Consider the following 57,458-nt stretch of genomic DNA (forward strand, 5'->3'; position numbering starts at 1 on the left):
GACGCCCGACCTGCCGAGCATTCGAGCGCCGGAAACCAAGCCCGCCAACACCTTTGCCGCCTGGGCATAACCCAACCCCGCCGGCGGGTGGATGTTGGAAATGCAGTTGCGATCGGCATCGGTCCGGCCCGGCCGCGGCTGGTGGGTCAGGTAGATGCCGAGGCTGTCGGCCACCGACAAGCCCGGCCGCTCGCCGATCAAAACGACAACCGTTGCCACACCCATGGATTCGGCTATGTGGTCGCCGAGGGCGACCCGCGCCTGCGTGGCGATCACCGGGGCCGCGATCGAATACCGCGGCGCGAGTTCCTTGACGAGGGCGGCGACCATGGCAGGGCCGTGATCGGTCAGCGCACGCGGCGAAAGCCCGTCCGCCAGTATGAATCCGACCTCTGCCCCGCTGCGCGGCACCTGTGACATGGCAGGTTCGCCTGCCGATGTGGTCGCGGGCACTCGCCCCAGATCGGGCCTGCGCAGATACTCGGCGCGGTCACGGGCCCGGCTGTGCACGTGCGCGATGTCCCCCAATCCCAGCGCCGTGAGCTGCTCGGCCAATTCGGCCACGTCCAGTGGCATGTGCACCGCATCGCGAGCCGCCGCATGTGCAGCACGAAATTCCAGCACTCGTCCCGTCGGGAGGGCGTCACCGGTCCGGCCGAGTCCGATCCTGGCCTGGGTGGTGCGCCGCAGTTCTTGCCAGAATCGTTGCTCCGCAGCGTAGTCCGATCCGATAGCCGACGACGCCACACTGCCCGCTACCGGTCGATCGGCATCCGGCACGGCGTTTGCGGGCTGCCCTTCGACTGTCGTGCTCTGCCGATGGCCCGCCGTCCCGGTGCGGGCAGCGAACTCCGACAGCACAACGACGTCGGCGGCCGAGCTGTCGCCGCTCATCGTGCCACCGCCAAGGCGCGCAGCGGCGAGGCGAGCGGCGCGACGGGCAGCACGCGACCGGTGGCATCGATCATCCCGAGTCCGTCCAACCACGCCTCGAACTCCGGTGCGGGCCGCAGCCCGAGTACGCGCCGGGCATACAGCGCGTCATGGAAGCTCAGACTCTGATAGCCGAGCATCACGTCGTCTGCGCCGGGCACCGCGATGACGAAGGCGCAGCCCGCCGCACCCAGCAGGGTGAGCAGCGTGTCCATGTCGTCCTGGTCGGCCTCGGCGTGGTTGGTGTAGCAGACGTCGACGCCCATAGGCAGGCCGAGCAGTTTGCCGCAGAAATGGTCCTCCAGGCCCGCCCTGATGATCTGTTTGCCGTCATAGAGGTATTCCGGGCCGATGAAGCCGACAACCGTGTTGACCAGGAGCGGGTCCAGGTCGCGTGCCACCGCATAGGCCCTGGTCTCCAGCGTCTGCTGATCGACGGGCATGCCACCGGTGCCCAGGTGCGCACCCGCCGACAGCGCAGATCCCTGCCCGGTCTCCAGGTACATCACGTTGTCGCCGACCGTGCCGCGGCCGAGCGCGCGGCCGGCCTCGTTCGCCTCGCGCAGCAGCGAGATATTCACCCCGAAGCCCGCATTCGCGCCCTCGGTGCCCGCGATCGATTGGAACACCAGATCCACCGGCGCACCGGCCTCGATCAGCCCGAGCGTGGTTGTCACATGCGACAGCACACAGGATTGGGTCGGAATATCGAAGCGCGTACGCACCTCGTCGAGCAGATGCAGCAGATCGGCGGTCGCCTGCGGGGAATCGGTGGCGGGATTGATGCCGATCACCGCGTCACCACAGCCCAGCAACAGCCCGTCGAGCACGGCGGCGGCGATGCCGCGGGGATCATCGGTGGGATGGTTGGGCTGCAACCGCGTGCCCAACCGCCCAGGCAGGCCGATGGTGGTGCGGAAACCCGCGGTCACCTCGACGGCGCGTGCCACCGCGATCAGATCCTGGTTGCGCATGATCTTGCTGACCGCTGCGGCCATCTCCGGGGTCAGGCCCGCCGCGACGGCTGCCAGGGTTACCGCCGCGCCTGCGCCCGCCGCGACCTCGAGCAGCCAGTCCCGCAGACCGCCGACGGTGAGATGCGAAATCGGCTGGAAGGCGGTGCGGTCATGGGTGTCGATAATGAGTCGAGTGACCTCGTCGGACTCGTACGGCACTACAGGATCGTTCAGGAACTCCCGCAGCGGCACCTCGGCGAGCGCCCACTGGGCGGCGGCACGCTCGGCATCGGACCCGGCCGCACAGCCCGCGAGCTCGTCGCCGCTGCGCAACGGGGTGGCCTTTGCGAGCAGTTCGACCAGTCCGTCGAACACATAGGTGGTGACGCCGAGTTGCTGGGTGTAGCGCGTCATTCGAGTTCCTCTTCCGCGCGGGCCAGCATGGCGAACTCCTCGTCCGGCGAGTTCGCCACCAGCCGGTGGCGGCTGTAGAGGGCGAAATAGAGCAGAAAAGCAACGAATGCGGCGAGCGTCCACGATGCGGCCACCGGATCGACGAGGAACGTAGCGATCACGGCGGCGCAGGCGATCACGAGCGCGAACGCGGTAGTGACGATGCCGCCCGGGGTGCGGTAGGGCCGTGGCATGTTCGGCTCGCGGACCCGCAACACGATGTGACTGACCATCATCAGGACGTAACTCACCGCCGCGCCGAAGACGGCCATGTTCAGCAGCATCGCACCCTCGCCGGTCAGCGACAGCGCGAAGCCGATGGCGCCCGGCACGATCAGCGCGAGCAGAGGGGCCTTGCGATTATTGGTGACCGACAGACCGGTCGGCAGGTAGCCCGCCCGCGACAGCGCGAAGGTCTGGCGCGAGTAGGCATACACGATGGAGAAGAAGCTGGCCACCAGCCCCGCAAGCCCGATGTAGTTCACCAACTTGGCGGCCGATCCGTCGCCGAGCGCCTCGACGAGCGGGTTGCCGGAGGTCGAAATCGCCTGGGCACCAAGGGCGCCGGTGGCAAGGACGAGCGCGGCGGCGCCGGTGACGATCAGCACCAGCATGCTGATGATAATGCCCTTCGGCACATTCTTCTCCGGCTCGCGCGCCTCCTCGGCGGCCAGCGGCACACCCTCGACAGCCAGGAAGAACCAGATCGCGAACGGAATGGCAGCCCAGATACCGAACACACCGAATGGCAGGAACGACGAACTGCCCGCGGCATTCGGATCGGCCGGAATATCGGTCAGGTTGCCCGCGTCGAAGAGCCCCCACGCCGACACCGCGAACACCACGAGTCCGACCAGTGCGATGGCGGTGATGACGAACATTGCCTTGAGCGCCTCTCCCGCACCTGTCAGATGCACGCCGATGAACAGCGCGTACACGGCCAGATACACCCACCAGCCGTCGGTGATACCGAACAGATTCAACGATTCGATGTAGGCACCGATGAAGGTGGCGATGGCGGCGGGCGCGATCGCGTATTCCAGCAGGACCGCGGTGCCGGTGGCGAAGCCGCCCCACGGGCCGAGCGCGCGTCGGGCGAAGGTATAGCCTCCGCCCGCGGTCGGCAGGGCCGCCGACAGCTCGGCCATGCCGAGTACCACCGCCAGATACATGCCCGCGATCACGACAGTGGCAATGAGCAAGCCGCCGAAGCCGCCCTGTGCGATCCCGAAGTTCCAGCCGGAGTAGTCGCCGGAGATCACGTAGCTCACCCCGAGCCCCGCAAGCAGCACCCACCCCGCCGAGCCGGAGCGCAGCGTCCGCTTGGCCAGATAGTCGTCGCCGGTCGGGCTGCCGACCTTTCCCTGATCAATCGTCATATTTGCTGCGCACTCCTCATCCACCGGCACACCTGGTCGGTGGCCCAATTCTTGGATGGGCATGTTGCACGGAGGTGACCGGAGGTTACGAGTGCACCCCCAGGTCAGGTGATGCCGGGCACACCGAGGGTGGGTCGGGAGACACCACCGGGTGGCGCACGGCACACTGCAGAGCGTGGTTGCTCCCACTTCGCCCCGGCCTCGGGCACCCTGGACACACACCGTCGATCTCGGCACCGAGGTGCGCGCCGCGTGGTCCTGGGTACGCCGCCCCGGCCTGCTACGGCAGATTCCCTCCGCGGTGCGTCATCACCTCTCCGCCGCACCCGCGAGCACCGCGTATGCGTTCACCCTCTTCGTGACCTGGTGGACCCTGCGGGGCGTCGGCGGCTCTGTCGAGCGCAGGCTGATCTTCTCCGCCTCGACCAACCTCTACAACATGCAGCACAACCCGATTCAGGTGTTGGTCGCCTCCGCGTTCTGGACCGAGGGCGAATTCCCGTGGGTGACCATTGCCGAGTTCCTGCTGCTGATGGCCGCCGCGGAACGCTGGCTCGGCACCGGTCGCTGGATCCTGCTGTTCGCGACCGGGCACATCGGGGCAACCTTGCTGACCGTCACCGCAATCGACCGGCTCATTACGCGCGGCATCATTCCGACGAAAGTCGCGGTCGCCGCGGATGTCGGCACCAGCTACGGATTCACCGCAGTGCTGGCCGCGATGGCGTTCCGCTTCCGAGGCAAGGTCCGGGTGGCGTGGATCGGCCTCATCCTTGTCACGCTCGCCGCCGCCTTGGTCGTCGGCCCGACATTCACCGACTACGGTCACCTCTGCGCGGCGCTGATCGGACTACTTGTCGGCACGGTCGCGAGCATGTTCTGGCGACGGGTGGAACGAGTGCGCAGCCGGTCGGACGAGGTCGATCGGCAGGCGTGATCAGGCGGTAGCCGGTGGCGCGACGCGCCCCTTCACCAGCCCGATAACGGGTTCGACCACGCGCGCCGCGATCGGGCCGAGCACCGCCATCAGTAGCACGTACGCCGAGGCGAACGCGGCGAGCTCGCCGTCGACCCCGCCCATGGTGACCGCCAATCCCGCGATGACGATGGAGAATTCACCGTGCGCGACCAGGGCCGCGCCCGTCCGTGCGCGACCCATCCTTCGAACGCCCTGCCTACTGGCGGCCCACCACCCGGTGGCGATCTTGGTCAGCACCGTGATGACCGCGAGCGCGATCGCCCAGCCGAGGACAGCTGGGACGGCCCGCGGATCGGTACCGAGTCCGAAAGCCACGAAGAAGATTGCCGCGAACAGGTCCCGAATCGGTTCCAGCAGTTTCGCCGCCTCGTGCGCGGTCGAACCAGAGATCGCGATACCGAGCAGGAACGCGCCGACCGCCGCGGAGACGTTCAACGCGGAGGCCGCCCCTGCCACCAGCAGTGCGGCGCCCAGCAGCTTCAGCAGGAATACCTCGCGATCGGAACTGTCGACGACCGCAGACACGATGCGGCCGTAACGCAGCGCCACCACGAGCACCACCGTCACTGTGACCAGCGCGATGGCCAATGCCTTCAACCCGCTGAAGAAGCTCAGACCCGCCAGAATCGTGGTGAGCAACGGCAGATACATCGCCATCGCGAGATCTTCGAACACCAGAATCGACAGAATCACCGGGGTTTCCCGGTTGCCGAGCCGTCCGAGATCGTTGAGCACCTTGGCGACGATCCCCGAGGACGAGATGTAGGTGACCCCCGCCATGGTGATCGCGCCGTTGACCCCCCAGCCGAGCATGAGTGCCACCACGGCGCCGGGGGTCGCGTTCAAGACGATGTCGAGCAGACCCGCGGCCCAGGAGCGCCGCAACCCGGTCACCAGCTCCGGCGCGGTGTACTCGAGGCCGAGGAGAAGCAACAGCAGAACAACGCCGATTTCGCTGGCGATATGGCCGAATTCGTTCGCTGCACTGAGTTCGATGAAGCCGCCTTGGCCGAACGCCAGCCCGCCCAACAGGTAGAGCGGGATCGGCGACATACCGAAGCGGCCTGCGACTCTGCCCAGCATCCCAAGGACGAAAAGGACAGCTCCGAGCTCGAGTAGTGCGAGCGCGGTGTCCGTCACGGGCTCACCCGTGCGTTAGAATTTTGGCGGCCGCGTCCAGACCGTCGGGCGTCCCGACGACCACGAGCAGGTCATCGACGGCGAAGGTGAAATCGGGGCCGGGTGAGGGGTGCAGCTGGCCCGCACGCATCACCGCGACGATCGATGTCTTGGTCCGCGTACGCATTGCGGTCTCGCCGAGAGTACGGCCCTCGTACGGCGAATCCTCGCCGATGGGCAGCTGCCTGGTGGTGATACCCGGCAGATCCCGATGATCCTCACGCAGCTTCGCGACCAATTGAGGTGCGCCGAGCAGATTCGCCAGGACAGCGGCCTCGTCGGCTGTCAGCGGGATCTGCGCGGCGCAGGCATCGGGATCGTCCAGTTTGGACACGATGAGATCGATGCCGCCGTCACGGTGGTCGACCACACCGATTCGGCGACCTGAGCGCGCCGAGAAATCCTTACGGACCCCGATCCCCGGAAGAGCGGTGACATCGACATTCACGCTGTCCAGCCTAGCGCTCGACTACGACACACCGTCAGATGAGGCCAACTGCCGCCGAGTCCGCCGATCGCACCGCGCGCGAGCACGATCCCGGGCCAGTGCCCCACCGGTCGCGCTGTCGGCGTGCCTGCTCAGGAAGTTGCCGATCCGGACGAGCGGTGGCTCGATCAGGGCGAGTATCAATGTCGCCCACCGAGACTCCCCCGTGTCGGGTGGCGTCGGCGTCGGTCGTCGGACCGACGACCGCTCATCACTTCGGTGGACCTGTGCACGCGGCTCGGTGTGCTGTGATGGGGACGTGAGGAGGCAGTGGTCGGCGTTGTCGGCGATGGCGCAGGACGCGCTCATCGCCCTCTTCGTGTTCGCCTTCGGCGCGACGCTGTACCTCGCGGGGCTGTATCCGATGACCTCCGTCAGCGTCGGTCCGTCGCTGACGGTGCGTTTCGGGGTGCTCGCGCTGATGTGCGCGGTGTCGCTGCTGCGCCGTAGGACCCCGATGTGGGCGCTGGTCCTCGGGCTCGTGCCGCTCGGCATCGACCTGTGGCTCGGTGCGACGGTGCCGATCTGGATCATGTATTCGGATTTGATCTACGCCGCCGTCCTCTACGCACCGCCCGCGCGGTCCCGGTTCGTGGTGGCGGCGGGCGCGGTGCTGTCAGCGGCGGCCGCGGTGCTCACCTTGGTGCTCACCGGAGACTGGCGCGTGATGGCTTTGGCGATCACCGCAGCCGTCGCTTTCATCGGCACCTCGATCTGGTGGGCACTGTCGGTGCGCCACCACCGGGAGATCGCGGGTGCCGAACGCGCACGCGCGCAAGCGCTTTCCCTGGTCGCCGAGCTGGATCGGCGGGCCGCGATTGCCGACGAGCGCAAGACGATGGCACGCGACCTGCACGACGTGATCGCGGGCCACCTCTCGGCGATTGCCATCCAATCCGAAGCGGCCCTGGGTGTTTTGTCCCGCCAGGAATCGGCCGACGCCGCGGTGACCGGCATCGTCGGCTCGATCCGGTCCAACAGCGTCAGCGCATTGCAGGAGATGCGGACCATGATCGGGCTGCTGCGCCGCGACGACGGCGCCGAGGACGATCCGGCCGCGCCGCGGCGGCTGGCGCAGCTGCCGATCCTGATCGACGCGGCACACGCGGCCGGCATCACCGTGCGGGTGGCCACGGACATCGACGGCGTGGAACTGCCGAGCGCGGTCGACCAGGCCGCCTACCGGATCATCCAGGAAGCGCTCACCAACGCGATGAAACACGCACCGGGACGAGCGGTCGACATCGATGTGTCGGTCGAGGCTGCGACGGTGGCGGTGCTGGTGCGCAATCAGGTCGGATCGACGACGCGCCCGCAGCCCGAGGATCCGGAGGCTGGGCGCGGGCTGGCGAATATGCGTGAGCGCGCCGCCGCACTCGGTGGCAGCTTCACCGCGGGACCGGCCACCCAGGGCTGGGAAGTGCTCGCCCGACTACCGATCTCGACCACCAAGGAGATGTCGTGACGATTCGGGTGCTGATCGCCGACGACCACGGCGCAATCCGGGCGGGCCTGCGCATGATCCTCGACGCCACCGCGGACATCGAAGTGGTCGGCGAGGCCGCGGACGGGGATATCGCTGTGGCACAGGCGAAAGCGCTGCGCCCGGACGTGGTGCTGATGGATGTACGGATGCCCGGAGTCGACGGCATCACCGCCACGGGCAGGATCACCGCCGACGCACTGGCCAAGGTGCTCATCCTGACCACCTTCGATCTCGACGAGTATGTCTTCCGAACGTTGCGAGCCGGCGCCTCGGGGTTTGTGCTCAAATCCGCATCGGGGCAATCGCTGGTGGACTCCGTGCGCGCGGTGGCCGCGGGCGACGGTGTGCTCGCGCCGGAGGTGACCGCGGCGGTGATCAACGCCTTCGCCTCGACGACCCTCGAGGACACCGAGCCCGCGCCTGCGGGTTTCGCCGATCTCACCGAACGCGAACGCGAGGTGCTCGACTGTCTCGGCGAGGGGCTCACCAACGCACAGATCGCCACCCGGCTGTTCATCGGCGAGACGACTGTGAAAACGCATGTCTCGCGAGTGCTCACCAAACTCGGTGTGCGGTCCCGGGTTCAGGCCGCGATCCTGGCCAGAGCAGCCAAGGATCGATAGTCAGCGATCCAGCGGGGCGAAGGTACCGTCGGGGCCGGGCAGGTACTCGACCACGGCGGTGACCGCGCCGGCCGGCAGTGGACCGTAGAGATGCGGGAAGAGCATGGACTCCGGATCGCTCGGCACACCCGGCTCCCACTTCACCGGTGCGCCGACCCGCGCCGGGTCGATGCGTAGCAACACCAGATCACGGCGCCCCGCGAACAGTCGATTGGCTGGCAGGTGCGCCTGCTGCGGCGCGGACAGGTGGATGAACCCGACCTCATCGAGCGAAGGCGGTCGGTGCTCGCCGGTCTGGCGCGTGGTCAGCCATTCCGACAAGGTGCAAATGTGAACGAGAGTGTGAGTGTCGTGGATCACGGGTAATCTCCCGGTAGACAACTGGATAGGCCTGTTCATGATCGTGATCGAGTGGGGTTCCGTACGTGACCAGTGGTGTTCGCCGTTAGCGAAATCCCAGGTCGTGTTACAGAAAACACACAGAATCACTTCCGGGAACAAAGCCCCCGTCCCGAACGTCTGACAGAGTAGTCATACCCCTGCTGGGAAGTAGCGGTAGCGAGCCCGCGGAGTGACCACGGGCCCCACACCAGGTGAACGGACTGTAGTGCCGGGAGCCAGGACGGAGGAGTCATGCCAGGAACCCTGACAAGCACCCCACTGACCGCGGTCGATCGTTGCGACCGCTGCGGGGCGGCTGCACGAGTGCGTGCCGTACTGCCCGCAGGTGGCGAGTTGCTCTTCTGCCAGCACCACGCGAACGAACACATGGATCGACTGCGTGAGCTCGAAGCCGTGATCGATACGGAATCGGCTCCCGCCCTGTAACCCGTCCAGTTTCGCGTCCCGACACAACAGCATCGAACAACAGAACATCGCGAATACCAACAGCGGGCGACTACATGTCGCCCGCTGTTGGCGTTGCACGACACTCGTCGAGGATGCCGTCCAGCAGTGCGGCAAGGCCGAATGCGAACGCGCCGTCCGGATCCGCAGGCGCCTGATAGTGCTCGCCCGCGGCCGCCCCGACGCGGGTGGACAGCGGGAACTGCGCCACCGGCATCGCCTGTGTCAGCAGCGGACCGTGCTGCTCCCACCACTGCGCGTCCGAGAGCTCGGCCGTACTGCGGGTCGCGGCGATGGCCATGCGCGCGTTTCCGGTCGCGAATTCCGACAGCACGGCGATGACCCTGTCCATCGCCACATCCGAGAGACCGATCCCGTCGATCGCACCCAATTGGCGTTCGTAGCGCCGCATTCGCCCGGGGCCGAGCACCAGCCGCCACGGCGGCACCTCGAGCAGCCACGGATGGCTGATCAGCTCGGCACGCACCTGGGTGGCGATGGCGGCCATTCGATCACGCACGGGCACGGCGCCCGGGATCGGCGCGTCCTCGTCGGCCACCGCGTCGACCATCAGTACCGCCAGGGCGTCCTTGCTCGGGACATAGGTGTAGAGGCTCATGGGTTTGAGGCCGAGCTCGGCGGCGACCGTGCGGATAGACACCTTCTCGTAGCCGTCGCGGTCGGCGAGAGCGACCGCGGCGGTGACCACCGCGTCGACGCTGACTGTCTGCTTGGGTCCGCGACCGCCGGGCTGCGGCGGCATGGCGTGCCGCCAGAGCAGGCCTATCAGCTGTTTCGCCTGGTCGGAAGTGGTGCTGTGGGTCACGTGCCTCCTCTCGATAAATCCAGTACGGTGTACGTTGTTACGTTACTCCGTACACCATACGACGAACTAGGGGTGCGCTCTGCCAAGCACACAGGCCACATACCTTCCCGACCGTCACATGTTCGCGCTGTGGACCTGGACCGGGCATGCCGTCGGACGCGCACCGAAGGGCGACAACGAGACCATGCGGCTCGCGGTACCGACCGGTGCGCGCGACACCCTCGAGGTCGCGGACGTCGACTGCGCGCTCGTCGCCCCCGAGGATCTGCTCGGTCTGACCATCGAGCGCGCAGGGCCGTCGGTCGACGCCTGGCAGGCCGCCCTACGCCACACCGGCGAGCAGTCGGATCCTGCGGCCGCCGCGGGAAACACCACGCACAGGTCGTCCGACCCGGACGCCGCTTCGCCTGCCGACCCGCCGCAGCCGATCGGACCGCCGCTTCCGATTGCGGCACACGCCGTCCCCGACGCGGTCGGCACGTCGATCTACGCGGCCGAACACGCACTGCGCGTGCTGCGCGAAACCCATGCCATCGCAGCGGAATTGCGTTCCACCCTGAAGGCCGATCTGCGGCCGTATCAAGCACGTGGAGTCGGCTGGCTGCACGAGACCGTCGCCGCGCACGGTGGCGCGGTGCTGGCCGACGAAATGGGGCTCGGCAAGACGGTGCAGACCATCGGCTTCCTGCTCGGCCGGGCCGCGGCAGGACCGCAGCTGGTGGTCTGTCCGACCTCCTTGGTCGGCAACTGGGCGCACGAGATCACCCGGTTCGCGCCGGAACTACGCCCGGTCGTGTGGCGTGGTGGCAGCCTCGCCGCCGAGGCAGGCGAGGTCATCATCATCGGATACCCGACGCTGCGCCTGCACGGCGGCGCACTGAACGACCGAACCTGGGCGACAGCGGTTTTCGACGAAGCGCAAGCACTGAAGAATCCGCGCACCCAGATCGCCAAGGCGGCGCGCGCACTCACCGCCGATGCGCGGGTCGCGCTCACCGGAACCCCGGTGGAGAATCATCTGGAGGAATTGTTCGCCCTGCTGAACCTGGTCGCGCCGCGATTGTTCGGACACCGCACCCAGTTCCGACGCCGGTTCGTGCGGCCGATCCACGAGGGCTCTGCCACCGCGGCCGCACGGCTGCGCGATGCGATCGAACCGGTGGTGCTTGCGCGCAAAAAGGCTCAGGTCGCCGCGTCGCTGCCTGCAAAGATCCACAGCGATCTGCTGTGCGATCTCACCTCGGAACAAGCGAGCCTCTACGACCAGTTGCTCACTCGGGCGATCGACGGCGGATTCGGCCACGGCGCCCAGCGCCAGAGCCGGGTGCTCGCCGCGCTGACCGCACTCAAACAAGTCTGCAACCACCCCGGTCTGATCACCGGCGAGCTCGGCGAGCTGGCAGGTCGCTCCGGCAAGCTCGACCTGTGCACCGACATCGTGGCCAACAATCTCGAAACCGGTAATCCGACACTGATATTCACCCAGTACCGGCAGACCGGCGAGCTACTGGTACGGCACCTGGCCGAACAGTTCGGGGTGCGCGCGCCGTTGTTCCACGGCGGCCTGAACCAGTCGGACCGTGCCGCGATCGTCTCCGGGTTCCAGGCCGAGGACGGACCGCAGGTGCTGGTGTTGAGCCTGCGTGCGGCGGGCACGGGCCTCACGCTGACCCGCGCCGCCGACGTCATCCACTTCGACCGGTGGTGGAACCCGGCGGTGGAGGCTCAGGCCTCCGACCGGGTGCACCGGATCGGTCAGACCAGGACCGTCACCATCACCACCCTCACCTCGGGCACCACCGTCGAGGAACACATCGCGGGGATGCACGACCGCAAGTCCGCGCTGTCGGACCTCGGCGATTCGGCAGGCATCGCCACACTGGCAAAGCTCGACGACGACCAGCTGGTCGAGATCCTGCGCCGCAAGAGGGAGAACTGATGGCGGACAATGAATTCGGCTACACCGCCTGGGGCATGGACTGGGTACGCCTTGCCGAGCCGATACGCCAGATTCGCCCCGAACCGCTGCTCCCCCGAGCCCGCAGCATCGCCCGCAACGACGGTGTCCAGGCCACGGTCGAGGGCCGCATCGTCCGCGGAACCATCCACCGCGGCAGTCAGGCCTCGATCACCCACGTCGAGGTAACGCCGCTGCCTCGCGCCGCCGTCACCGCGATCGCCGAGATCATCACCGATCCGACCATCCTCACCGACGACATGCATCGGGCACTCGTCACAGCGAGCGTCGCCACGGCGCCCGTGCTCGCGGGTACCGACTGCTCGTGCCCAGCCCGTTCGGCCCGCTGCGTGCACGTCTTGGCGATGTTCTACGAGATCGCGCGTCGCGTCGACGAGAACCCCCGCCTCGCCCTCGAACTCCAGGGCTATTTCCGGCCGGCACCGGATGCGGCAGCGACCACGGTGGAAGCACCGCGCTGGGTGCCGATCAACACCCTGGACCCCACGGGCTATTTCGGACCGCCCCCGAGCTGATGAACTGCCGCCGCGACCCGGGGTATTGCGCTCGTTCGAAGTATCGGCCCGGAGACCAGCGCAATCCCGGCGCGGATCGTTATCGGGTTCCGGGCCGACGGGCACGGAATCGGAAACTGCCCGCGCCGGTGTCGATCTCGATATCGGTGAAACCCACCCTGGCGAGGCGCTCGGCGGCATCGCGCGGAGGTACCGGCAGGCAGGTGTCGCCCAGGTGCATCAGGCGGAAGACTCGGGTGTCGAGTCCATCGCTGCCCGCGAACACACCGTCCGGCCGCAGCACTCGCAACGCTTCGGCGAACAGTGCGTCCTGCTGCCCGACCGTCGGGACATGGTGCAGCATGGTGAAGCAGACCACGGCGTCGAAGTCGCGGTCCGGCAGCGGCATTTCAGCGCCGTCGCCCTCGACCACAGTCATCGCGCCGCCGTGCCGGTCACGCAGGCGATCGGCCAGTGCGGTGTCGATCTCGAGTCCGGTGAGGCTGCCGGTTCGCTCCAGCAGGGCGCGCACGTTCGCACCGTAGCCGGGGCCGATCTCGAGTGCGGAGGAACCGAGTTCGAGACCCGACAGCGCCCACGGAACGATCTTCGTCGCACTGGCCCGCTCCCACATCGCCGACCGGCAAAGGACTCGATGGAAGTAATTCATCGCCATGAGCTCACGCTAGGGGCACACGGGCACGGCCACGACAGGCTACGGTGACACATTGTGTCGCAGAACGGCCAACCTTCGGTCTTCGGCCGATCCCTGGTGCTCCCGGCCACTGCCGGCGACACCGCGATGGTCTTCGGTGCGGGCGCGCTGCCCGCAGGCCACTGGTTCGACACCCACGAGCATCCGCAGCATCAGATCGCCTGGGCCGCACGGGGTGTCCTCGTGGTCGAGATCGGCGAGGGCCACTGGGTGCTGCCACCCACCCGGGCGCTGTGGATTCCCGGCAACACCCGGCACCGGACCGGGACCTCCGAGGGGGCCATGATGCACGGCATCTTCGTGGAACCGGACCGGTGCCCCGTCTCCTTCCGCACGCCGACCATGCTGCGGGTCACCCGGCTCCTCCACGAATTGTTCGACCATCTCACCGCGCCCGACACTGCCTCCGCGCCACGTCGCCGCGCAGAGGCAGTGGTTTTCGATCTGCTCGAACCGGTCGAGGTGATCCCGATCGGCGCGCACCCGCCGTCGGATCCACGGGCCAGGCAGGTATCCGACGCGCTCACCCGGGATCCGGCCGACAGTCGCACCCTCGGCCAGTTCGCTGTCCACGTGTCGGCCGCGCCGCGCACGCTCGCCAGACTGTTCGTCGCGGAAACTGGAATGAGCTTCGGCCAGTGGCGAACTCAGATCCGGCTTGCCGCGTCGCTGCCGCCGCTGGCCGCCGGCGTGCCGATCGCGCGGATCGCCGGACGGGTCGGATACTCCACGCCGAGTGCGTATGTCGCGGCATTCCGGCGCGCGGTCGGCGTATCGCCCGGGCGCTACTTCGCAGGTTGATCAGGAGTTCGTACCGCCGTCGACGGTGAAGAACGCGCCGGTGATGCTGCGGCCGGTGTCCCCGGCGAGGAAGCTGACGGTTGCGGCGATATCGTCTGCGGTGCCGAAGCGACCGAGCGCGGACAGCTCCCGCTGATGTGCGGCATGGTCGCCGTCTGCCGGGTTCATGTCCGTATCGGTCGATCCCGGCTGTACCAGGTTGACCGTGATGTTGCGCGGACCGAGTTCGCGCGCAAGCGCTTTAGTGAATCCGTTCAGCGCAGACTTGCTGAGGTTGTACAGCGAAAGCCCACCGAACGGCGCGTGCTCGGACAAGTTGGTGCCGATGCTGATGATGCGACCACCGTCGGTCATATACGCCACTGCGGCCTGTGCACCCACGAAAGCGGCGCGGGCGTGGATATTGAGCGCGCGGTCGACCTCCGCCACGGTGAACTCCTCGAACGGTTTGGCCGGGAAGATGCCCGCATTGTTGACCAGCACATCGAGCCTGCCCAGTTCGGTGGCGGTCCGGTCGACGGCGCCCTTGACGTCGGCGGCGTCGGCGCTGTCGGCCTGAATCGCGATGGCGCGGCGACCGAGCGCCTCGATCTCGGCGACCACAGACTTCGCCAGCACATCGGCGCTCCGGTAGGTCACTGCCACATCCGCACCGGCGGCGGCCAGCTGCCGCGCGATCGCGGCGCCGATCCCCCTGCTGCCACCGGTCACCAGCGCCACTTTGCCCGTCAAATCCGACATTGCCGCTCCTCCAATTTCTGTGCCGATCAATACATAAATAGCAAAGCGCATACCCGGGCTCGCGTCAAGAGGTATATTTAACGATCGACACAGAAAGGAGAGCGCCATGGCGACCCGCGGACGCCCGCGCGCTTTCGACCGCACCGAAGCACTACGACGCGCCATGGAGGTGTTCTGGGAACACGGCTACGAAGGCACGTCGATGAGCGACCTCACCTCCGCGATGGGTATCAACTCACCGAGCTTGTATGCCGCGTTCGGCGGTAAGGAAGCGCTGTTCCGCGAGGCCATCACGCTCTACGGGCAAACCGACGGCCGCTACACCGACCGCGCTCTGCGCGAAGAACCCACCGCCCGCGCAGGCATCGAAGCGATGCTGCGCGACAACGCGGTCGCCTACACCATCGCGGACAAGCCACACGGCTGCATGGCCGTGCTCGCCGGCTCCACCTACACCACCCGCAACGAAAGCGTGCGCGACTTCCTCGTCGAAAAGCGGCGCGAGACAACCGAAAACATCCGCCGACGGCTCGACCGCGGCGTCGCTGAAGGCGATCTGGCCCCGACAGCCGACACCGCAGCCCTTGCCAGCTTCTACACAACGGTGCTCTTCGGGCTGTCCATCCAAGCCCGCGACCGCGCCGATCTGGCAGAGCTGACACGGTCGATCGACTGCGCCATGGCCGCTTGGCCCGCCGATGGATCGGCGCCGAGCGCTGGGTAAGGACGCTCCGAACTACAGGCGCGGATCGTGCATCAGCCGAAAACTGTGCAGCGCAGTCGAATCGCCGATCGCGGTGAACTCCCGGCCGACCACCTCGACCGCCGAGATATCGCAGTCGTCCGCGATGTCCTCGACCGACAGCCGCATCGGCCGATCGGCGCGATGCCACGGCGTCACCGCGTACGCGGCATCCTCGACCGCCAGCATCACCCAGAGCGGAATGCGGCCGTCGGGCAGAACTCGGTAGTTGCGTGACACCCGGCGCTACTTCCTTCGCAGCGCCGCGATGCGCTCGACCAGCTGATCCGCCGTAGCCAAAGCCGTTGGCGGGCCGCCACATTCGCGACGCAGCTCACCATGGATGACACCGTGCGGTTTGTTGGTGCGGTGATGATGCATGGCGACCAGACTGTTCAGCTCCCGGCGCAGCTCGCCGAGCCGGTCGGCCGTCGCGACTCGCTGCGCTGCGCTGGCGACCTGCGGGCCCGGGTCCGGGGTACTCGACTCGCCGCGCTCAGCGATCTGTCTGGACTGGCGATCGCGCAACAGCGCCCGCATCTGATCGGCATCGAGCAGCCCGGGGATACCGAGATAGTCCGCCTCCTCGGCGCTGCCCGCGATGGTGGCGGTGCCGAACGAGGAACCCTCGTAGATCACCTGATCGAGCTCGGCGTCGGCGGCCAAGGCGACGAACGGCTTCTCGTCCTCGCCGGGTTCGTCCTTCTGCTTGTTGGCATCGATCAGCAGCTCGTCGTCGAGGCCGTTCTTCTCCCGATGCGGCTTGCCGATGACGTGGTCGCGCTGCAACTCCAGCTGCGCGGCCAGATCCAGCAACACCGGCACCGAGGGCAAGAACACGCTCGCGGTCTCACCCGGCTTACGCGCACGCACGAAGCGGCCGACGGCCTGGGCGAAGTACAACGGGGTCGAGGCGCTCGTGGCGTACACGCCGACCGCGAGGCGCGGCACGTCGACGCCCTCGGACACCATCCGCACCGCGACCATCCACGGCTGGGTGTTATTGCTGAACTCGGCGATCCGCTTGGAGGAGTCCGGATCATCCGACAGCACCACCGCGGGCCGCTCCCCCGAGATGTGTTCCAGCAGTTCGGCGTAATCGCGGGCACGCTCCTGATCGGTGGCGATCACCAACCCGCCCGCGTCGGGCATGCCGGAGGCGCGTTTCTGCCGCAGGCGGGTGTCGGCGGCGCGCAGCACCGCGGAAATCCAGTCACCCGCCGGGTCCAGCGCGGTACGCCAGGCACGTGCGGTGTGCTCGGCGCTCAGCGGCTCGCCCAGCCGTGCGCTGTATTCCTCGCCCGCACTGTCGCGCCAGTGCGCCTCGCCGGAGTACGCGAGGAACACCACCGGCCGCACCACGCCGTCGGCAAGCGCCTCGGCGTAACCATAGGCATGGTCGGCGCGTGAACGCGGGAACCCACCCTCGTCGGGCTCATAGGTGACGAACGGGATCTGACTGTCGTCACTGCGGAACGGGGTACCGGTCAGCGCGAGTCTTCGGGTGGCATCGCCATAAGCCTCGGCGGCCGCATCGCCCCAGGTCTTCGCATCGCCCGCATGGTGGATCTCGTCGAGAATCACCAGGGTCTTGCGGTTCTCGGTGCGCACCCGATGCCGGGAAGGATGCGAGGCGACCTGCGCGTAGGTGACCACGACACCGTGGTAGTCGCCGGAGGTGCCGCCGGTCGCGTTGGAGAATCGCGAATCCAGCGCGATGCCGACCCGGTTCGCGGCCTGCGCCCACTGATGCTTGAGGTGCTCGGTCGGCGCGACGACGGTGATCTGGTCGACGGTGCGGTCGGCGAGCAACTCGGCGGCGACCCGCAGCGCGAAGGTGGTCTTACCCGCGCCGGGGGTGGCAACCGCGAGAAAGTCCCGCGGCTTGGCTGTCAGATATTTGGTCAGTGCGCGACGCTGCCACGCACGCAGCGAACCACCTGAAACCCTGGCGCTCGATGCTTCCGAATCGCCTGGCGTTTCCGCTTCTCCCGCCACAGCGGCGCCCGACCCAGTCACGCAGAAGACCCTACTGGCCCAGTATGGCGTGTCGCCAAACCGACGCGGCCGAGGCGACCGGCATCACATGTCGAGCCTGGAGTTATCGCCACGTTCACCTGCCACACGCAGACACGTTGCACCGACGAAGCGGTGCCGAACCGACTTGTGCGCGATGCTGTAGGGACCATGACCGACGACAGTGCCCTATCGAGTGTCACCACCGCGATCCATAGCGGCGGCGGCGCGGAACCCGCCGGGGCGGCCCGCTATGTCCGCGACACCGCCGCCTGGCTGGCGCGCGCGGGCCGGCACAGCGGCAGGCTCATCGCCCGCGTCGCGGTGAAGGCGTGGAACGATTCGATATTCGCGAAGTCCGCGGCCGCGGCGTTCTGGCAGACGATGTCGCTGGCACCGCTGCTGCTCGGCGTGCTCGGCAGCCTCGGCTATGTCGGCGAGTGGTTCGGGCCCGACACGGTGGAGATCGTCGAGCAGAAGATCATTGCGTTCAGCCGAGATCTGTTCAGCACGACCGTGGTGTCGGACCTGATCGAGCCGACAGTCACCGATGTGCTCGGGCGCGGACGGGCCGCCTTCGTGTCGGTGGGTTTCGTGCTGTCACTGTGGGCGGGATCCTCGGCGATGGCGACGTTCGTCGACTCCATCGTCGAGGCGCACGGACAGCAGGATGCCCGGCATCCGGTGTGGCAGCGGATCTTCGCGTTGCTGCTCTATGTGCTGTTCCTGATCGCGGCGGTGTTCATCCTGCCGCTGATCGCACTCGGACCGACGCTGATCGGGCGGGCGCTGCCGGACTCGTGGCGCGAGCCGGGACTGCGCTTGATCGACTCGTTCTATTACCCGGGTGTCGGCTTACTGCTGATCATCGGCCTCACCACGCTCTACAAGCTGGCATTGCACCGATCGCTGCCGTGGCACCGGCTCTTCGGCGGGGCCCTGGTCGCAGGTGTGTTCTTCATGGCCGCCAGCGAGGGATTGCGCCGATATCTGTCATGGGTGACCAGGACCGGCGTCAGTTACGGCGCACTCGCCACCCCGATCGCATTCCTGCTGTTCACGTTCTTCCTCGGGTTCGCGGTGATCCTGGGCGCGGAATTCAATGCCACGGTCCAGGAGTTCTGGCCTGCGGGCAGCACCCGCATCGATCAGGTGAAGGAGTGGCTGTCCAACCAGATTCTCCGTGATGTGGCGGAGGACGAAGAGCCGACAGTCGAGGGGCCTGCCGCGGACACCGTGAGCGCCGACACCAGATCCGCGCCGGCGGCGGAGACGGGATCGGCGTGCCCGCCGAAGACGCCGAGCCCCGAGACAGCACGAAGCCCCGAGCCGAACTCGGGGCCGCAGGCACAATCGGATACCCGAACGGCATCGATTACGACGCCGCCGGGCAGGGCCGACTCGACTCAGTCGCCCTTGCGTAGCCCGTCGTAGACCTTCTTGCACTCGGGGCACACCGGCGAACCGGGCTTCGCGGAGCGGGTCACCGGGAAGACCTCGCCGCACAGTGCGACCACGTGGGTGCCCATGACGGCGCTCTCGGCGATCTTGTTCTTCTTCACATAGTGGAAGAACTTCGGGGTGTCGTCGCCCGTTGTCTCGTCGGTAGTCGTGTCGGGGCGAACCAGAGTCTCGGTACTCACGGATTCCATGATGCCGCATCCGGGCGCGAGTGGCCGAACACGGTCGCGGCAGAACTCGCTGACCAGGTCATGTGCGGTTGACCGTCGACAGTGGAAGACTCGAGGGTATGCAGCAGTACGGCGATTCCCCCGACGCCGACGACATCGGCCGCGGTGATCGCCCGGACGGGACGGTGCCCACTCCCGAACGCTCCTCCGGCTACTTTCCCGGCAGCGACGACAAACACCCGGTGCTGATCACCGAGGCCGCACCGTCGCTGGAAGATCAGCATCGTGCCCGCGTCCGCAGGTACACGATCATCATGGCTTTCCGCATCCCCTGCCTGGTGCTCGCCGCGGTCGCCTACAGCGCCTTCAGCAATGCCCTGATTTCGATTCTCATCATCGCCGCATCCATCCCGCTGCCCTGGATCGCCGTGCTGATCGCCAACGACCGCCCGCCGCGGCGCAAGGACGAGCCGAGCCGCTGGGACGAACGCCGCACCGCCATCGAATCGCGTCCGCACAACGCCATCGACCGCTGAGTTCCCGACCGAACGGGGACTAGGCGGGAACGAGAGCGGTCGTGCGTCGAATGCCCGCCGACAGCAGTGCCGCGATGCCACAGAGCCCGCCCGCGATATACCAGGCCGTGGTGTAGCTGCCCTGCACATCGCGGATTACGCCTGCCCCGGTCGCGGCGATCGCCGAACCGATTTGGTGCGCGGCGAACACCCAGCCGAAGGCAACCGGACCATCCGCGCCGAACAGTTCGCGGCACAGCATCACCGTCGGCGGGACGGTGGCGATCCAATCGAGGCCGTAGAAGATGATGAACACCCACATGCTGGGCTGGGTGTGCGGCGAGAACAACGACGGCAAGATGAGCAGCGATAGTCCGCGCAGGGTGTAGTAACCGACCAGCAGGTAGCGGGGGTCGACCCGGTCGGTGAGCCAGCCCGAGGCGACGGTGCCCGCGACGTCGAAAATGCCGACCAGCGCGAGTAGGCCGGCCGCGGTAGTGGAGGGCATGCCGTGGTCGTGTGCGGCACTGACGAAATGGGTGCCGACCAGGCCATTGGTCGATGCGCCACAAATCGCGAATCCGCCTGCCAACAGCCAGAATCCGGGTCGCCGCGCGATGGTGGCGAGCACGGTCAGCGCACGCATCGCACCGCCGATCGCGGGCGTGCGCAGGCCCACCGAGCTGCCCGCTTCGGCGCCGTAGGCGCAAACACCTGCGTCGCTGGGGAAGTCGCGGATGAACAGCCACACCAGCGGTACCACGGCCAACGCGGCGCCGGCGACGATCAGCGACGGCACCCGCCAGCCGTGATCGTGTGCGACCGCCGACACCAATGGCAGAAAGATCAGCTGCCCGGTCGCGCCCGCGGCGGTGAGCACTCCGGTGACCAGTCCGCGCTGGCGCACGAACCAGCGGCCGGTAATGGTCGCCACGAACGGCATCGACATCGAGCCGACACCGACGCCGACCAGCAGACCCCAGGTCAGCACCAGATGCCAGGGCTGTGACATGAACACCGTCAGGCCGCTGCCCGCCGCGACGAGCAGCAGTGCGCACACCACCACGCTGCGGATGCCGAAGCGGTCCATCAACGCGGCAGCGAACGGCGAAATCAGGCCGTACAACAGCATATTCAGCGAAACAGCCGCACCGATGGTGCCATGCGACCACCCGAATTCCTCATGCAGCGGATCCATCAGCACGCTCGGCACCGACCGGAAAGCCGCAGCACCGAGCAGTGCGACGAACCCGACACCCGCCACGATCCATGCGGGATGCAGCCACGCCCGGTTCATGGAATTGATAGGTCCCTGCGCCGGGGGCGTCTGCAGTTCGGTCACCTGCTGAGCGTGCCGGAATCTCCCTCGGGGAACGAGTGGCCCAGATGCCATTAACCGCCAAGATCGTGCCACTCCGGCCCGACCGGCACCACCTCGACAGCGCACCGACCGACCCTTACTGTGTGGCGGGGGAATTCGACGGAGCGTCGTCGTCGCGTGGCACACAGTCACGCGGCAGGCAAGAGGCGCAGTGCCCCACCAGCGTTCACGCGGTCGTCGGGGCATACCCCCGCAGGACAGAGGAGACAGCATGATTCGGTGGGCCTGGGCCTTCCTCGATCGACCCACGCAGCGTTTCGACGACTGCGCGAGGTTCTGGTCCACCATCACCGGCACCCAGCTCTCGCCCCGCCGCGGCGCGAACGACGAATTCCTCACGCTCCTACCGGATCCCGCATTGTTCGCCGCCGCAGGGGTCAAAATGCAGTCCGTCACCGGCCTCGGCGGCGTGCACATCGACTTCGATGTCGACGACATCGCCGCCGCAGTCCGCATCGCACTCGACCTCGGCGCCGATCTGGTCGCCAACCACCCGGACTATGCCGTCCTGCGCTCGCCGTCGGGCCAGACGTTCTGCTTCACCCCCAGCGGCCGCGCCAAAGGCCAGCCTGCGCCTGCTGTCAGCGCGCCGGACGGGACGCTGACTCGTTTGGATCAGGTGTGCCTGGACATCGGCGCCCCCGATCATGAGGCCGAGTCACACTTCTGGACCGTCCTGACCGGCTGGGAGCACCAGGATGGCAGGCTGCCGGAGTTCTCGCGGTTGCGCGCGAAAGGCCAGCTGCCCATCCAACTGCTGCTGCAGCGCCTCGGCGCGGACCGCCCGACCAGTGCGCATATCGACCTGTCATCGTCGGATATCCACGCCACCGCCGCCTGGCACGAATCCCTCGGCGCGACCCGAATTCAGAATCACGAACACTGGATCGTCATGTCCGACCCCGCCGACGCCACCTACTGCATCACCTCGCGCGACCCCAACGGGGTCTGACAGCTGCCCGCACTCGGCCGAACGCGGACGGCACGCTGATCTGTGACACGGCGAACACCTGGCGGGTGCTGTGTGGTTGCGGTGGCAGAGTACCGGTGTGCCTACGAACCAGACGACGACCGGATCACTGCTCACCGCGTTGTGCCCGGATCTGCGGACGGCGCTGACCCGCGTCCGCTACGACGCGGACACGCTGCTCGAGGTGCTCGGAGCCGACGTGCACGCGGCGCTCGGCCGGTCGGAGCCGGTGCCGGTACGCCGCGCCGCGCGGGACGCCGGCGAACTCGGCACCTTGATCCGGTTGCTGTTGCTCGGCGATGCGCTTCCTCGGCCGAACGTGGCCGCCGCACTCGCACCCGTGGATATCGAGCGCGCCATCGCGGCCGGATTGCTGTACCACGAGGGCGATCTGGTGCGCGCGGCCTTGGACCTGCGCCCCCTGGACGTCGGCGTCGGCACTCGGTGGATCCTGTCCGATCTCGACGACTCCATGCGAAGGCGCACGCTGACCGAAGAGCATGTACTCGGCGTCGGCCACGCTTCGCTGTCGCTGCTGCGCGCGACGCCGACCCGCAAAGTCGGTTCCGTACTCGATCTCGGCACCGGCTGCGGCGTGCAGGCCGTGCATGCGGCCTCCTATGCCGACCGGGTAACCGCTACCGATGTGAACCCGCGCGCGCTGTGGCTTGCCGAAGCGACCGCCGCACTCAACGGCCTCGACATCGAGCTGCTGGAAGGTTCCTGGTTCGAACCGGTGGCCGGACGCCGCTTCGACCAGGTGGTGGCCAACCCGCCGTTCGTGGTCGGTCCCGCCCGCATCGAGCACACATACCGTGATTCCGGCCTCGCCCTCGATGGCGCAAGCGAACTGGTGATCTCCCAGGCCTCCGAGTTGCTCGCCCCCGGCGGCACCGCGGCGATGCTCGCGGCGTGGGCCCACGTGGACGGCGAAGACTGGCGGCACCGCGTGTCGTCCTGGCTCCCCGCGCACGGCGTCGATGCCTGGGTGGTGCAGCGCGATGTCGCCGACCCCGCCTTATATGTGGGCACCTGGCTGCGCGACGCCGGCCTCGATCCGCGTGACCCGGCCGCGCAGGCCCGCGCCGAACAGTGGCTCGACGCCTTCACCTCGGCAGATGTCGAGGGTGTCGGCTTCGGCTTCGTCTACCTGCGCGCCATCGACGGCCCTACGGAGTTACTCGCCGAGGACCTCACCCACGGTTTCGACGACCCGCTCGGCGACGAGGCGACCAGGTATTTCGAGCGCTCGGCCTGGCTGCGCGCCGCAGCGGACAATGAAAACCTGGCCTGGTCTTCACGTTTCGCGGTGGATCCGGCGACCGCGCTGGAACGTGTCTATCTGCCGAGCGAGGATGGCTGGGCCCAGCAGGTCGCCCGGCTGCACCGTGGTGACGGACCGCGCTGGCAGCACGAGGTTGACGAATCCACCATCGCCCTCGTCGCGGGAATGCGGGCGGACGGGATGCCGTTGTACGAGCTGATCGAACTGCTGGCGGTTGCCACCGGATCCGACGAGGTAACCCCGGAGTTCATGGCCGACGCACGGTCGGTGGTGGCCGGACTGGTCCGCCACGGATTGGTGCGGCCCGTCTGACCGACGGCCGCACCGGTGGGTCGGCGGACACGCTCGACAACGAGTGTTCCGATTCCGATTGCTTCTCAGGAACTTCTCAGACGGAAGTAATGGAAACCGCAGTTCAGAGCGGTTTATCTGGGCGGTAGCGGGGAACTTTCTCATTGTCGGGTCCGTTGTTCGGAGTGAGACACCACCGACAGGAGGCAAGTCATGACCAGCCCCGCCACCACTCGTGTGCGCACCAGCGATATGGACCTCGACGCCCAGAGCCCCGCCGCCGACCTGGTACGCGTGTACCTGAACGGGATCGGTCGCACGGCACTGCTCACGGCAGCCGACGAGGTCGAGCTGGCCAAGCGCATCGAGGCGGGCCTCTATGCCCAGCACCTGCTGGAGACCGGCAAACGACTGTCGGCCACGCGCAAACACGATCTAGCCATCGTTGTCCGCGAGGGCCAGTCCGCCCGGTCACATCTGCTCGAGGCCAACCTCCGCCTCGTGGTCTCGCTTGCCAAGCGCTACACCGGCCGCGGCATGCCGCTGCTGGACCTGATCCAAGAGGGCAACCTCGGCCTGATCAGGGCGATGGAAAAGTTCGATTACGCCAAGGGCTTCAAGTTCTCCACCTACGCCACCTGGTGGATCCGACAGGCCATCACCCGCGGCATGGCCGATCAGAGCCGCACCATCCGGCTGCCGGTCCATCTGGTCGAGCAGGTCAACAAGCTGGCCAGGATCAAGCGCGAGCTGCATCAGCAACTCGGCCGCGAGGCCACCGATGCCGAACTCGCCACCGAATCGGGCATTCCGGTCGAGAAGATCTCCGATCTGCTCGATCACAGCCGCGACCCGGTAAGCCTCGATATGCCGGTAGGCAACGACGAAGAGGCTCCGCTCGGCGATTTCATCGAGGACTCCGAGGCCACCTCGGCCGAGTCCGCGGTCATCGCGGGCCTGCTGCACCACGATGTGCGCAGCGTGCTCGCCACCCTGGACGAGCGCGAACAGCAGGTCATCCGGCTGCGCTTCGGCCTGGACGACGGCCAGCCGCGCACCCTCGACCAGATCGGCAAGCTCTTCGGACTCTCCCGCGAGCGGGTTCGTCAGATCGAGCGCGAGGTCATGTCGAAGTTGCGCAAGGGCGAGCGGGCCGACCGGCTGCGCGCCTACGCCAGCTGATCGCAAGGTAATTCGTGCCGGCGACCCCGGCACGCTCATGGCGCCGAGCCACTTCGAGGCCGGTTCGGCGCCCGGCTCGGTGACTGGATCGGTCACCTGGGAACGCCGACCGGTGTACGCGCGTCCCGTCCCCTCCGGATTCGCGCGAGCCGGTCGGCGATGCTTGTTTCCAGCGGCTGGCAGTGCTCATGTGTTTCCTGCTCAGCCCAAGCGCCGCGGGCCCGCGTCGAAACGGCTGGGTTCCGGGCCTATTCGGGCTCGGGCGTAGAGGATCGACGCCGATGCCGACGAGGCGAGAACCGGATCGAAGGACAGTTCACGGATTTCGGGGATGTCGTCGAAGAGGGCCGAAATGCGTTGGGCCAGTTCGGCGAGGGCAGCCTTGTCGACGCGCGGGCTGGCCGGGGTGCCGGACAGCAGTGGCGCGGCGCGCGGCGCATCGATCAAGGCGGTGGCCTCGTCCTCGGTCAGCGGCAGGGCGCGGTAGGCACGGTCACCGAGGAGTTCGATGATCAGACCGGACAGACCGAATTCGATCACGGAGCCGAACGACGGGTCGTCCTGCACGCGTAGCACACAACCGACACCGGGGGTCGCCATCTTCTGGATGTGCAAGACGGGGTCGCCACTGAGCTCCGCCAGATGGGCGTAGGCCTGGCGCACCGCCTCGGGCCGCCACAGATCAAGCCGAACACCACTGAGATCGGGCCTGCGCCGCCACAGTTCTCCCGTGGCCTTGGCCGCCACCGGATACCCGAGTTCTGCTGCCGCAGCGACCGCCTCGTCGGCGTTGTGCACTTCGCGATATTCCACGACGTGGATGCCATAACAGTCGAGCAGGTCGACAGTTTCCTGGTCGGTGAGCCTGCGTCCGGCGGGGTCTGCCATCCATTGCGCCACCAACCCCCTGGCCCGCTCGGTATCGATGTCGTTCGGGCGACGGACCACCGAGACGGGCTTGGTGCGCCACTGCGCGTAGCGCCGCACCCTGGCCAGCGCCCGCGCGGCACGTTCGGGGTCCGGGTACGACGGTATCGAGCCGCGCACTGCCGTCCCGCCGTGCCCGCGCATCGCCAGCAGGTTCGGAATCCCTTGTTCAGCAATGAAAGTGGTCAGGATCGGCTTGCCGGAGTTGGGCACGGCGATAGCGGCCTCGCGGATGGCGTCAGCGAATCCGGCCATCGGCAGCGGCACCGGAGGGGCGAAAACCACTATCACCGCATCGATCTCATCCGAGCGCAGTGCCGCGACCACCGCGTCCAGGTAGGCGCCCGGCGTCGCCTCCGGGCCGAGGTCCACCGGCTCGCCCACCGACTGCTCATCGACGCCGCGCTCGGTCGGACGGGGACGTCGGACGCGCTCGGTCGCGCCACTCGTCGGCCGTCGCACCTCCAACCCTTCCCCGCGGGCAGCATCGACGGCCAGCCAATTCAACGCAGCGCTGTTGCCTACCACCGCCACCCGAGGACCGGCGGGCAGCGGTTGATAGCCCAGCAGCGCTGCACAATCGAACAGCTCCGAGATCGAGTCGACCTGAACGATGCCCGCCTGCGCAAACAGATCCCGCACGATGGAACGGTCCATATCTCCGGTCGGCTGGGCCCGTGCCGCAAGTCTGCCGCTGCTCACCGCAACGATCGGTTTGGTTCTGGCGACTCGGCGCGCAATGCGGGAGAACTTCCGCGGATTACCGAAACTCTCCAGATACAGCAGGATGACCTCGGTGGCAGCGTCGGTGTCCCAGTATTGCAGCAGATCATTGCCGGACACATCGGCGCGATTGCCCGCCGACACGAAGGTCGACAATCCCAGGTTGCGTGCCGCCGCCTCACCGAGAATCGCGGCGCCCAACGGTCCGGACTGACAGAAGAATCCGATGCGCCCACGTCCCGGCAGTAGCGAGGCAAGGGTGGCGTTGAGCGCAACCGCCGGATCGGTATTGGCGATGCCGAGCGCGCTGGGACCGACCACACGCATCCCGTGCCCGCGCGCGGCGGCCACCAAGTCGCGTTCGGCGGCGACGCCGTCCGCGCCGATCTCCCCGAAACCCGCGGTCAGCACCACCAAACCCTTGACGCCCTTCGCCATACAGTCGTCGAGGACCGAATCGATGGCCGCGGCGGGCACGGCGACCACCGCCAAATCCACCTCGTCCGGAATATCGCGCACCGTCGAGTACGCCCGCACCCCGCGTACCGACTTCCGATTCGGATTGACCGGAAACACCGGCCCCTGGAACGCACCGGAGAGCAGATTCGCCAGCACAACCCCACCCACCCGCCCGGTGCCAGGTGTCGCTCCGATGACGGCCACCGAACCCGGCGCAAGCAGATTGCCCACACTGCGCGCCTCCGAGGCCCGCTCACGCGAATCACGCACCGAGAGCAGCGCTTCGGTCGGGTCGATGGCGAATTCCAGGTGCAGCACCGAGCCGTCCCTGCTGCGCTCGACCTGATAGCCCGCGTCGCGGAAGACCGTCACCATGACGGTGTTCTCGGCGAGCACCTCGGCGACGAACGTCTCGATCTTGTTCTCCGCGGCGGCCCCCGCCAGATGTTCGAGCAGAATCGAGCCGAGGCCACGGCCCTGATGCTCGTCGGCCACCACGAACGCGACCTCCGCGGCGCGCGGCCCGGTGCGAGTGAGTAACTCGTAGCGGCCGACCGCGATAATCGCCTCACCGAGTTCGAGCACCAACCCGACGCGGTCGTGGTGGTCCACGTGGGTGGAGCGGTACAGATCCTTGGGCGAGATACGTGGGTACGGACCGAAATAGCGCAGATATCTGGTGCGGTCGGACAGCGCAGCGTGGAACCGCTGCAGGCGGTCGGCGTCGTCGGGAGTGATGGGGCGAAGCCGCACCACACCACCGTCGGAGGCGAGCACGTCGGCGAACCAGTGTTGGGGTGGCGGTGGCGGCACCGCGGGGGTGTTCAAGGAATCCGGGACGGGTGTCGGCTCAGTCACGGGGGTCCTCCGGATCCAGGCCGAGCAACCCGAAGGTCGCTCGGCGCGTGGCCAATACGGCCGTGTCGATGGCACGTTGAGCGCGGTCGAACCGCGCGTCCCCAGTCTCCCCGGTGCCGCCGGGCCCGTCCCATCGGCGATAGGCGATGTCGCCACCGTCACCCATGGTCCGCGGCAGGTCGACGGCAGGCGCTTGGACCCGGACACGGTCGAGCCAGTCCTGCGGCACTGCGGTTTCCGGTGTGACGGTGCGGTCGAGCGCGGTCGCCAGCAGGTGCGTCCAGGCCCGCGGCACCACCCGGACCAGGCCGTATCCACCGCCGCCGACGGCAAGCCAACGGCCTTCCGCATGTCGGTCGGCCAACTCCCGCATAGCGAGAAAAGCCGCGCGCTGGCCGTCGACGGTGAGCTCGAGATCGGCCAACGGATCCTCGCGATGGGTATCGACGCCGCATTGGCTGACGATGATCTGTGGCCGGAAGGCCGCCACCGCACCGGGCACCACCGCGTGGAAACCGCGCAGCCACTGGGCATCTCGGGTGCCGGGCAACACCGCAAGATTGATCGCGGTGCCCTCGGCGGGACCACTGCCGGTCTCCTCCGGCCATCCGGTGTTGGGCCACAGTGTGCCCGGATGCTGATGGATCGAGATGGTGAGCACCCGCGGATCGGAGTAGAAGGCCCGCTGCACGCCGTCGCCGTGATGCACGTCCACGTCGATGTAGGCGATACGGTCGAAGCCCTGATCGAGCAGCCATGAGATGGCCACGGCCACGTCGTTGTAGATGCAGAACCCGGCGGCCGAATCGGCCATCGCGTGATGCATACCGCCACCGATGCTGACTGCTCGCCGCGTGCGACCCGCCGCGATTTCGCGGGCCGCGGCAAGGGTGCCGCCCACGACTACCGATGCGGCCTGATGCATCCGCGGAAAAATCGGGTTATCCGACGAACCGAGTCCGTGGTCCGGTGCCAGCGGCGAGCCGACCGGCACGGTGGCGTGCGCCACGGCCTCGATGTACGCGGAGGTGTGGATGCGCAGCAGATCCGCGACCTCGGCTGCGGCGGGCTCCAACCGCTCGATACCGTCGAGCAGTCCGAGACTTTCCGCCAACGCCATGGTGAACTTCAGCCGCGCCGGTTTCATCGGATGCTGCGGCGTCCAGGCGTAGTCGAGGAACCGGTCGGTCCAGACAACGGTTCCGGTAGCAGTGGCCATGGTTGCCACGCTAGAGCGTTTCGAGCCGCTTGTCGGTGCGGGCAGGTATAGAAGCGCAGGTGTCGATCGAGTTGTCGACACGCTCCATCGGGAAGCTAACAACCCCACAGGTTGTTCGTATGCAGTAGAACTACAGGCAAGTGCGAACACGGCGACACCGCCGTGCGCCGACAGGATTCCCGCAGCACAGTGCATTGGATCGTGACACCGGAGCGCGAGACGGTCCGGCGCACGGTGGTACCGCTGTGCGTGGGTAGAATTCGTGCCGACGAAGGGGTTATACAGGTGAAGGATCTGGTCGACACCACGGAGATGTACCTCCGTACCATCTACGACCTCGAGGAGGAGGGCGTGGTGCCCCTGCGCGCCCGGATCGCCGAGCGCCTCGAGCAGAGTGGTCCGACGGTGAGCCAAACAGTCGCTCGTATGGAGCGCGACGGTCTGCTGTTGGTCGCCGGTGACCGTCATCTCGAGCTGACCGACAAGGGACGCAGCATGGCTGTCGCGGTGATGCGCAAGCATCGCCTCGCCGAACGCCTGCTGGTCGACATCATCGGCCTGGACTGGCAGAACGTGCACGCCGAGGCGTGCCGCTGGGAACACGTTATGAGCGAGGATGTCGAGCGGCGACTGGTCGAGGTGCTCAACCATCCGACCACCTCCCCCTATGGCAACCCCATCCCCGGCCTCGACGAGCTGGGCATCATTCCGCCCACCGGCTCCGAGGAGACCCTGGTGCGACTGTCGGATCTGCCGCACGGGCAGGTCCACGCGGTCGTGGTGCGCAGGCTCGCCGAGCACATCCAGACCGACCCCGAGGTCATCGGCCAGCTGCGCGAGGCGGGCGTGGTGCCCGACGCACGTGTGACGGTCGAGACCAAGCCGGGTTCGGTCGTCATCACCGTGCCGGGCCACGAAGGTTTCGAGCTCTCGGACGAAATGGCCCACGCCGTCCAGGTGAAGCTGGTCTGACACATGAAACTTCTGGTCACCGGCGGGGCAGGCTATGTCGGCGGGGTGTGCGCACAGGTCCTGCTCGAAGAAGGTCACGAGGTCGTGGTGGTCGACGACCTGTCGACTGGCAATGCCGACGGCATCCCGACCAACGCCCGCTTCGTCGAGGGTGATGTCGCCGTAGCCGCACCCGCGCTTCTCACTGCCGAAACCTTCGACGGCGTCCTGCATTTCGCCGCGCAATCGCTGGTCGGCGAGTCTGTGCAGCAGCCGGAGAAGTACTGGCATGGCAACGTGGTGAAGACACTGGAACTGCTGGAGGCGATGCGCAATACCGGCACGCCGAGGCTGGTGTTCTCCTCGACCGCGGCCGTCTATGGCGAGCCCGAACAGGTGCCGATCACCGAGGATGCGCCGACCCGCCCGACCAACCCGTACGGCGCGTCGAAGCTTGCCGTCGATCACGCCATCACCTCCTACTCGAACGCGCACGGACTGGCCGCGACCAGCCTGCGCTACTTCAACGTCGCGGGCGCTTACGGCGGTCTCGGCGAAAACCGGGTAGTGGAAACTCATCTCATCCCCCTCGTATTGCAGGTCGCCCTCGGGCACCGCACCGCGATCTCGGTCTTCGGCACCGACTGGCCCACCCCCGACGGCACGGCGGTCCGCGACTACATCCATATCCGCGACCTCGCCCAAGCCCATCTGTTGGCGTTGGAAACCGCCGAATCGGGCACGCACCGGGTGTTCAATCTCGGCAGCGGCACCGGATTCTCGGTCCGCGAGGTGATTTCGGCCTGCGAACGTGTCACCGGCCTCCCGATCGCCGCACAGGATGCCCCGCGCCGCGCGGGCGATCCCGCGACCCTGATCGCCTCCAGTGATCGCGCGGTCGCCGAACTGGGCTGGCTCCCGAAGCACAACGATCTCGACGAGATCGTCGCCGACGCATGGGAGTTCCTGCGCGCCTTGGGTTCCCGCGCCCACTCGGCACCCTAGGCGAGCACCGGGGAAGCAGACCAACCGACTCGGCTCATCCGGGGCCGCGTGCGCAACGATCGACCTGCTGTCCCGCCGACCGCTCGCGGACCTGGCGTACACCATTCCACGGCCGGAGCACAGCGCGGCCAGGCCGTCTACGCGACGTGCCGGCAGCCGCGGTGGCCCCGCCTCGACCATTCAGCACAACTCGATGCCGAGATCGGCTGCGGTCTCCAGACCTGAGCGAGCCAGTCTGCGCAGCTGATCCGGCCGCATACCTGCATGCAGCGCAGTTTCCAACAGCATCGCCATCGGGTGTGACGGGTCGGCCTCCAGCGCCGCGTGGAAGGCGATGCCCGCCAGCGGGCCGTCACCGCGGACATAGGCGCTGTAACCGAGCAACGCGGCGGCATCGGCGCGATCGGAGTCCGACAGCACTCGGACCAGCTCGGCCCACAGCCGCTCCGCCGAAGCGGCGTGGTCCCCGACCGCCAGTGCGAACAGCGCATCACGGACCACTCGATCACGCAGTGCAGCAGCCAGCTCCGCCAGTTCTCGTGCCGTGAGCCTGGTACCGAATTCGGTATTGGCGATCTGCCACAGCACATGCTCGAGCATGCGGCGGTGATAGCCGTCCGGATCGCCGCGCCGGACCGCCCTCGCATACCGCTCGCGGGCGGTGGCGACCGCATCCTCGAGCTGGGCCGCGACCTGTGAGCGCAGTGCCCCGTCGGCGGCCACGATGGCGGTCAGCTCCGAGCGGGTGCGGTGGATGGGCCTGCCGTCGAGGACATGTGCCACCGTCACCATCGAGGTAGCCGGATCTGGCAGCGCCCCATGCCGTTCCGCGTCCGGCAGGCTCCACCATCGCTCATCCTTGGCTATCGCGCGGACGGCCCAGGCGCCCCCGAGGATGACGCCGTGATCGTCGACGAGCCGCCGGGCGAAGGTGGCGATCAGTGCGCGGTGCGACCCGGTACGGGTGACGCGGCGAGCGTCGGAATGCTGTCGTGCCGGTGCACGATCGCGGTCGTCGACGATCACCGCCAGCACCTCACTCGCGTTCTCGCCGTGGCAGATCCGTCCGACCTGCTCCGCGAACACCGCCGCCGCCCCGCATCGGCCGCGGTCGCCCTGTTCCAGATCGAACCGGACCACCGCGTCGATGATCGGGATGTCGACGTGCTCAGGAGCGGCGCGCAGCACCGTGACGACGAGCGAGCGCTCGGGCACGAATCCGACCATCGCGGGCAGCGCCGCTATCAATTCACCCGGATCGTCGATGCGTAGCTGTATCGGCGCCGCAGGCTCGAACCGCGGAGGTTGCTCGGCGCAAGTGAGGGTGCGGCGCAGGCGATCGCCGAAATCCTCGGCTGCGGCAGGGTTAACGGGAGTGGTCATGCATCGAGCGTGCGCTCGCCTGTACCCATGCCCCAGAGGCCGACCAGGGTTTTACACCGCCCTGGGGAAAACTCTTGTCCTGGGGGCGAATATGCCTTGGCGCCGGGACAGTTGCCGACCTTGTCGGTGCCGCCTGCTACTGTCCGTCGCCGGTCATGCTGTGGCCCCTGCCTATGCCTGCTTGACCCGCTGCACCGCCGTCGTGAACAACTTGTCCAACGCGGCCGTGTCCGGTTTTGCGTCACTGAAGGACATATACGTCACCGCAATCCGCACGTCACCGACCTGACCAGTCAACGTCTGCATGGATTGGGTCAGCCCGGCTTCGCCGACCTCCGGCGCCACGGTGCGTCGCAACGCCAGCGCGTCATCGGCGTCGATCGGCGGCGGTGGCTCCAGTCGGGTGGTGACGGTCGTGGTGGCGCCTGCTCGGGCGACCTGCATCGTTTCGCACCTCTTCAGCTGGTTGCGCAGCGCAGACAACGGCAGATCGTTCCTGGTCAGCTCGACGGTGAGGGTGGCGCGGCTGTCGTTGTCGGTGCCGACCGCGATGGCCGTCCGATCCGGGCCGGACCGTTGCACGGGCGGCAGGCAGCCCTCGGGCCGCACGGTCGAACCCCGCCCGATGCCGGTGAGATCACCTGCGGCCTGTGTAGCTGCCTCCGGCGGCAGCACGACCGCCGGATACCGGGCCGGAAACTGCGCGGGATCCGGTAACAGCGCCGAAAGTTGGGCGCCGATGTGGCGCTGTACATCGGTCGGTGTGGTCACGACCGGGTGACCGGTCACCGTCGATGCACAGCCGACAAGCAGCAGCACACCCGCAACGACAGGCAGCCAGCCCGACATCGCGAATTCGAGTTGCCCCCTGCGCATCGAATCGGGCACAGTCACCCGACCACTGTGCCAAATTCCCGGTGCCCGACCGCGATGCCACGCCGTGCGCGGCCGACGCGGGAATGCGGCGGGTAACACGGCGGTTGGCTGTTGATATGGGTCGGTGTCCGGCCGTGAGCGCGACCGTCTGCGCCATGGGGGACAATGGACAGTGGTTCGCCCGCTGCGAGACGGCAACACGCCGAAGACCTGGAAGTTCTTCGGATAGCTTGCGGCTCGCATCGGTGGACCGCGCAGGAAGGAGTACGCGATGGACCACGAGTCGCGAATGTACGAGTTGGAGTTCCCCGCTCCGCAGCTGTCATCCGACGATGGCTCGGGTCCGGTACTGGTGCACGGACTGGAAGGCTTCACCGATGCCGGGCACGCGGTGCGGCTGGCGACTACGCACCTGCGCGAGAGCCTCGAAAGCGAACTGGTCGCCTCGTTCGATGTGGACGAGCTGTTGGACTACCGCTCGCGGCGCCCGCTCATGACGTTCAAAACCGATCACTTCTCCGATTACGCCGAGCCCGAGCTCAACCTGTGGGCACTGCGCGACACCGCGGGCACGCCGTTCCTGCTGCTTTCGGGCCTGGAGCCGGACCTACGCTGGGAGAAGTTCACCACCGCCGTGCGGCTGCTCGCCGAACAGCTCGGCGTGCGACGCTGCATCGGGCTGAGCGCGATTCCGATGGCGATCCCGCACACCCGCCCGCTCGGCATCACCGCGCATTCCTCCGACAGCGACCTCATCGGCGAGCATCAGCGCTGGCCGGGCGAGTTGCAGGTGCCGGGAAGCGCGTCCTCGCTACTGGAATATCGAATGGCGCAGCATGGGCACGAATCCGTCGGCTTCTCGGTGCATGTGCCGCACTACCTCGCACAGACCGCCTACCCGGAGGCCGCGCAGACGCTGTTGGAGAACGTCGCGGGCAATGCGGGCCTGGAGATTCCGCTGGCCGCGCTCGGCGAGGCCGCCGCCCGGGTGCGCGAACAGGTCAACGAGCACATCGCAGGCAACTCCGAGGTGGAGACGGTCGTGCACGCGCTGGAGCGCCAGTACGACAGCTTCGTGACCGCACAGGAACGCCAGTCGAGCCTGCTCGTCGGCGACGGTGAATTGCCCAGTGGCGACGAGCTCGGCGCGGAGTTCGAGCGCTTCCTGGCCGAACAAGGCGGCTACGACGGCAACGCCGAGGGCGACGAGACCAAGTAAGGGATTCAGCGCCGATCACCGGGCGGTCGGCCACCCGAAGGTAGCCCGTAGGGTGGTCGGAGTGGATCTGACCGAACTGCTCGAGATACCGGGAACCGACGCCGACGCACTGTACGAGTCGTTCGGGGCCTGGGCGGCCGAGCAGGGCACGCCGTTGTATCCCGCACAGGACGAAGCGCTGCTCGAGCTGGCGTCCGGATCGAACGTCATTTTGGCCACCCCGACCGGCTCCGGCAAATCACTGGTCGCCGTCGGCGCACACATGTTCGCACTGACAAGAGGTCAGCGCACCTACTACACCGCCCCGATCAAAGCCCTGGTCAGCGAGAAATTCTTCGCACTGTGTGAGGTGTTCGGCGCCGACAAGGTCGGCATGGTGACCGGCGACGCCGCGGTGAACCCGCAAGCGCCGATCATCTGCGCGACCGCCGAGATCCTGGCCAACATGGCGTTGCGCGAAGGCGCGGCCGCCGATGTCGGCCAAGTGGTGATGGACGAGTTCCATTTCTACGCCGACCCCGATCGCGGCTGGGCCTGGCAGGTGCCGCTGCTGGAGCTGCCGCGCGCCCAATTCCTGCTCATGTCGGCCACCCTGGGGGAGGTCGACTTCTTCGCCACCGACCTGGAGCGTCGCACCGGCAATCCGACCGCCGTGGTCGCGGGCACCGAACGCCCGGTGCCGCTGAGTTATTCGTATGCGCGCACGCCCATCACCGAGACGCTCGAAGACCTCGTCACTACCAACCAGTCCCCCGTCTATGTCGTGCACTTCACCCAGGCCGCCGCGCTCGAACGCGCCCAAGCACTGACGAGCGTGAACTTCGCCACCCGCGCCGAAAAGGACGCCATCGCTACCGCGTTGGGCGATTTCCGCTTCTCCTCGGGCTTCGGCAAGACGCTGTCACGACTGATCCGCCACGGCATCGGCGTGCACCACGCGGGCATGCTGCCCAAGTACCGCCGCCTGGTGGAACGCCTGGCCCAGGACGGACTGCTGAAGGTGGTGTGCGGCACCGACACCCTCGGCGTCGGCATCAATGTGCCGATCCGTACGGTGCTGCTCACCGGCTTGACCAAATACGACGGCGTGCGCACCCGCAGACTCAAAGCCCGCGAATTCCATCAGATCGCCGGTCGCGCGGGCCGCGCGGGATTCGACACGCTGGGCACGGTCGTCGTGCAAGCGCCCGACCACGAGGTGGAGAACACCAGGCTGATCGCCAAGGCAGGTGACGATCCGAAAAAGCAACGCAAGGTGGTGCGGCGCAAACCGCCGGAGGGCTTCGTGTCCTGGAGCGAAGAGACCTTCGACCGCCTGGTCGCCGCGGCCCCGGAGCCGATGGTGTCGCGCTTCGCGGTCACCAACTCCATGCTGCTCAACGTGATTGCCCGACCGGGCAACTGCTTCGAGGCGATGCGTCACCTGCTCGAAGACAATCACGAGCCGCGCCCCGCACAGCGCCGCCATATCCTGCGCGCCATCCGCCTCTATCGGGCACTGCGCGATGCCGGTGTGGTGCAACAGCTTCCGGAGCCGGATGCACAAGGCCGCAGAGCCAGGCTCACCGTGGACCTGCAACGTGACTTCGCCCTCGACCAACCACTGTCGCCGTTCGCACTGGCGGCACTGGAGCTGCTGGACAAGGAATCTCCCGTCTACACCCTCGAGGTCGTCTCACTCATCGAGTCGACACTGGAGGATCCGCGCCAGCTACTGATGGCCCAACAGCACAAGGCCCGTGGCGAGGCGATCGCCGAGATGAAGGCCGACGGCATCGAATACGACGAGCGCATGGAACTGCTCGAAGAGGTCACCTGGCCCAAACCGCTTGCCGAGCTGATCGATCCGGCCTTCGAAACCTACCGCGGCGGGCATCCGTGGATGTCGGAGTTCGCGCCGTCGCCGAAGTCGGTGGTGCGCGACATGATCGAACGTTCGATGACCTTCGCCGAGCTGATCTCACACTACGAGCTGGCCCGCTCCGAGGGTGTCGTGCTGCGCTACCTGGCCGACGCCTACCGCGCATTGCGCCGCACCGTGCCGGAATCGGCCCGGACCGAGGACCTCGACGACATCACCGAATGGCTCGGCGAACTCGTGCGTCAGGTGGACTCGAGCCTGCTCGACGAATGGGAGCAGCTCACCAACCCGGGCGCGGAGACCGACGCCGACCAGCTCGCCTTCGGCGCCGAGACGGTTCGCCCGATCTCCGCCAATGAACGCGCCTTCCGGGTGATGATCCGCAACGCCATGTTCCGCCGCGTCGAGCTGGCCGCCCTGCGCCGCTGGGATCTGCTCGGCGAGATGGGCAACGGCCCGGACTGGGAAGCCGACCTGGCCCCGTATTTCGCCGAATACGACCGCATCGGCACCGGTCCCGACGCGCGCGGTCCGCGACTGTTCCAGGTGGAACAACGCCCCGAGTTCTGGCACGTACGCCAAGTGCTCGACGACCCCGCAAACGACCACGGCTGGGCCTTGGAAGCGATCGTCGATCTGGCCGAGTCCGATGCCGCAGGTGAGGTCGTATTCGACGAGGTCACGGTGTCCGCGGGGTGATCATGGTCAAGGTGTCGCCAACGAGTTCGTTATCGGGGCCATTGCGCTGATACTCTCTCGCGCGGTGCCTGAATGAAGGCAACAGCCCAAACCATGGAGAGTTCCCTTAGATTGACCAGTTCAAACCTGCCCGAATCACCCTTCTTGGTCATCGACCCCGAGCGGGTGCGCGATAACTTCCGCGCACTCCACACCGCGCTACCCAGCGCGCGAATTCGGTTCGCGGTCAAGGCAAGTCCGGTTCCGGAGCTCATCGGGCTGCTGGCGCAGGAGGGTGCGGAGTTCGACGTCGCCAGCGTCGGCGAGATCGAACTATGCCTGCGTGCGGGCGTCGACCCGGCACGGATGTGCTACGGGAACCCGATCAAAAAGGCCGCCCACATCGCGGCTGCCGATGCCGCAGGTGTGCGCCGCTACGCCTTCGACACCGAGGACGACCTGCTGCGTATCGCCGCACACGCCCCGGGCTCCGCGGTCGAATGCCGCTTCCTGTCCGCGGCCCCCGAATCCAAGACGCCGTTCGGCACGAAATTCGGCTGCAGCCCCGCCGAGGCGTTACGCCTGCTGGTGCGCGCCCGCGATCTCGGGCTGATCGTGGCCGGACCGTACTTCCACGTCGGTTCCCAACAGCTGGACCCCGAGGCCTGGCGGATCGGCATCGAGCAGGCCGGAAATATCGCTGCGGCATTGGCGGATAAAGGCATTCGGGTCGAGTCGGTGAACATCGGCGGCGGTTTGCCCATTTCCTACGTCGAGGCGGCGCCTGCGCTCGACGACATCGCGGCCGTTGTTGCGGCCGCGACCGTTGAATTCCTGCCCGAGACCGCCGGCCTCGTCATCGAGCCCGGCCGTGCGCTCGTGGGGTCAGCGGGCACTATTCACGCCGAGGTGGTCGGCGTGCGCATCGCGCCGGATGGACGGCGCTGGGTGTATCTCGACATCGGCCGCTACAACGGGATGGCCGAGACAGAGAACGAGTACATCGCCTACCGCTTCGTCACCGAACGTGACGGTGATCCCGTAAGCGAGGCGGTGGTGGCCGGTCCGACCTGCGACGGCGACGATGTACTGTATCAACGCACGCGAGTCCTCCTTCCGACCACGTTGCGAGCCGGTGATCGCATTCAGATCCTCGACACCGGCGCCTATACCGCGAGCTATTCGTCGGTGTCCTTCAATGGTTTTCCGCCCTTGACCGTTCATGTCTCGGGCGCTGAGCGAGAGTGAGTTGCCCCATGACGGCGGAATTCACCGGCTGGCACGTGCTGGCCGAGTTCGGTGGTGTCGACGCGACCCTCTGCGATGACCTCGAACGACTCGAAGCGGCGTTGCGAAAATCGTTGATCGCCGCGGGAGTCACGATCTGCGATGTCGTGCACAAGAAATTCGAGCCGCAGGGTGTCACTGTGCTTGCGCTGCTGTCGGAATCACATGCCTCCATCCACACCTACCCGGAGTCGGGTGACATCTTCGTCGACGTCTTCACCTGTGGGAGCATCGGTGAGGGCGCCTCGAAAGCCGTGGAGCTGCTGCGGGATGAGTTGTCGCCCAAGGAAGTTCGCATGTCGACCATCCGGCGCGGCCGAGCCGGGCATCGGGTCGAGGAGCCGGTCGGCGACGGCCTGACCCGCATCTGGGATGTCTCGGACGTCATTGTCGACACCCACACGCCCTTCCAGCACATGCTGATCGCGAAGACCGAGCAGGGCATCAGCCTGTTCTCAGACAACGATCGGCAGTCCACCGAGTTCTCGCAGCTCACCTACCACGAGGCAATGATGGTTCCTGCCTTCGTGCTGGCCGAGAAGCTGGAAAACGTGCTCATCATCGGTTCCGGTGAGGGCGTGGCAAGCCAGATGTCGGTGGCGGCGGGTGCGACCCACGTCGACCACGTCGATATCGATCGACTCGAGGTCGAGCTGTGCGCCCAGCACCTGCCCTACGGCTACACGACCACGGAGCTGACCGCGGCGGTCGCGGGCGAGGGCCCGGTCACGGTGCACTATGCCGACGGCTGGGACTTCCTCGCCGATGCGGCCGAGGCAGGCACCCGCTACGACGTCATCGTGATCGACCTGCCCGACGAGCGCGTCGAGGACGCGCAGCACAACCGCCTGTACGAGGCGGAATTCCTGCAGCGATGTCGAGCCCTGCTCGCACCCGGTGGTGTGCTGTGTGCGCAGGCCGGTTGCGCGACCATGTGGCGCAACGAAACCCTCAAGCGGTCCTGGCAGCGCTTCCACGAGCAGTTCGGCACGGTCGTGCACTACGGCAGTGACGAGCACGAGTGGTCGTTCCTGTTCGGACTCGTCGAGCCGATCGCCGACCCGGTGCAGGCCATGACCGACCGGCTGGTCACGCTGCCCTACCGTCCGGAGACAATCGACGATCGCGCCCTGGTGCGCGGTGCCATCGAGCCGCACGCACTGCGCGTGCAGCAGTAGTCCTCGAAAACCGAGACGCACCGGCTCCCTGCGAATTCACCGCGGGTGCCGGTGCGTTCGGGCAGGTCGGTCACTAGGGCCGCTGCCCTGACAGGTTCGCCCTGGATACCGTCGCCACCGGCACGGCAGGTTCGGACTCCGGGCCCTGCGTCGGCTCCACGAGCGGGTTCGACTCCTCACCGGTGGGCCAGAAGACTCGGCCGTTCTTCTGAATCCGGAGGGTAGCTCCCTCGACATACCATTTTCGTGTCGCGCGCCTGGCATGCACCGCGCGCGGCCGAATGTATTGCGGTGCAGGTCAACTCGCTTCGGCCGGCTGCTACCGCCGGGTGCCGATGGGGTCAACGGGCGTCACAACCCCCAGCTCGTTCTCGATGACAGCGGCCGCGGTGAGGCATAGGTCCTCGCGGTACATTCCGCCGATGAGCTGCACGCCCTGCGGCAATCCATCGGTCACACCGACAGGAACTGCCACGGCGGGGACCCCCACCAGAGAGCTCGCCGCGCACAACCGCACCGGCTCCATCATGCGCTCATGCTCCTGCGCGTCGGCCGGGACCAGTGGTGCCGGTGGCAGCTCGGTCGACACCGGCCCCAAGAGCAATGAATAGCGTGTGAAGAAGCTCGCCCACTGTCGCTGAACCCCCAGCCGGGCAGCGGTCAACTGGACGTATCCGGCCAGGTCCAACGGTGGTCGCCGCTGCATGATCAGCTCCAGGTGCCGTCGGCCTGTCACACTCAACAACGGTCGAATATTCGACCACACCAGGGAGAACTCGGTGCTGATCAGGCCCGCGTAGACCTCCAACGCTTCGGCCAGCGCGGGCGTTTCCACCTCCTCGACCAGGTATCCGGCCTTCCGCAAGACAGCCGCCGCGGTCTGCACGGCAGCTCGGACGTGTGGGTGCACGCCGTGGCCGCCCGGATCGACAACCAGGCCGATCCGAACCGGTCCAGCGAGCGCCGCGCCGTCCACGGGCACGGGCACCGCCCGCGGGTCCTGCGGGTCGGCTCCCGCCAACACCTCGTACACCAGCCGAAGATCTGCCACCGACCGCGCCATCGGCCCATCGACGGGCAGCACCTGTGAGGCCAGCGTCGGCTCCTGCCCACCGATACGGTGATCCGCCGCGAACCGGCCGTAGCTCGGTTTGAGCGCGGCCACGCCGTTGAACATCGCCGGAATGCGCAGTGAACCACCGGAATCGTTGCCGAGACCCAACGGCGTCATTCCGGTGGCCACCGCGACACCATCGCCACCGCTGCTGCCGCCCGGGCTACGGCCTGCCGGGTCCCATGGGTTGCGGGTGTCGCCGTAGAGCGTGCTCGTCGTGTGCATCCCCGCGATCGTCAAGTCCGGCAGGTTGGTTCGGCCGATGGGTATCGCCCCGGCGGCCCGCAGCCGCCGAACCGGTGGCGCATCCTCCGAAGCCACCAGGTGACGTAGCCGCGGCACCCCCATCGTCGTCGCCGATCCCGCGACGTGAATGTTCTCCTTCACAGTGAAAGGAACCCCGGCCAGCGGACCCACCCACGCACCGGCGGCCAGCCGTCGGTCGACCTGCTCGGCGGCTGTCAAGGCGCTGTCGGCCAGCACATTCGTCACCGCGTTCACCACTGGGTCGACTGTCTCGATGCGCGCCAGGTGAGCGGTCATCACCTCGACCGCACTGACCACTCCGGCCGATACCGCTGCCGCGATCTGTTTCGCGTTCGCTCCACATATCTCCACGCCCAGGAAGATACATATCTGCATCCAGATACACTATTGGATATGAAGGAGCGACTCACCCGCGCGCAGAGCCGACAACAGACCCGCGACCGACTGCTCGCCGCGGCCGCCGAACTGTTCGTCGAGCGGGGAGTCAACGGCACCTCGGTGGAACAGATCGCCGAACGCGCCGGATACAGCAGGGGCGCGGTCTACGGCAACTTCACCGACAAGCACGAATTGATCGTCGAACTGCTCGTCCAGCGAACGCAGCGCGAAATCGACGAGGTCAGCCGGCTCGACCACACCACCCGCGAGCCGCTGCGGCAGTTCAACCGCGATCGCGCCGAGCATCTCACCGACTGGCTGGCACTGCGCCTCGAGCTCATACTGCACATCCTGCGCAACCCTGACCTGCGGCCACGCCTGGCCGAGCGTGAACTACTCGCCCGTGCCGCCATCACCGCGGGCGTCGCCGACGAGCTACCACGGCCGCCGGCTGATCCGGCTTTCCTTGCGCTGATCATGCACGCACTGGAAGACGGTCTGCTCATCCAGAAATTGCTGACACCCGAAGGGATTCCGGACGACGTCGTCGCGGCGGCAAGCGAGCTACTCATCAGCTCATGGGCCGCTCTGGCGGACTCCCGAGGTAAGAAGTAGCCCCGGCGAGACACGTTCGGGCGCCCGGCGTGGGCGCCCGAACATCGACGCGAGCCTACTGCGCTCGATACTGCTCTACGGACATACCACCGATGCCCCAATCGGTCAGCTCGACCTCATCGATCACGACAAACGTCGTCGCGGGATCCTTGCCGAGCACATCCCGCAGCAGATCGGTGACTCCTTTGATCAACTGTGACTTCTGCTCCCGCGTCACGCCCTCGTTGGTGACTTTGATATTGACGTATGGCACTACGCAGCCCTTCCCGAGATGAACCCACCGTCGACGGGGAATATATGACCGGTTGTGAACGCGGCATCCGCGAGATACAGCACGGCTGCGGTGGTTTCACTCACCTCACCGATCCGATTCAGCAAAGCCAGCCTGCCCGAGGAGCTTTCGTCGCCGTCTCCGAACAACGGGGTGCGAATAATCCCTGGCGCAACAGCATTCACCCGGATTCCGTCGGCCGCGAGCTCGGCGGCGAGGCTGGTGGTCAGCGCATGGACGCCACCCTTGCTGACCAGCGCCGCGGAGGCGGGCAGCCCGGCCAGCGCGTGATTGATCAGCACGGTGCCGATATTGACGACGCTGCCGCCGTTGCGCTGCGCTCGCAGCTGTCGGACCACGGCCTGGGTGGTGAAGTAGGTGCCTTTCAGGTTCCCGTTCAGGTAGCTGTCGAGGTCTGCCTCAGTGACGTCGACGAACGGCTTGGCCCCGAAGATCCCCGCGTTGTTCACCAACACGTCGACCCGGCCGAACCGCTCGACAGCGACCCGCACCAGCTCGGTTCCTGTAGCGGGAGAACCGATATCGCCTGCGAACACCGCGACCTGTTCCACCGCAGCCAGCTCGTCGGCCACTGCCGCGAGCTTGTGCGCGTCACGCCCGTTGAGCACGACATTGTCGCCCCGCGCCACGAAGGCCCGTGCAACATCGCGCCCGATCCCACTGGAGGATCCGGTCACGATGACCGTTTTCGATGTGGACATTTCATTCTCGCTTTCTCGTGAACCTTTGATACGACCGGTCGTCTTGTAATGGAGGTGCGGAAATGAGCAGCACGCAATGGGGACGAGCTATGGCCGGAAGTAGTCGTCCAGCAGTCGGCGCAAACACTTCTGCAGCGGCTCGAGCGAGCGGTTGATCTTCATCCGGATCACCGCCCCCTCCCAGGACTCCAACAGCATGTCCGCGAGATCCACCGCGTCGATATCGGCGCGAACGGCACCCGATTGCTGCGCCCGGCGCAGCGCCTCCGCCACCCCGTCTCGCCACGAATGCCATGCGCCGGCAAGCGCTTCGCGCAGTACATCACTCCCCTCCAGCTCACCACCGAGGTTCGCGATCAGGCACCCGCCCGTGTACTCGGCCTCGACGAAATCCGCCATCAGCCGCCCGAAGAAGGCTCGCAGCCCCGACATCGGATCCGGTGCAGCACCGAGCGCCTCGGACAGGTTTCGCTGCACACACAGCGAATGATGGTCGATGATCGCCTGCCCGAAGGCTTCCTTGCTGTCGAAATAGTTGTAGAACGACCCCTTGGGCACACCGACCGCATCGAGCACCTGCTTGATTCCGGTGCCGTGATACCCATTGGTCAAGAACCCTGCGGCACCTTCCTCAACCAGAAGCTGCCGGGTGTCATCACTCCGTCGCGGTCGCGCCATGCGATGAATATACGACCGGTCGTCTTCGAATTGCAACCCGAGATTCGGCCCGATATGAGTGCCCGTCGGTGGCCGCTGCAGCACCCACCGTGCGATCGGCCCCGAAGTGCCGTGCACGGCCGACTAGAACGTGGACAAACCGGCACGCCATCGCCCGCACCCGGCGGTGAACTCGACAAGATGATCGAGCGCGAACCGGTCGGGATCCCAGTCCCCCGACGCGACCTCCGCTGTCCACACGTAGGTCAGGACTCGCGCGTGCCCGGGGATCACCAGCGGACTCAGCTCATACTCGGCATCCTCGAAGGCATCGAACACCTTCCACACAGCGGCAGTAAGTCCGGTGAGCAGCACGCCGCGAGCGACGGACGCAGGCCGCGCCACCAGTCCGGGATACATGCGCCCCGGCAGCGCCGCCACCCGCCAGCCGGATACCTCGACCAACTCCGAGCTCGGACAGCGGCCGAGCAGCTCGATCAACACCGCAGGAAACTGCAATGTCCCGTAGGCGAAGAGCGCCTTGTCCGCGCCGCGCGCAAACCCGAGGCGCCGCGGATCTGCCGCACTGTTGCCGATCGGTGCCACCGCGAGCGCATCGGCGTCAGGCATCTCGAACCGCCCCACCGCCACCTCCCGCTGTCGCGCCGTCGACTGCTGGACCGATATCGCGAATGATCGCGGCCAACTGCTCGTAGTCCTCGGACCGTGCTGTCGAAGCCCGGAAGGCGAGCCCCAAGGTACGGCCCGGCGCGGGCGCCGCGAAGCGCGCGGTTTCCAGTGTGCCGCGGGCTGTTTCGGCGGCGACCGCCATGTCGGGAATCAGCGTCACACCCAAACCTCCTGCCACACACTGCACTACAGTCGCCAGCGACGCCGCACGCGTGTCGCCGACACCGGCGGGATGCACCTCGGCGGTGCGACACAATTCCAGCGTCTGATCGCGCAAACAGTGCCCCTCGTCCAGCAGCAGCAGCGGCAGCGCGTCGAGGGCTGCGGGCGCGATGTCGGTGCGCCCGGCCAGCTCATGACCGCGCGGGGTGACCAGCACGAATTCCTCTGTATACAGCGGTATCTCGACGACCCCGGACATTTCCGTCGGCAGCGCGAGCAGCGCGACATCCAACACTCCGGTACGCAGGCCGTCGAGCAGTCGCGCTGTCCGGTCCTCGATCACCTGGGGCGCCAACGCGGGTACCCGCGTACGCAATTCGGGCAGTAGCGCAGGTAGCACATACGGGGCAACTGTCGGAATGATGCCGAGCCGCAGTGTGCCGCCGAGCCCGTCGCCCGCCGCTGAAGCAACGAATCGGTCGGCCGCTTCGAGGGTCGCGATCGCTTGCGGCAGCAGCCGCATACCGGCGGCGGTGACGAGCACGCGCCGCGTGCTGCGTTCGATCAGTTGCAGCCCGAGGCCGTGTTCCAGCGCCGCGAGCGCCTGCGATAGCGTGGGCTGGCTCACACTGAGCCTGGTTGCCGCAGTGCCGAAATGGCGATATTCCGCGATCGCGACGAACGCACGCAGCTGCGACAGGGTCGGCTGATAAGTCTGATCAGTCACGCCTATCAGTGTAGTGCGACTGATCACGTTTACCTTTCAGCGGGCTTTGGGCAAGATCACAAGTGAGCTTTTCGCACAGTGCTAGCAAACCAACATGACGAGGAGAAAAGCATGGCCCTGCTGACCATCGGCGACCAATTCCCGGCATACAACCTCACCGCGGTCATCGGCGGTGACCTGTCGAAGGTCGACGCTCAGCAGCCTGACGATTACTTCACCCAGATCACCTCCGACGACCACGCGGGCAAATGGCGGATCGTCTTCTTCTGGCCGAAGGACTTCACCTTCGTGTGCCCCACCGAGATTGCCGCCTTCGGCAAGCTCAACGAGGAGTTCGCAGACCGTGACGCGCAGGTGCTCGGCGCCTCGGTCGACAACGAGTTCGTGCACTTCCAGTGGCGCGCCCAGCACGAGGACCTCAAGACCCTCCCGTTCCCGATGCTCTCGGACCTCAAGCGTGAACTCGCCTCCGCCACAGGTGTTCTCAACGCCGATGGCGTCGCGGACCGCGCCACCTTCATCATCGACCCGAACAACGAGATCCAGTTCGTCTCGGTGACAGCGGGTTCGGTCGGCCGCAACGTCGAGGAGGTGCTGCGGGTGCTCGACGCCCTGCAGTCCGACGAGCTGTGCGCCTGCAACTGGAAGAAGGGCGACCCGACCATCAACGCGGGCGAGTTGCTCGCGGCCAGCGTCTGAGATCCAGTCGTCCCAGCACACCGTAAACCGAGCATGAGTAGAGGATTCGCCGAATGAGCATCGAGACCCTGAAGAACTCCCTCCCCGAGTACGCCAAGGACCTCAAGCTCAATCTGTCGTCCATCGCACGCACCACCGTGCTGAACGAGCAGCAACTGTGGGGCACACTCCTCGCGTCGGCGGCCGCAACCCGGTCGGCGACCACGCTGCGCGAGATCGCCGAGCAAGCCGCCGACACCCTGTCGCCGGAGGCGTACAACGCCGCACTCGGCGCGGCCTCGATCATGGGCATGAACAATGTGTTCTACCGAGGCAAGGCGTTTCTCGGCGGTCGCTACGACGACCTGCGGGCCGGCCTGCGCATGCAGATCATCGGCACGCCGGGCGTCGACAAGGCCGATTTCGAAATGTGGTCGTTCGCAGTGTCCTCGATCAACGGATGTGCACACTGTCTGGAGGCGCACGAGAACGTGCTGCGCGAGGCGGGCGTCGGACGCGAGGTGATTTTCGAATCGCTGCGCGTGGCCGCCATCGTCGCCGGTGTCGGCCAGGCGGTCCAGTCCACGGAGGCACTGGCCGCAGCCACGGTCTGACATTCCTACCTCGACGGCCCCGTCCACCAGGACGGGGCCGTCGTTCGCTCGCACGGCCGGGAACTGTCGGACGCCGTCGCTAGCCTGTCGGCGAAACACCCAGCGCCGAGGAGGGAGACCAGCCGATGGCCGTCCGCACACCACCACCGACGAACGAAGACGACTGGAAAGTACCGACCGCGTGGTGGTCGAAATCCGATCCGTTCCGGGGGCTCGGTCCCACCCCAAAAACCACGGTGAACAGTGCGGCAGCCGCAGCGGTAGCCGACACATTGGCGCAGTCGGCCGACAAGATCCGCTCGGTGCTACAACACCCCCGCTCGCACAACGTATTCCGACAGCATGGTCTGACCTACCTATCCGCGCCCGGCGCCGATCCGATCGGCGCCGCCGTCTGCGCAGCAGTCGCGATCGATGCCTACGTGCTGAATCCCGACAGCCTCGGCAGGTACAACGACAACAACTTGCATCTAGCGGACTATCTGGTCCGCACGCACGGCTTCGCACTCGCCACATCGATCACGATCGCGCTCGCGGGCATCCACTGCGAGTTCGACTCGCTCGCACCGAATGAGCGGTACCGAAATTCGAACCCGGAGAACCACCGGGTCGTGGCAGGCCGCCCCGATCCGCCTGTCACCATCGTCCGACGCCTACGGGCCATACTTGCGACGTCCGACGACGCGGAGTATGCAGACGCGGTGGCGGCCGCGGCCCGATTGCGTCATGACGCGACCCTGCCGATCCGATTGCTGACCTCGTACTTGTTTCCCACCGAACAGCATTGGGTGACAAGCGATCTCGCCGAACCAGGATTGTCCGCGGGGGAGGCCGGAGCAACCTTGCTGCTCGCCTGCGTCACAGACACGACCCTGCGCACCGAGTAGTCGATCTGCTCGGATCGGACTGGCGCATGCTCCATCGCAACCCAGCGCTGCTGTTCAACCTCGCCACTCAGCTCGGACCGCCCGCCGCGGATGTCATCATCCGGATCTGGAAGGAAGGCTGGGGCAACGCTTCCGCGCCGAAAGCGGACAAGTTGGGGCGCATACTCGCCCAACTACCCAACGACGCGGCCATACACTTCCTCTCCGACGAATCATGGCGCGACTCCACCACGACGGCGCTACTCGCGTCCGCGAGGCGATTCCCTGCCCGAGCCCTACGGGTATTTGCCGAACGGGTCGACCGACCCGGTAACAAGGGCGCTTTCCTCGATCATGCCCAACGCCATCGCGACCTCACCGCAGCCGTCCACCATGAGCTGCCCGCGAAAGCCCGGCAATTGCTGACCGAGGCCATGCCCGACCTGGCCGCGTGTTCGACACCCGATGACGCGAGCACACCGGGATCTCCGACGATGCCCCGATGATATTTCGTTGTGCGTCTCCGACTATGTGACCAATCCCCCATCACCGAGCGACAATTCGGACTTATCGGACAATATCCGGAGCGCTCAGCGGGTCACCCCCAAGTGGGCGCAGATAGATAGCTGGCCAGTTGCTCAATTAGTCGGCCCTTCGGATCTCGACCATATCCATGCCTGGGAGCACGTCCGAAGTCCCGGTAGGCTCACGACCATGGGCACACAGGATGAGCTGGAGGTCACGAGCACACGGGTCGAGGTTGTGCGGGTGTTCACCGACGCGGCCGGACGGTTCGGAAACGAGCTGGGAATTGCCCGGGCGGACGAGGTTGCCGACGCAGACCGGCAGGCGCTCGCAGCGCGTGTCGGTTTCAGCGAAACCGTCGTGGTCGACGACCCCGTCGAGGGATCCGCCCGGGTGCGGATCTTCACACCCGCCGTGGAACTGCCGTTCGCGGGTCACCCATCGGTGGGCACCGGGTGGTGGTTCGCCGAGCAGGGCATCAAGGTACAGGTGCTCGATATGCCCGCGGGACCGGTGGCCGTCGAACTGACCGACGGTCTCACCTGGATCACAGCCCGGGGCGAATGGGCGCCCGAATTCACCTTTCATCAGCTCGCCGACGTCGAGGAGCTGGTGGCACTGAACCCGGACGACTTCCCCACCGGACATCACTACCTGTGGGTGTGGACCGACGAGCACCGCGGCGCGCTGCGCTCCAGGATGTTCGCACCCGCCATGGGCATCGCCGAAGACGAGGCCACCGGTGCCGCTGCCGTCGCACTCACCGCACTGTTGCGCCGTGGCCTGGTGATCACCCAGGGCCAGGGCTCCCAGCTGTTCACTGAATGGGACTCCGACGGCTGGGTGCGTCTCGGCGGACGCGTCGTCGCGGACTCGGTCATCGACATCTGAGGTCACCCGTAGACCATGGCGATCAGCATGTAGGCGGTCCCCACGTCCATCACGACGTGGGGAACGATCGCTGAGGAGAGCACTCGACCGGTCGACGCACCGTCAGGATGACCGAGCCAGTGATACCGCCACCCCGCGCTCACCGCGACGATCGCCACGACCGCGTCCACGGCGAAAAGCGTCGCCAAAACCAGGGCGGGGCCGGGCTCGGGTCCGCCGCCGTGTCCGACGTCCCGATGCCCCGACATCGCGTAGAGCATCGCTCCCGCCGCTACGACGTGGTATCCGAGCGCAACCATCCGATCGGCTGGCATCGCACGACGCTCGCCGTGCCACTCTGCGACTCTGCCGAGGAGCAGGACCGCGAATACCACCGTCAGCGCGGTCAGCACCCCACGTAATGCCAGCGGGTTCGCCCCTGCTGGAAAGACCAGCATGGTCAACATGACCAGGCACATGATCAGATGTGCGGCATCGGACTCGTGACAGGCATTCGGCCCGTCGCCGTCACTCGATGAATGATCGTGCCGCCGAGCATATGCAGCCTGCACATCCCCTGCCGACCGCGGCGCCGCGCCGGCCGCGGACGGCGTCGCCAACCGGACAACCACGATCGCCGACGCACACAGGAACGCCACGACCACCGACCACCGCAACGCGGCGTACTCCTGAACGAACTCCGCCACACCCCACCACCTCTCGTCGCGGGCAGCACCTCCATGCTCGCACCCGCCCACCCTTAGGACACCCTTTTCCGACGGAGGCCTTTCGGCCACGCGGCTATGATCCGATCCGCGCATCCCTTTCGCCGCACCCTCACGCAGCTGCTCCAGGCGCGGTTCCCGCTGCTCTACCTCGAATCGTTCGAAGAACAACGCGCACTCGACGAGATCGTCGCCACCACAGCCGCGCTGAAGACGCCGCGGCCGGTCCGGCGGTCACGGCCAGATCGTGAACATCGGCTCGGCAGTCGGGGTCACCGCCACACTCGGAGCCGCTGTCTACAGCGCGACCGAGCATGCGGTGGTCGGGCTCGGCGCGGCGCTGCACCGCGGACTCGCCGAACAGGGTGTCACCGTCAGCACCGTCGCGCCTGGTTTCGAGCCCGACGCCGAGGTGGTGGCCGACGCCATCGTCGACTGTGTCGAGCACCAGCGCGGCGGGCTGTTGGTGGTGCCGCCCACGTGCTGGTTCCGCACCGCCACGCCCGATCCCGTGCATCTGCGCCACTCGATGCGCCGCATGCTCGGCATCATGTAGCGGCTCGGGTCAGATCAGTCAAACAACTCACGCAGCACGCGCACGAGCACCTTTCCGGTTGGATTGCGCGGCAATGCATCGATGAACAGCACGTCGCGGGGGACCTTGAAGCGGGCAAGATGGGTCTTGACGTACTCCCGGACCTCGTCTTCGGTGAGGGTGTGCCCCTCGCGGACGACGACCGCCGCGCGCAGGCGCTGGCCGTACTTCTCGTCGGCGACGCCGAACGCACTGACCTCCGCGATGGCCGGGTGCGTGGCGAGCAGTTCCTCCACCTCGCCGGGGAAGACGTTCTCGCCACCGGAGACGATCATGTCGTCGTCACGTCCGTCGACGAAAAGCCTTCCCGCCCTGTCGAAGTGGCCGACATCGCCGGTCGACATCAGGCCGCCGATGCGGGCCTTGTCGCCGCCGCCGGTGTAGCCCTCGAACTGGTAGCTGTTGCCGACGAAAATGCGGCCGGTCGCACCGGCCGGCACCTCGGTGTCGTTGCTGTCGAAGATCTTCACGACGGTGCCGGGCACTGGGGTGCCGACACAGCCCGGCTCGACAGCAAGCTCGGCGGGCGTGGCAATGGTCGCGTACGCCGCCTCGGTGGATCCATAAACGTTGTAGACCACCGGACCGAAGGCCGCCGTCACCCGAACGCACAACTGGGCACCCAACTGCGAACCGGCGACGAAGATAATGCGCAAGCACGGGAAGTGTTGTCCAGCAACGGCTTTCGGTCCGACATCCACGATACGCCGCAACATGACCGGTACGGCGATCAGCGCAGTGACGCGATGTCTGCCCATGCTGTCGAGCACAGCCAGCGGATCGAAGCGACGCCGGATCACCAGGGTGGAGCCGAGGCCGACGGCCAGGATGGCATGTGCGAAGCCGAGCGTATGAAATAGTGGCGCAGGGCATTCGGTGATCTCGCGGGCCCGGAACGGCACCTTGCCGAGGATGGCGCCCAGCGGCGCCAGAGAGGTCGGTTCACCGCGCGGCGCCCCCTTCGGGGTGCCGGTCGTGCCGCTGGTCAACAGGATGATCTTGGCGGTGGTGGTGGCCCGACGCGGCGGCGTGTGCGCACCGCCGGCGATCAGATTGTCGAGGGTGTCGACACCCGGCTTGTCGACCCAGGCGCGATAGCGGCCCCGGCGCGGCGCGAGATCACCGAGCATGCCGCAGTATTCGTCGTCGAAGACCAGCAGATCGGCGCCCTCGCGGGCAACGACCTCACGCAGCTGCGGACCCGCGAAATCGGTGTTCAGCAATACGATTCGGGCACCACACTTGGCCGCGGCGAACACCGCGTAGTGGAAGCCGCGGTGGTTGCGCGCCAGAATCGCGACGCCTTCACCGTCGCGCAGACCTCGGGCGCGCCACGCGTTGGCGAGCGCGGTGCTGCGCTCGTCGAGTTCGCGGAACGTGACGGTCCCGATGTCGTCGATGATGGCGGCGCGATCCCGATAGCGCAGAGCGGCCACCGTCGTGAGCCCGCCGAGCATGCCCGAGCGCAGCACCGCCACGCCCATCCTGGCGAGCCGGTCCGGGCGCTCCGGTGCCGCGAGTCCGGCGCGGACCATGAGCGCGGCGTAATACATTTCATCGCCGGCCCGGCGGGCCGCGATAGCGGCCAGCGCCCCGACCTTGTTGGTCAACTTCATGATTCAGCTCCCCTGCTGGGCAGTGCCTGACCGAACGCCGTCGACCGTGGTGTGTGCTCGCAGCCGAGGGCTTGCTGGTCCGCACCCAACGAGGCGGGTATTGCATGGTCGGCCGTACCCGAGGTGAGGGCGAGCGCCCTCACAGTAAGGCGTATCGGACGGGTTCGTCGAGTGAGCGGTACCCCATCCACCCCCATTACCCGACGTTCCGATCCATGATGGACGAATGCCGAGCGACATCCCTGAGCAACTACTGCGACCGCACGCACCACGGGTGTCGACAACCACGCCCCCGGTCCAGATCATCGTCGACGACCTCTCCGCTCCCCGGATCGCCACGCTACTCGGCGAGCACCTGGCCGAAATGCAGGCCAACTCCCCCGCCTGCAGCATGCATGCCCTCGACCTCGAAGCACTGCGTGCCCCCGGCATCACCTTCTGGAGCGTGTCGGATGCCACCGACCTCCTCGGCTGCGGTGCTCTTCGACAACTCGATCCCACCCACGGCGAGATCAAGTCCATGCGCACTGCCGCCGCCCACACCGGTCGCGGCGTCGCCGCACACCTGCTCGACCACATCATCACGACGGCTCGCGCTCGCGGCTACCGCCGCCTCAGTCTGGAAACCGGCGCCTCGGACTTCTACGGCCCCGCCCAACGCCTGTATGCCCGCAATGGCTTCGAACGCTGCGCTCCGTTCGCCGACTACACCGACGACCCGCACAGCGTCTACATGACCCGCACCCTCTGACCGAATCGGACCGATCCGATGCGCACCCCAGAAATTTTCACTCGCCTCGACGGTCGCACATCGGTGCTGATCGCAGGGGCAGGCGGTGGATTCGACATATACGCCGGTCTCCCATTGGCATTCGCGCTCCGCAGGACAGGAGTCTCGGTCCACCTGGCCAATCTCTCGTTCACCCGACTGGAGACGCTCGACCCTGCGGTGTGGTTGAACGGGAGCGTCGCGGTGATCACGCCCGACGTCGCCGGCCCGGAGAACTATTTTCCCGAACGCACCCTCGCGAGGTGGCTCGCGCTGCACGACGAGCCGTCGACGGTCTATGCATTTCCGCGCACCGGCGTCCGGGAGCTGCGGGCCGCGTATCGGACGCTGCTCGAGCTGCTCGACATAGACGCCGTCGTATTGATCGACGGCGGGACCGACATCCTGCTTCGCGGCGACGAGTATCTGCTCGGCACCCCCGAGGAGGACGCGGCCAGTCTGGCCGCGGTCGCCGGAATCGATGAGACGCCGGTACGACTGGTCGCCGCGCTAGGATTCGGCATCGATGCGTTCCACGGGGTCAATCATGTTCAGGTGCTCGAGAACATCGCCGAGCTCGACACGGCAGGCGCCTATCTGGGCACGTTCTCGATACCCGGTGATTCGCCGGAAGCTCGACGCTACCGCGCGGCCGTCGAGCATGCCGCCGCGCTGACACCCAAGCGACCGAGCCTGGTCAACGGGCAGATCGCGGCAGCACTCTCCGGGCGGCACGGCCACGTGCCGATCGATGGCAGAAGCCGGGCTACCGACCTTTTCGTCAACCCGCTGATGGCGATGTACTTCACGTTCGACCTGCCAGGGCTGGCAGCACGCAACGCGTATCTGCCAACCCTGGAGGACACCATGGATATCGCCGATATATCGCTGCGGATCGGGCAGTATCGAGCCCAGATCACCCCGCGGCCGCCTCGTTCGTTCCCGCACTGACCGCCACGAGCCTGTGGACTCAGCCGAGGGCTGCGGTGAACCCTGAGACCAGCTCGGTGACCTGATCGTCGGTCATCACGAACGACGGCGAGATCTGCATCGCGCCTTGGCCCGCCGCGCGACCCGAAACACCGTGTGCACGGAGCGTTTTCACCAGAGGAAGCCCTTCCGAGGGGTCGGCGAGCTGGATCGCGGCGACGGCGCCGAGCCCGCTGCGCACTTCGGCAACGCGCGGATGCTCAGCCAACGGTGCCAACTTCTCGTGCAGGGTCGATTCCAGGCGCTTCGCCTCGTTCAGCAGGCCCTCGCGCTCGACGATCTCCAGATTGGCCAGCGCGGCCGCCGCGGCGCCGGCATGACCGCCGTAGGTGTAGCCGTGCCGCCACCACACGCCCCCGCTGAAGAATGGTTCCGCAACGCGTGGGGCGATGAAGACCGCACCCATAGGAACATAGCCGGAGGTCAGGCCCTTGGCGGTGGTCATGAGGTCGGGCTCGAGATCGAATCGGGACGAGGCGAACCAGGATCCGCCGATACGGCCGAAACCCGTGACGACCTCGTCGACCACGAACAGGATGTCGTTGTCGCGGCAGATACGGCGGACCTCGGCAAGATAACCGTCCGGCGGCAAATAGATACCGCCGGCGCCGATGATCGGTTCGCAGAAGAACGCCGCGATGCGTTCGGCGCCGATTTCCTCGATCAAGGCAAGCAGCGATTTCGCGTCATCCCACGCCACGGTGCGAGCATCGGCCATCAGTTCGCCGTAGCCTTCCCGGTTGACCGGGATGCCTGCCAATGCCGTTCCCGCGATATGCATTCCGTGATAAGCGCGCTGACGGCCGACCACGATCGTCTTGTCCGGCCGCCCCATCTCATGCCAGTACCGCCGGGCCAGCTTCGCCGCGGTGTCGACCGAGTCCGAGCCACCGGAGGTGAAGAAGATCTTGCTGTCGGGCACCGGTGCAATCGTCGCCAACTTCTCCGCGAGCAGCTGGGTGGCGGGTTCGGCGAAGTCGCCGAAGTTCGAGTAGTGCGCGATGGTGCGCAGTTGCGCGGCGACGGCGTCGGCAATCTCGGCGCGCCCGTGCCCGACATTGGTGAACCACAGGCCCGCGGTCGCATCCAGATACCTGGTGCCGGCCGCGTCCCAGATGTAGGCGCCCTCCCCACGCGCGACGACGAACGCCCCGTCCCGTTCGACGGCCCCCATATCGGCGAACCCGTGCCATAGCGCACTCATACCAACCACCTTTACCTCGAGAACCGAATCATTCGTCCGTACCCCACCAGCGCCGCTCGGATCGCCGAAGGCGGCGACGGCAGCCGCGAGCAGCGCGAACGCCACAACCACAACCACCGATCCGATGGTCATCGACCCATATTCCCGATGCCGCAGGTCGATGAACGGGTACGGATACCACTCCACGAACACGCCACGGAACAGGGTGCGTGCGCCGTATGTCACCGGGTAGGCCAGCCGGCCCGCGATCAGCGGACCGTTGCCCCTGATCGTCACCGGCACCAACGCCCAGTCCGCGATCATCGCCATCGGCACTGGTTGTCCAGCGGGTAGCCGAACGATCCATGGTCGTGGATCGGACCACATATCAGCCACCATCCCCAGCCCAGCGAACCCGAAACGCAGGACACGACCCACCATGGAGCCATCCCGACGGCGTTCACGGTGCGATTGTTGCATAGCTCGGGAAGTGCCAGACCATTGCTCAGGAGGATGCCGGTGGCGGCCGGTGCCGCCGGGTATTGGCCGTTGTCGGTGCCGACCGGTCCGCTGTCGGGCACGCCCAGCTGAACTCGAACGCACCCGAGGGGTGAGTGACCGCACTCAGCCCGTCGTGGCAGGTTCCCGCCTGCGGGCAACGAGTGCGCCGAGCGAGACGACGGCGACGGCGAGAAGCGCGAAGACGCCCGAGAGGATGAGCAGACCGATGATCAGCGAGATGTAACCCTGCTCGCGGGGATCGAGGAAGGGATAGGGGTACCAGTCGACTATCGGGCCCCGGATGAGGGTGTACGCGCCGTAGCCGGCCGGGTATATCAGCCAGGCGCCGATCAGTGTGCGGGTGATGCCGAGGGTTGCCGGGACCAGGACCCAGTCCAGCATCACGACGAGGGGCAGGATGCGGTGCACGACGTCGTTGATCCACTTGTCGGTGAGCATCACCTCGACCTTGGCGAGCAGGACGGCATAGACGACGCCGGTGATGAGCAGGTACAGCGTGGTTGCGCCACGGATGGCCTGCCATCGGCGGTCGCGGGGGTCACGCACGGCGCCGACCACCAGGACGATGACAGCGAGAACGGTGGACTGGATGGTGAAATAGCTGAAGTAGTTGGCGGCGGAGAAGGCGGAGTCGTCGAAGTTGCGGATAGGTATCCACACCAGAGCGACGAGGCCGAGCGCGGCAAACGCGAAGCGCGGGATACGAATCCACAGCGGAGCAGCACTGGCGGTCATTTCTGGATCGTCGCACATCAGGATGGTTTTCACGGGTGAACTCCGCTCGGTGTCACCGCCGTCACGCGTGGTGTGCTCACTGGATGCCATCACCCGCGCGGGGTTCGACGAGCGGTCTGCACGAGCGTTTCGCTACGCTGGTAGACGCAATGACCAGGACAGCCGACCCGACTCTCCGCGAGCTCCGTGACCGCCTGGCCTCCGTAACCCTCCGCGACGAACACCGGTTGCGCCGACGCCTGGACCGGGCCCGCGGCGACGATCTCACCGCCGTCGCGGTCGATATCGCGGCGGCCGAGGGGCGCATCGAGGCCCGCCGCGCGGCGGTACCCGAAATCCGCTACCCCGAACAGCTGCCGGTATCCGCGCGCCGCGACGACATCGCGAAGGCGATCGCCGAGAACCAAGTGGTGATCGTGGCAGGCGAGACCGGCTCCGGTAAGACCACCCAGATCCCCAAGATCTGCCTGGAGCTCGGCCGCGGCATTCGCGGGACGATCGGACACACCCAGCCGCGCAGGCTGGCCGCGCGCACCGTTGCCGAACGCATCGCCGAGGAACTCGGCACCGAACTCGGTGATGTTGTCGGCTACACCGTGCGGTTCACCGATCAGGCGTCCGATCGCACGCTGGTCAAGCTGATGACCGACGGCATCCTGCTCGCCGAAATCCAGCGCGACCGGCTACTGCGCCGTTACGACACGATCATCATCGACGAGGCGCACGAACGCAGCCTCAATATCGATTTCCTGCTCGGGTACCTCAAACAGTTGCTGCCTCGCAGGCCCGATCTCAAGGTGATCATCACCTCCGCGACCATCGACCCGGAACTGTTCGCGCGCCACTTCGGTGACGAATCCGATACTCCCGCACCGATTGTCGAGGTCTCCGGCCGGTCCTATCCGGTGGAGATCCGCTACCGGCCACTCGCACTCGAACTCCCCGGCTCCTCCGACGACGAAGACGATGACGACACCCGGATCGTCGACCGCGACCCGGTCGACGCCATCGGCGACGCGGTCGGTGAACTCTTCACCGAGGGCGACGGCGATGTCCTGGTGTTCCTGTCCGGCGAACGCGAAATCCGCGACGCCGCAGATGCGCTGCGCGACCTGAAACTCCCGCGCACCGAGATCCTCCCGCTGTATGCGCGCTTGTCGACTGCCGAGCAGCACCGAGTGTTCGCCCCGCATCCCGGGCGTCGTGTGGTACTCGCCACCAATGTCGCGGAGACCTCGCTCACCGTGCCCGGGATCCGCTATGTCATCGACCCCGGCACTGCGCGCATCTCCCGGTATTCGATGCGCACCAAGGTGCAGCGCCTGCCCATCGAAGAGGTCTCGCAAGCCTCGGCCCGGCAGCGCGCCGGGCGGTGTGGTCGCGTGGCCGACGGCATCTGCATCCGCCTCTACTCCGAGGACGACTTCGAATCCAGGCCCGCGTTCACCGAACCGGAGATCCTGCGCACCAATCTGGCCGCCGTCATCCTGCAGATGACCGCGCTCGGCCTCGGTGACATCGAGAACTTTCCGTTCGTGGAGGCGCCGGACCGTCGCGCCATCCGCGACGGCATCGCATTGCTGGAGGAGCTCGGGGCTCTCGCACCACGCGCTACCACGAAACCCACGCGGCGGCGACCCCCGCCGACCGAGAT

General features: G+C 66.9%; 55 protein-coding genes and 2 pseudogenes (2 of these 57 running past the window's edge). 29 read left to right on the forward strand and 28 right to left on the reverse strand.

Annotation, left to right across the window (positions count from 1 at the left end; genetic code table 11):
• The 3 genes in view from eutC to eat are tightly spaced (each overlapping or abutting the next) and all read right to left on the reverse strand, a layout consistent with a single transcriptional unit that may run on beyond the window.
• On the reverse strand, positions 1-894 hold the 5' portion of the coding sequence (gene eutC, locus AB0M74_RS05240; RefSeq protein ID WP_364901792.1) for an ethanolamine ammonia-lyase subunit EutC. Its footprint begins 72 nt before the window's first position; 894 of the gene's 966 nt are visible here — the first part of the coding sequence; its start codon is at positions 892-894; its stop codon lies beyond the left edge, outside the window.
• Positions 891-2,303, reverse strand: coding sequence for an ethanolamine ammonia-lyase subunit EutB (locus AB0M74_RS05245; protein WP_364901794.1), 1,413 nt, complete (start codon positions 2,301-2,303; stop codon positions 891-893). The genes eutC and AB0M74_RS05245 overlap by 4 nt, the downstream gene beginning before the upstream one ends.
• Positions 2,300-3,721: an ethanolamine permease gene (gene eat, locus AB0M74_RS05250; protein WP_364901796.1), complete on the reverse strand. Its 1,422-nt coding sequence runs from the start codon at positions 3,719-3,721 to the stop codon at positions 2,300-2,302. Before eat ends, AB0M74_RS05245 begins: the two co-directional genes overlap by 4 nt.
• 175 nt (positions 3,722-3,896) lie before the next feature.
• On the opposite strand from eat, the gene AB0M74_RS05255 reads away from it, so the two are divergent.
• Positions 3,897-4,658, forward strand: a complete 762-nt coding sequence (locus AB0M74_RS05255) for a rhomboid-like protein (RefSeq protein WP_364901797.1) — start codon at positions 3,897-3,899, stop codon at positions 4,656-4,658.
• Here the strand turns inward: AB0M74_RS05255 and AB0M74_RS05260 are convergent, their stop codons facing one another.
• Positions 4,659-5,840, reverse strand: coding sequence for a cation:proton antiporter (locus tag AB0M74_RS05260; RefSeq protein ID WP_364901799.1), 1,182 nt, complete (start codon positions 5,838-5,840; stop codon positions 4,659-4,661).
• A 4-nt stretch (positions 5,841-5,844) separates the two neighbouring features.
• A complete protein-coding gene (locus AB0M74_RS05265) occupies positions 5,845-6,327 on the reverse strand; it encodes a cation:proton antiporter regulatory subunit (RefSeq protein ID WP_364901801.1) in 483 nt (160 codons plus the stop codon).
• 298 nt (positions 6,328-6,625) lie between these two features.
• On the opposite strand from AB0M74_RS05265, the gene AB0M74_RS05270 reads away from it, so the two are divergent.
• Together AB0M74_RS05270 and AB0M74_RS05275 are read left to right on the forward strand one after the other, a co-directional pair.
• Positions 6,626-7,831 (forward strand): histidine kinase, encoded by a 1,206-nt coding sequence (locus AB0M74_RS05270; RefSeq protein WP_364901803.1) that lies wholly within the window; start codon positions 6,626-6,628, stop codon positions 7,829-7,831.
• Positions 7,828-8,475, forward strand: coding sequence for a response regulator transcription factor (locus AB0M74_RS05275; RefSeq protein WP_364901804.1), 648 nt, complete (start codon positions 7,828-7,830; stop codon positions 8,473-8,475). The genes AB0M74_RS05270 and AB0M74_RS05275 overlap by 4 nt, the downstream gene beginning before the upstream one ends.
• Here the strand turns inward: AB0M74_RS05275 and AB0M74_RS05280 are convergent, their stop codons facing one another.
• Positions 8,476-8,874 (reverse strand): DUF952 domain-containing protein, encoded by a 399-nt coding sequence (locus AB0M74_RS05280; RefSeq protein ID WP_364901806.1) that lies wholly within the window; start codon positions 8,872-8,874, stop codon positions 8,476-8,478. It abuts the gene before it with no gap.
• 234 nt (positions 8,875-9,108) lie between these two features.
• On the opposite strand from AB0M74_RS05280, the gene AB0M74_RS05285 reads away from it, so the two are divergent.
• Positions 9,109-9,303 carry a hypothetical protein gene (locus AB0M74_RS05285; protein ID WP_029903635.1) on the forward strand — a complete coding sequence of 65 codons (195 nt, stop codon included), beginning with the start codon at positions 9,109-9,111 and terminating at the stop codon, positions 9,301-9,303.
• Positions 9,304-9,373: 70 nt separating this feature from the next.
• On the opposite strand, the gene AB0M74_RS05290 is transcribed toward AB0M74_RS05285, so the two are convergent.
• Positions 9,374-10,147 carry a TetR/AcrR family transcriptional regulator C-terminal domain-containing protein gene (locus AB0M74_RS05290; protein ID WP_364901808.1) on the reverse strand — a complete coding sequence of 258 codons (774 nt, stop codon included), beginning with the start codon at positions 10,145-10,147 and terminating at the stop codon, positions 9,374-9,376.
• A 118-nt stretch (positions 10,148-10,265) separates the two neighbouring features.
• Here AB0M74_RS05290 and AB0M74_RS05295 point away from each other — a divergent pair, with 118 nt between their 5' ends.
• Entirely contained in the window at positions 10,266-12,086 is a 1,821-nt protein-coding gene (locus tag AB0M74_RS05295) for a DEAD/DEAH box helicase (protein ID WP_364901810.1), read from the forward strand.
• Complete coding sequence (locus AB0M74_RS05300) at positions 12,086-12,640, forward strand: SWIM zinc finger family protein (RefSeq protein WP_364901812.1); 555 nt, start codon at positions 12,086-12,088, stop codon at positions 12,638-12,640. The genes AB0M74_RS05295 and AB0M74_RS05300 overlap by 1 nt, the downstream gene beginning before the upstream one ends.
• 79 nt (positions 12,641-12,719) lie before the next feature.
• Here AB0M74_RS05300 and AB0M74_RS05305 read toward each other — a convergent pair whose 3' ends face one another.
• Complete coding sequence (locus AB0M74_RS05305; protein WP_364901813.1) at positions 12,720-13,295, reverse strand: class I SAM-dependent methyltransferase; 576 nt, start codon at positions 13,293-13,295, stop codon at positions 12,720-12,722.
• Between the two features lie 54 nt (positions 13,296-13,349).
• Here AB0M74_RS05305 and AB0M74_RS05310 point away from each other — a divergent pair, with 54 nt between their 5' ends.
• Positions 13,350-14,135: a helix-turn-helix transcriptional regulator gene (locus AB0M74_RS05310; RefSeq protein ID WP_364901815.1), complete on the forward strand. Its 786-nt coding sequence runs from the start codon at positions 13,350-13,352 to the stop codon at positions 14,133-14,135.
• On the opposite strand, the gene AB0M74_RS05315 is transcribed toward AB0M74_RS05310, so the two are convergent.
• Positions 14,136-14,876, reverse strand: a complete 741-nt coding sequence (locus AB0M74_RS05315) for an SDR family oxidoreductase (protein ID WP_364901817.1) — start codon at positions 14,874-14,876, stop codon at positions 14,136-14,138. It lies immediately after the preceding gene.
• 106 nt (positions 14,877-14,982) lie between these two features.
• On the opposite strand from AB0M74_RS05315, the gene AB0M74_RS05320 reads away from it, so the two are divergent.
• Entirely contained in the window at positions 14,983-15,600 is a 618-nt protein-coding gene (locus AB0M74_RS05320) for a TetR/AcrR family transcriptional regulator (RefSeq protein ID WP_364901819.1), read from the forward strand.
• 12 nt (positions 15,601-15,612) lie between these two features.
• On the opposite strand, the gene AB0M74_RS05325 is transcribed toward AB0M74_RS05320, so the two are convergent.
• Both AB0M74_RS05325 and AB0M74_RS05330 read right to left on the reverse strand, forming a co-directional pair.
• Positions 15,613-15,858, reverse strand: coding sequence for a hypothetical protein (locus AB0M74_RS05325; protein WP_328403533.1), 246 nt, complete (start codon positions 15,856-15,858; stop codon positions 15,613-15,615).
• Positions 15,859-15,864: 6 nt separating this feature from the next.
• Positions 15,865-17,550, reverse strand: coding sequence for a DEAD/DEAH box helicase (locus tag AB0M74_RS05330; RefSeq protein ID WP_364901970.1), 1,686 nt, complete (start codon positions 17,548-17,550; stop codon positions 15,865-15,867).
• A 255-nt stretch (positions 17,551-17,805) separates the two neighbouring features.
• Here AB0M74_RS05330 and AB0M74_RS05335 point away from each other — a divergent pair, with 255 nt between their 5' ends.
• The gene (locus AB0M74_RS05335; protein ID WP_364901821.1) at positions 17,806-19,068 is read left to right on the forward strand and encodes a YihY/virulence factor BrkB family protein; all 1,263 of its coding nucleotides are present in this window, start codon (positions 17,806-17,808) and stop codon (positions 19,066-19,068) included.
• Here the strand turns inward: AB0M74_RS05335 and AB0M74_RS05340 are convergent.
• Complete coding sequence (locus tag AB0M74_RS05340; RefSeq protein ID WP_328403537.1) at positions 19,041-19,277, reverse strand: DUF3039 domain-containing protein; 237 nt, start codon at positions 19,275-19,277, stop codon at positions 19,041-19,043. The genes AB0M74_RS05335 and AB0M74_RS05340 overlap by 28 nt on opposite strands.
• A gap of 107 nt (positions 19,278-19,384) precedes the next feature.
• Between AB0M74_RS05340 and AB0M74_RS05345 the strand changes: the two genes are divergently transcribed.
• The gene (locus AB0M74_RS05345) at positions 19,385-19,801 is read left to right on the forward strand and encodes a DUF3099 domain-containing protein (RefSeq protein WP_364901823.1); all 417 of its coding nucleotides are present in this window, start codon (positions 19,385-19,387) and stop codon (positions 19,799-19,801) included.
• 19 nt (positions 19,802-19,820) lie between these two features.
• Here AB0M74_RS05345 and AB0M74_RS05350 read toward each other — a convergent pair whose 3' ends face one another.
• Positions 19,821-21,077, reverse strand: coding sequence for an MFS transporter (locus tag AB0M74_RS05350; RefSeq protein WP_364901972.1), 1,257 nt, complete (start codon positions 21,075-21,077; stop codon positions 19,821-19,823).
• A 295-nt stretch (positions 21,078-21,372) separates the two neighbouring features.
• On the opposite strand from AB0M74_RS05350, the gene AB0M74_RS05355 reads away from it, so the two are divergent.
• From AB0M74_RS05355 to AB0M74_RS05365, 3 genes are all read left to right on the forward strand, one after another.
• Positions 21,373-22,113 (forward strand): VOC family protein, encoded by a 741-nt coding sequence (locus AB0M74_RS05355; RefSeq protein WP_364901825.1) that lies wholly within the window; start codon positions 21,373-21,375, stop codon positions 22,111-22,113.
• A gap of 97 nt (positions 22,114-22,210) precedes the next feature.
• Positions 22,211-23,728 carry a methyltransferase gene (locus AB0M74_RS05360; RefSeq protein WP_364901827.1) on the forward strand — a complete coding sequence of 506 codons (1,518 nt, stop codon included), beginning with the start codon at positions 22,211-22,213 and terminating at the stop codon, positions 23,726-23,728.
• Between the two features lie 192 nt (positions 23,729-23,920).
• Positions 23,921-24,889 (forward strand): sigma-70 family RNA polymerase sigma factor, encoded by a 969-nt coding sequence (locus AB0M74_RS05365; RefSeq protein ID WP_364901829.1) that lies wholly within the window; start codon positions 23,921-23,923, stop codon positions 24,887-24,889.
• Positions 24,890-25,090: 201 nt separating this feature from the next.
• On the opposite strand, the gene AB0M74_RS05370 is transcribed toward AB0M74_RS05365, so the two are convergent.
• Complete coding sequence (locus AB0M74_RS05370; protein ID WP_364901831.1) at positions 25,091-27,856, reverse strand: GNAT family N-acetyltransferase; 2,766 nt, start codon at positions 27,854-27,856, stop codon at positions 25,091-25,093.
• Entirely contained in the window at positions 27,849-29,075 is a 1,227-nt protein-coding gene (locus tag AB0M74_RS05375; protein WP_364901833.1) for an acetoin utilization protein AcuC, read from the reverse strand. The genes AB0M74_RS05370 and AB0M74_RS05375 overlap by 8 nt, the downstream gene beginning before the upstream one ends.
• Before the next feature lie 285 nt (positions 29,076-29,360).
• On the opposite strand from AB0M74_RS05375, the gene AB0M74_RS05380 reads away from it, so the two are divergent.
• Together AB0M74_RS05380 and galE are read left to right on the forward strand one after the other, a co-directional pair.
• Positions 29,361-30,047 (forward strand): iron dependent repressor, metal binding and dimerization domain protein, encoded by a 687-nt coding sequence (locus tag AB0M74_RS05380; RefSeq protein WP_328413207.1) that lies wholly within the window; start codon positions 29,361-29,363, stop codon positions 30,045-30,047.
• Positions 30,048-30,050: 3 nt separating this feature from the next.
• A complete protein-coding gene (gene galE / locus AB0M74_RS05385; RefSeq protein WP_364901836.1) occupies positions 30,051-31,031 on the forward strand; it encodes a UDP-glucose 4-epimerase GalE in 981 nt (326 codons plus the stop codon).
• A 180-nt stretch (positions 31,032-31,211) separates the two neighbouring features.
• Here the strand turns inward: galE and AB0M74_RS05390 are convergent, their stop codons facing one another.
• Together AB0M74_RS05390 and AB0M74_RS05395 are read right to left on the reverse strand one after the other, a co-directional pair.
• Entirely contained in the window at positions 31,212-32,414 is a 1,203-nt protein-coding gene (locus tag AB0M74_RS05390) for a DUF4192 domain-containing protein (RefSeq protein WP_364901838.1), read from the reverse strand.
• Between the two features lie 171 nt (positions 32,415-32,585).
• Positions 32,586-33,308 carry a sensor domain-containing protein gene (locus AB0M74_RS05395; protein WP_364901840.1) on the reverse strand — a complete coding sequence of 241 codons (723 nt, stop codon included), beginning with the start codon at positions 33,306-33,308 and terminating at the stop codon, positions 32,586-32,588.
• A 253-nt stretch (positions 33,309-33,561) separates the two neighbouring features.
• Between AB0M74_RS05395 and AB0M74_RS05400 the strand changes: the two genes are divergently transcribed.
• The 4 genes from AB0M74_RS05400 to speD all read left to right on the forward strand — a co-directional run bounded on the left by AB0M74_RS05400 (position 33,562) and on the right by speD (position 39,513).
• Entirely contained in the window at positions 33,562-34,509 is a 948-nt protein-coding gene (locus AB0M74_RS05400; RefSeq protein WP_364901842.1) for a PAC2 family protein, read from the forward strand.
• A 61-nt stretch (positions 34,510-34,570) separates the two neighbouring features.
• On the forward strand, positions 34,571-37,069 hold the full coding sequence (locus tag AB0M74_RS05405) for a DUF3516 domain-containing protein (RefSeq protein ID WP_364901844.1): 2,499 nt from the start codon (positions 34,571-34,573) through the stop codon (positions 37,067-37,069).
• Positions 37,070-37,195: 126 nt separating this feature from the next.
• Complete coding sequence (locus tag AB0M74_RS05410; RefSeq protein WP_364901974.1) at positions 37,196-38,296, forward strand: type III PLP-dependent enzyme; 1,101 nt, start codon at positions 37,196-37,198, stop codon at positions 38,294-38,296.
• Positions 38,297-38,304: 8 nt separating this feature from the next.
• Positions 38,305-39,513 (forward strand): adenosylmethionine decarboxylase, encoded by a 1,209-nt coding sequence (gene speD, locus AB0M74_RS05415; RefSeq protein ID WP_364901846.1) that lies wholly within the window; start codon positions 38,305-38,307, stop codon positions 39,511-39,513.
• Positions 39,514-39,832: 319 nt separating this feature from the next.
• Here speD and AB0M74_RS05420 read toward each other — a convergent pair whose 3' ends face one another.
• Positions 39,833-41,269: an amidase gene (locus tag AB0M74_RS05420; protein ID WP_364901848.1), complete on the reverse strand. Its 1,437-nt coding sequence runs from the start codon at positions 41,267-41,269 to the stop codon at positions 39,833-39,835.
• A gap of 18 nt (positions 41,270-41,287) precedes the next feature.
• Here AB0M74_RS05420 and AB0M74_RS05425 point away from each other — a divergent pair, with 18 nt between their 5' ends.
• Positions 41,288-41,887 carry a TetR family transcriptional regulator gene (locus AB0M74_RS05425; RefSeq protein WP_364901850.1) on the forward strand — a complete coding sequence of 200 codons (600 nt, stop codon included), beginning with the start codon at positions 41,288-41,290 and terminating at the stop codon, positions 41,885-41,887.
• A gap of 55 nt (positions 41,888-41,942) precedes the next feature.
• Here the strand turns inward: AB0M74_RS05425 and AB0M74_RS05430 are convergent, their stop codons facing one another.
• The 5 genes from AB0M74_RS05430 to AB0M74_RS05450 form a co-directional block, all read right to left on the reverse strand.
• Positions 41,943-42,140 (reverse strand): 4-oxalocrotonate tautomerase family protein, encoded by a 198-nt coding sequence (locus AB0M74_RS05430; protein ID WP_364901852.1) that lies wholly within the window; start codon positions 42,138-42,140, stop codon positions 41,943-41,945.
• Positions 42,140-42,880: an SDR family NAD(P)-dependent oxidoreductase gene (locus tag AB0M74_RS05435; RefSeq protein ID WP_364901854.1), complete on the reverse strand. Its 741-nt coding sequence runs from the start codon at positions 42,878-42,880 to the stop codon at positions 42,140-42,142. The genes AB0M74_RS05430 and AB0M74_RS05435 overlap by 1 nt, the downstream gene beginning before the upstream one ends.
• An 87-nt stretch (positions 42,881-42,967) precedes the next feature.
• Positions 42,968-43,492, reverse strand: a complete 525-nt coding sequence (locus AB0M74_RS05440; protein ID WP_364901856.1) for a TetR family transcriptional regulator C-terminal domain-containing protein — start codon at positions 43,490-43,492, stop codon at positions 42,968-42,970.
• Positions 43,493-43,681: 189 nt separating this feature from the next.
• Positions 43,682-44,167, reverse strand: a complete 486-nt coding sequence (locus tag AB0M74_RS05445; protein ID WP_364901858.1) for a gamma-glutamylcyclotransferase family protein — start codon at positions 44,165-44,167, stop codon at positions 43,682-43,684.
• Positions 44,160-45,116: a hydrogen peroxide-inducible genes activator gene (locus AB0M74_RS05450; RefSeq protein ID WP_364901860.1), complete on the reverse strand. Its 957-nt coding sequence runs from the start codon at positions 45,114-45,116 to the stop codon at positions 44,160-44,162. The genes AB0M74_RS05445 and AB0M74_RS05450 overlap by 8 nt, the downstream gene beginning before the upstream one ends.
• 111 nt (positions 45,117-45,227) lie before the next feature.
• Between AB0M74_RS05450 and AB0M74_RS05455 the strand changes: the two genes are divergently transcribed.
• From AB0M74_RS05455 to AB0M74_RS05475, 5 genes are all read left to right on the forward strand, one after another.
• Entirely contained in the window at positions 45,228-45,815 is a 588-nt protein-coding gene (locus tag AB0M74_RS05455) for a peroxiredoxin (RefSeq protein ID WP_364901862.1), read from the forward strand.
• A 53-nt stretch (positions 45,816-45,868) separates the two neighbouring features.
• Positions 45,869-46,408, forward strand: a complete 540-nt coding sequence (locus tag AB0M74_RS05460; RefSeq protein ID WP_364901864.1) for a carboxymuconolactone decarboxylase family protein — start codon at positions 45,869-45,871, stop codon at positions 46,406-46,408.
• Positions 46,409-46,533: 125 nt separating this feature from the next.
• Entirely contained in the window at positions 46,534-47,295 is a 762-nt protein-coding gene (locus AB0M74_RS05465; RefSeq protein ID WP_364901866.1) for a hypothetical protein, read from the forward strand.
• A 26-nt stretch (positions 47,296-47,321) separates the two neighbouring features.
• Complete coding sequence (locus tag AB0M74_RS05470; RefSeq protein ID WP_364901868.1) at positions 47,322-47,780, forward strand: hypothetical protein; 459 nt, start codon at positions 47,322-47,324, stop codon at positions 47,778-47,780.
• A gap of 208 nt (positions 47,781-47,988) precedes the next feature.
• A complete protein-coding gene (locus AB0M74_RS05475; protein WP_364901870.1) occupies positions 47,989-48,690 on the forward strand; it encodes a PhzF family phenazine biosynthesis protein in 702 nt (233 codons plus the stop codon).
• Positions 48,691-48,692: 2 nt separating this feature from the next.
• On the opposite strand, the gene AB0M74_RS05480 is transcribed toward AB0M74_RS05475, so the two are convergent.
• Positions 48,693-49,376 carry a DUF5134 domain-containing protein gene (locus AB0M74_RS05480; RefSeq protein WP_364901872.1) on the reverse strand — a complete coding sequence of 228 codons (684 nt, stop codon included), beginning with the start codon at positions 49,374-49,376 and terminating at the stop codon, positions 48,693-48,695.
• 259 nt (positions 49,377-49,635) lie between these two features.
• On the opposite strand from AB0M74_RS05480, the pseudogene AB0M74_RS05485 reads away from it, so the two are divergent.
• A pseudogene (locus AB0M74_RS05485) lies at positions 49,636-49,950 on the forward strand (SDR family NAD(P)-dependent oxidoreductase); the annotation flags it as partial.
• 14 nt (positions 49,951-49,964) lie between these two features.
• Here AB0M74_RS05485 and AB0M74_RS05490 read toward each other — a convergent pair.
• On the reverse strand, positions 49,965-51,605 hold the full coding sequence (locus AB0M74_RS05490; RefSeq protein WP_364901874.1) for an acyl-CoA synthetase: 1,641 nt from the start codon (positions 51,603-51,605) through the stop codon (positions 49,965-49,967).
• Between the two features lie 226 nt (positions 51,606-51,831).
• Between AB0M74_RS05490 and AB0M74_RS05495 the strand changes: the two genes are divergently transcribed.
• On the forward strand, positions 51,832-52,356 hold the full coding sequence (locus AB0M74_RS05495; RefSeq protein ID WP_364901876.1) for a GNAT family N-acetyltransferase: 525 nt from the start codon (positions 51,832-51,834) through the stop codon (positions 52,354-52,356).
• A gap of 18 nt (positions 52,357-52,374) precedes the next feature.
• Entirely contained in the window at positions 52,375-53,325 is a 951-nt protein-coding gene (locus AB0M74_RS05500; RefSeq protein WP_364901878.1) for a DUF1152 domain-containing protein, read from the forward strand.
• Positions 53,326-53,344: 19 nt separating this feature from the next.
• Here the strand turns inward: AB0M74_RS05500 and AB0M74_RS05505 are convergent, their stop codons facing one another.
• The 3 genes and pseudogenes from AB0M74_RS05505 to AB0M74_RS05515 form a co-directional block, all read right to left on the reverse strand.
• Positions 53,345-54,568, reverse strand: a complete 1,224-nt coding sequence (locus tag AB0M74_RS05505) for an aminotransferase class III-fold pyridoxal phosphate-dependent enzyme (RefSeq protein ID WP_364901976.1) — start codon at positions 54,566-54,568, stop codon at positions 53,345-53,347.
• Positions 54,569-54,655: 87 nt separating this feature from the next.
• Positions 54,656-55,027, reverse strand: a pseudogene (locus AB0M74_RS05510) (Pr6Pr family membrane protein); the annotation flags it as partial.
• Positions 55,028-55,171: 144 nt separating this feature from the next.
• Positions 55,172-55,804 (reverse strand): Pr6Pr family membrane protein, encoded by a 633-nt coding sequence (locus tag AB0M74_RS05515; protein WP_364901880.1) that lies wholly within the window; start codon positions 55,802-55,804, stop codon positions 55,172-55,174.
• A gap of 149 nt (positions 55,805-55,953) precedes the next feature.
• Here AB0M74_RS05515 and hrpA point away from each other — a divergent pair, with 149 nt between their 5' ends.
• Positions 55,954-57,458, forward strand: the 5' portion of a protein-coding gene (hrpA, locus tag AB0M74_RS05520; protein ID WP_364901881.1) for an ATP-dependent RNA helicase HrpA. The gene runs 2,764 nt beyond the window's last position; only the first 1,505 of its 4,269 coding nucleotides appear in the window; the start codon lies at positions 55,954-55,956; its stop codon lies off the right edge, out of view.

It is taken from the genome of Nocardia sp. NPDC051463, from assembly GCF_040681975.1.
Lineage (GTDB): Bacteria > Actinomycetota > Actinomycetes > Mycobacteriales > Mycobacteriaceae > Nocardia.

Coding starts and splice junctions, on each gene's coding strand:
- galE (WP_364901836.1), top strand. CDS start 30,051: ATGAAACTTCTGGTCACCGGCGGGGCAGGCTATGTCGGCGGGGTGTGC.
- AB0M74_RS05295 (WP_364901810.1), top strand. CDS start 10,266: ATGTTCGCGCTGTGGACCTGGACCGGGCATGCCGTCGGACGCGCACCG.
- AB0M74_RS05280 (WP_364901806.1), bottom strand. CDS start 8,874: ATGAACAGGCCTATCCAGTTGTCTACCGGGAGATTACCCGTGATCCAC.
- AB0M74_RS05425 (WP_364901850.1), top strand. CDS start 41,288: ATGAAGGAGCGACTCACCCGCGCGCAGAGCCGACAACAGACCCGCGAC.
- AB0M74_RS05495 (WP_364901876.1), top strand. CDS start 51,832: ATGCCGAGCGACATCCCTGAGCAACTACTGCGACCGCACGCACCACGG.
- speD (WP_364901846.1), top strand. CDS start 38,305: ATGACGGCGGAATTCACCGGCTGGCACGTGCTGGCCGAGTTCGGTGGT.
- AB0M74_RS05365 (WP_364901829.1), top strand. CDS start 23,921: ATGACCAGCCCCGCCACCACTCGTGTGCGCACCAGCGATATGGACCTC.
- AB0M74_RS05505 (WP_364901976.1), bottom strand. CDS start 54,568: ATGAGTGCGCTATGGCACGGGTTCGCCGATATGGGGGCCGTCGAACGG.
- AB0M74_RS05375 (WP_364901833.1), bottom strand. CDS start 29,075: ATGGCCACTGCTACCGGAACCGTTGTCTGGACCGACCGGTTCCTCGAC.
- AB0M74_RS05350 (WP_364901972.1), bottom strand. CDS start 21,077: ATGAACCGGGCGTGGCTGCATCCCGCATGGATCGTGGCGGGTGTCGGG.
- AB0M74_RS05435 (WP_364901854.1), bottom strand. CDS start 42,880: ATGTCCACATCGAAAACGGTCATCGTGACCGGATCCTCCAGTGGGATC.
- AB0M74_RS05320 (WP_364901819.1), top strand. CDS start 14,983: ATGGCGACCCGCGGACGCCCGCGCGCTTTCGACCGCACCGAAGCACTA.
- AB0M74_RS05475 (WP_364901870.1), top strand. CDS start 47,989: ATGGGCACACAGGATGAGCTGGAGGTCACGAGCACACGGGTCGAGGTT.
- AB0M74_RS05355 (WP_364901825.1), top strand. CDS start 21,373: ATGATTCGGTGGGCCTGGGCCTTCCTCGATCGACCCACGCAGCGTTTC.
- AB0M74_RS05490 (WP_364901874.1), bottom strand. CDS start 51,605: ATGAAGTTGACCAACAAGGTCGGGGCGCTGGCCGCTATCGCGGCCCGC.
- AB0M74_RS05465 (WP_364901866.1), top strand. CDS start 46,534: ATGGCCGTCCGCACACCACCACCGACGAACGAAGACGACTGGAAAGTA.
- AB0M74_RS05455 (WP_364901862.1), top strand. CDS start 45,228: ATGGCCCTGCTGACCATCGGCGACCAATTCCCGGCATACAACCTCACC.
- AB0M74_RS05500 (WP_364901878.1), top strand. CDS start 52,375: ATGCGCACCCCAGAAATTTTCACTCGCCTCGACGGTCGCACATCGGTG.
- AB0M74_RS05460 (WP_364901864.1), top strand. CDS start 45,869: ATGAGCATCGAGACCCTGAAGAACTCCCTCCCCGAGTACGCCAAGGAC.
- AB0M74_RS05515 (WP_364901880.1), bottom strand. CDS start 55,804: ATGACCGCCAGTGCTGCTCCGCTGTGGATTCGTATCCCGCGCTTCGCG.
- AB0M74_RS05285 (WP_029903635.1), top strand. CDS start 9,109: ATGCCAGGAACCCTGACAAGCACCCCACTGACCGCGGTCGATCGTTGC.
- AB0M74_RS05335 (WP_364901821.1), top strand. CDS start 17,806: ATGACCGACGACAGTGCCCTATCGAGTGTCACCACCGCGATCCATAGC.
- AB0M74_RS05445 (WP_364901858.1), bottom strand. CDS start 44,167: ATGCCTGACGCCGATGCGCTCGCGGTGGCACCGATCGGCAACAGTGCG.
- AB0M74_RS05300 (WP_364901812.1), top strand. CDS start 12,086: ATGGCGGACAATGAATTCGGCTACACCGCCTGGGGCATGGACTGGGTA.
- eat (WP_364901796.1), bottom strand. CDS start 3,721: ATGACGATTGATCAGGGAAAGGTCGGCAGCCCGACCGGCGACGACTAT.
- AB0M74_RS05245 (WP_364901794.1), bottom strand. CDS start 2,303: ATGACGCGCTACACCCAGCAACTCGGCGTCACCACCTATGTGTTCGAC.
- AB0M74_RS05315 (WP_364901817.1), bottom strand. CDS start 14,876: ATGTCGGATTTGACGGGCAAAGTGGCGCTGGTGACCGGTGGCAGCAGG.
- AB0M74_RS05305 (WP_364901813.1), bottom strand. CDS start 13,295: ATGGCGATGAATTACTTCCATCGAGTCCTTTGCCGGTCGGCGATGTGG.
- AB0M74_RS05390 (WP_364901838.1), bottom strand. CDS start 32,414: ATGACCACTCCCGTTAACCCTGCCGCAGCCGAGGATTTCGGCGATCGC.
- AB0M74_RS05400 (WP_364901842.1), top strand. CDS start 33,562: ATGGACCACGAGTCGCGAATGTACGAGTTGGAGTTCCCCGCTCCGCAG.
- AB0M74_RS05420 (WP_364901848.1), bottom strand. CDS start 41,269: ATGCAGATATGTATCTTCCTGGGCGTGGAGATATGTGGAGCGAACGCG.
- AB0M74_RS05470 (WP_364901868.1), top strand. CDS start 47,322: ATGCTCCATCGCAACCCAGCGCTGCTGTTCAACCTCGCCACTCAGCTC.
- AB0M74_RS05345 (WP_364901823.1), top strand. CDS start 19,385: ATGCAGCAGTACGGCGATTCCCCCGACGCCGACGACATCGGCCGCGGT.